The sequence below is a fragment of the Vibrio sp. D54 genome (genome assembly GCF_021728075.1).
Classification (GTDB): domain Bacteria; phylum Pseudomonadota; class Gammaproteobacteria; order Enterobacterales; family Vibrionaceae; genus Vibrio; species Vibrio alginolyticus.
The window spans coordinates 75,156-126,260 of sequence record NZ_JAKKCS010000016.1; the positions used below are offsets into that span (position 1 = coordinate 75,156).

A 51,105-nucleotide genomic window follows, 5' to 3' on the forward strand; every position below is an offset into this window, starting at 1 on the left:
GGAGAGACTTGAACTCTCACACCTTGCGGCGCCAGAACCTAAATCTGGTGCGTCTACCAATTCCGCCACTTCCGCAACTTATTCTGTAGTTATCAAGGTAATTGGTAAAAACCTAAATAACGTTGTTCATGGTGGCTACGACGGGATTCGAACCTGTGACCCCATCATTATGAGTGATGTGCTCTAACCAGCTGAGCTACGTAGCCATCTTTTGGAGCGAGACAATATAAACCTTCACGCTCTCAGTGACAACCCCTTTTATAAAGGAATCTCACTTGAATAATGGCAGGTCTACCTGGATTCGAACCAGGGAATGGCGGCATCAAAAGCCGCTGCCTTACCGCTTGGCGATAGACCTGCAGGCAATAGTCACAATGACTATTTAAAATATGGTGCGGAAGGAGAGACTTGAACTCTCACACCTTGCGGCGCCAGAACCTAAATCTGGTGCGTCTACCAATTCCGCCACTTCCGCATCTATTCCTAACTGCTCTGATAAAAAGAACATTTAGGAATGGTGGCTACGACGGGATTCGAACCTGTGACCCCATCATTATGAGTGATGTGCTCTAACCAGCTGAGCTACGTAGCCAAAACCATATTTTTTGTTCTCAACGCTTCGTTGCCTTGTCGTTGGGAACGGCGCGCATTATGCGAAGTTGAGTGAGATCCGTCAACAGTTTTTTTTAATAAATTTCGGAAAAAACCTCGTTCGCTTCCTTTTTAAACAAAGAGGCGTGTTTATGATCTAAAACTGGAAATAAATTAGCTTGCGGTTGCGTAATTTATTTTTGTTCATTTACTTAAGGTATTAAAAAAGCCAGCTTAACAGCTGGCTTTTAGTGTAAATGAAGTGTTTAGAATTCATTCATTTAATTAAACATTGAAGCGGAAGTGTACAACATCACCATCTTTTACGATGTAGTCTTTACCTTCTAGACGCCATTTACCTGCGTCTTTTGCGCCATTTTCACCATTGAATTGGATGAAATCGTCGTAACCGACTACTTCTGCACGAATAAAGCCTTTCTCGAAGTCAGTGTGGATCTTACCTGCCGCCTGAGGCGCAGTTGCACCAACAGGGATTGTCCAAGCACGTACTTCTTTAACACCTGCTGTGAAGTAGGTGTGTAGAGTCAGTAGTTCGTAACCAGAGCGAATTACACGGTTCAGGCCCGGCTCTTCGATCCCCATATCTGCTAGGAATTCTTCGCGATCTTCATCTTCTAGTTCAGATAGTTCAGATTCGATAGCTGCACATACAGGTACAACGACATTGTTTTCTTTTTCTGCGAACTCACGAACCGCATCTAGATATGGATTATTTTCGAAGCCATCTTCGTTTACGTTTGCAATGTACATAGTTGGCTTCAGTGTTAGGAAGTTTAGGTAGCCGATTGCTGCTAACTCTTCTTTAGATAGCTCAACTGTGCGTGCCATGCCGCCTTCAGTTAGTACTGGTAACAGTTTCTCTAGTACGGTTAGTTCAAATTTTGCGTCTTTATCGCCGCCTTTTGCCTTCTTCGCGTTACGTTGAATCGCTCGCTCACAAGAATCTAGGTCAGCCATTGCAAGTTCAAGGTTGATCACTTCGATATCTTCAATAGGTGAAACTTTACCTGAAACATGAACAATGTTTTCGTTTTCAAAACAACGTACAACGTGGCCAATCGCGTCTGTTTCACGGATGTTAGCTAGGAATTTGTTACCTAAACCTTCACCACGTGATGCACCAGCAACAAGACCAGCGATGTCCACGAACTCCATCGTCGTTGGAAGAACTCTCTGTGGGTTAACGATCTTAGCTAGTGCGTCTAGACGTAGATCTGGCACAGGAACCACACCAGTGTTTGGTTCAATGGTACAGAACGGGAAGTTTGCTGCTTCGATACCCGCTTTAGTTAGTGCGTTGAACAGAGTTGATTTACCTACGTTAGGTAGACCAACGATGCCACATTTAAAACCCATGATAGTAACCTTATTCAGCTTTGAACGTGTGGAGGCGATTTTGTGCTTTAGATAGGCCATCCTTAATCAGGATATCTAGACAACGAACAGCCTCATCAGCTGCTGCATCTAAAAGCTCTTGCTCTTTAGCTGGCGCTTTACCTAATACAAAACCCGCCACTTTATCTTTGTGTCCCGGATGACCAATGCCAATACGAAGACGATAAAAATCTTTGTTATTGCCCAGTTTGCTAATGGTGTCACGCAGACCGTTGTGTCCACCGTGCCCCCCACCTTTTTTAAACTTAGCGACACCTGGCGGTAAGTCTAGCTCGTCATGAGCAACCATGATCTCTTCAGGTTTAATTTGATAAAATTTCGCAAGCGCTGCGATCGATTTACCTGATAGATTCATGAAGGTGGTTGGGATAAGCAAACGGAGATCCTGGCCATTGACCATAATGCGTCCTGTTAGACCAAAAAACTTTGGTTCGTTCTTCAGTGTAACGTTGTGAACGCGTGCTAATTCTTCTACAACCCAAGCGCCCGCATTGTGACGAGTTCTGGCGTATTCTGGTCCTGGATTAGCAAGACCAACAAGAAGTTTGATTTGTTGACTCAAGGTTAGGATCTCTCTGGAATCTCAAAAAGCGCAGTATGATAGCACAGAATTCTCGCAGTGGGCGACCAAGGGATTTTCTAGTTATCAGTACAAATAAAAAAACACCCCAAAGAGGGGTGCTTTTGAAATCAGTGTAACTGAAATGTTCGTGTTAGTTGAACATTGCAGAGATTGACTCTTCGTTGCTGATACGACGAATCGCTTCAGCCAGCATGCGAGATAGGCTTAGTGTTGTCACTTTACCTGTTGCAGCCATCTCTTTAGACAGAGAGATAGAGTCAGTTACGATAACTTGGTCAAGAACTGAGTTCTTGATGTTATCCGCAGCGTTGCCTGAGAATACTGCGTGAGTAGCGTAAGCGAATACACGCTTAGCACCGCGCTCTTTTAGTGCTTCAGCTGCTTTACATAGTGTGCCACCTGTGTCGATCATGTCATCAACGATCACACAGTCACGACCTTCAACATCACCGATTAGGTTCATTACTTCAGAAACGTTTGCACGTGGACGACGCTTATCTACGATTGCGATGTCGATGTCGCCTAGTGCTTTTGCTGTTGCACGAGCACGAACAACGCCACCTAGGTCAGGAGATACCACTACAGGGTTATCTAGACCGCGAGCCTGCATATCTTCAAGTAGCACTGGCGTGCCGAAGATGTTGTCTACAGGTACATCGAAGAAGCCTTGAATTTGCTCTGCGTGTAGGTCGATAGTTAGAACGCGGTCAACACCAACGTTAGATAGGAAATCAGCAACAACTTTTGCAGTAATTGGCACACGCGCAGAACGTACACGACGGTCTTGGCGAGCGTAGCCGAAGTAAGGGATAACTGCAGTGATACGGCCTGCTGAAGCACGGCGCATTGCATCAATCATAACAACCAATTCCATTAGGTTGTCGTTAGTCGGTGCACAAGTGGATTGAATGATGAAAACATCGCTACCACGAACATTCTCATTGATTTGAACTGCAACTTCGCCATCAGAAAAGCGAGAAACAGATGCATCACCAAGAGAGATGTAAAGACGATCAGCAATACGTTGGGCTAGTTCAGGTGTTGCGTTACCAGCAAATAGCTTCATATCAGGCACGGTGGAAACCTCGGGTTTGCGTCCAGTTTAAATAGGTCGGTGTGAGGCTGATTGGTATTCAGCCAAAGTCTCTTTTAATGGCGAAATATTGCGCCCTTGAGCGACAAATGCCGAGACTTTATCAGAGAGTTGTGCAAGGATAGTTTCTGCTTCAGATTTGCTCGAAAATTCAGCAAAAACGCAAGATCCTGTCCCCGTCAATCTTGACGGCGCGTATTGTAGCAGCCAAGAAAGTTGCTTATCAACCTCTGGGTAGAGCATTCGTACAATTTTTTCGCAATCGTTTACGCTTGGCGTATTTAAAAGTGTTTCTAGATCTCGTTTTGGGGTGTTTCGCGTCAGATCTGGATGACAAAAAACGTCGACGGTTGCGATAGATACATTCGGTCTGACGACTAAATACCATTTTTCTTCGGGATAAGCAGGAGAGAGTTTTTCACCAACACCTTCAGCAAAAGCTGCAAATCCGCGCACAAATACGGGCACGTCTGCGCCTAGTTTTAAACCTATTTCAGCCAGTTCGTCGTCAGTTAGATTCAGTTGCCATAAGTAATTCAGTGCCACTAATGCTGTAGCTGCATTCGATGAGCCCCCACCAATGCCTCCACCCATAGGCAGCACTTTCTGTAGCTCAATATGCGCGCCAAAAGGGCAGTTTGAGTAAGTTTGAAGCGCGGTTGCTGCTTTCCAAATTAAATTGTCTTGAAGAGGCACACCTTCTATCTCTGGAGAAATCGTAATATCACCAGAATGGTTCGCTTGAATGGTGAGCTCATCGCCGTGATCGACGAATTGGAATAACGTTTGTAACTCGTGGTAGCCATTCTCTGTACGGCCGTTGATATATAGAAAGAGATTCAATTTCGCTGGTGATGGCCAGCGTGTTGAAAGTTCAATCATTGGGTGATGTTCCATTTTGTGATCACTAGATTTATTTTGACATCAGCTGTGGTGAGTTTCAGCTTATTTGGCAGAGGGAGAGACTGTTCATGCCATTGAACGTCGCCATATCTTTGATATGCAATACTCCAATCATTTAAACCAATTTGTTTGTTTAACGCTTGCAGTGTATTGGTTGGAGACAGTTGGAATTTGTCGGCATCGGTCGGTAGACCTAATAGCCAGTCAGGCATGTGATCGACGGGCATCATCAACCCTGTAAGACGGTAAATCAGCTGATTAGCACTGTGAGAAGAAAGGACCTGATCATCGTAAGTTTCTACTGTGGCGCCTTGTGGGGTGATGGTGAGCTTTAATGCCGTTTGTCCGAGAATCGTTGTTAAACGCAACTGGCTTAGTGCTGAAGAATGTTTCCAGTAGAAGTTTAAATTTTGTCTTTGGTCTGGGCCAATATAACCAAGTTTCCCCGTTGCCTGAAAATCTTGGATGGTTTCGAGTCGCTGCTCATGAGCTTGCCATTCAACGCTGGTAACACTTTCAGGAACGGACGAACAACCAGCGAGCAGTAAGCTCGACAAGAAAAAAAGAATAAAGGAGCGTAACGTCATGTTTGATGGCTTATTAATCAGTTTCATCGGGAATCGCTCACAACTATAGCATTGAAAAGTCGCACTTAGGAAAACAAATCCGGCTTACCCTTTCAATAAATGCGTGCTTACAGTAAAATTCTGGACCTATTTTATAACCTATCCCAGAGATACCACGTTAGATGTCCTTGCTTGCTATTGGAATTAATCACAATACAGCGTCTGTCGACTTGCGAGAGAAGGTGGCGTTTGGTCCGGATAAACTCGGCCCTGCACTCGAGCAACTTAGAGAGCACGAAGCGGTTAACGGCAGTGTGATTGTTTCAACCTGTAACCGAACTGAGTTGTACTGCGATGTTAAGCAAGGAGCGCGAAACAAGTTGATCGATTGGCTTGCTCAATTTCATCAAGTGAGCCGCGAAGATTTAATGCCGAGTTTGTATGTTCATGAAGAACAAGCTGCAATAAAGCATTTGATGCGCGTATCGTGCGGTCTTGACTCTCTGGTGTTGGGTGAGCCTCAAATTTTGGGGCAGGTAAAGCAAGCATTTTCTGACTCGCGAGATCATCAAGCCGTCGATGCCTCGATTGATAAATTGTTTCAAAAGACGTTCTCAGTCGCCAAACGGGTAAGAACAGAGACAGATATTGGTGGTAATGCCGTGTCCGTGGCTTATGCGGCATGTACACTGGCAAAACATATTTTTGAGTCGTTATCAGATTCAACCGTGCTTTTAGTTGGTGCGGGTGAGACGATTGAATTGGTCGCGAAGCATTTAGCGTCCAACGGTTGCACAAAAATGATTGTCGCGAACCGCACTAAAGAGCGCGCGCAAGGATTAGCGGACCAATTTGGCGCAGAAGTGATCAGTTTGAACGAAATTCCTGAACATTTGGCGAAAGCGGATATTGTGATTAGCTCAACGGCGAGCCCATTGCCTATTATTGGCAAAGGTATGGTCGAAACGGCTCTAAAGCAGCGCCGGCATCAACCTATCTTGTTGGTCGATATTGCGGTGCCGCGAGATGTGGAGTCGGAAGTCGGTGAACTGAACGACGCATATCTGTATTCTGTTGATGACTTGCAATCTATCATCGACAGCAACATTGAGCAGCGTAAAGTCGAAGCGATTCAAGCTGAAGCGATTGTTAGTGAAGAAAGCGCTGCGTTTATGACATGGTTGCGTTCACTGCAAGCCGTCGATAGTATTCGCGACTATCGCAAATCAGCCAACGAAATTCGTGAAGAGTTACTGAGCAAAAGTTTGCAATCTTTAGCGGCAGGCGCAGATCCGGAGAAAGTGCTGCGCGAGCTGAGTAATAAACTCACCAACAAACTGATTCACGCTCCAACTCGCGCATTGCAAAGTGCAGCAGAGCAAGGCGAACCAGCAAAATTAACGATTATCCGCCAAACACTTGGCTTGGATGATCTATAACTCACGCTTTTTATTAAGAAAACGACACTATGAAAGCCTCTATTCTGACTAAGCTAGAAACGCTAGTAGAACGTTACGAAGAAGTTCAACATCTTCTTGGTGATCCTGATGTAATTGGAAATCAGGACAAATTCCGTGCTCTATCAAGAGAGTACTCTCAGCTAGAAGAAGTAACCAAGTGCTTCCAAGCTTATCAACAAGCACAAGAAGATCTTGTCGCCGCTGAAGAGATGGCAAACGAAGACGACGAAGAGATGCGTGAAATGGCGCAAGAAGAAATCAAAGAAGCGAAAGCGACGATTGAGCGTCTTACTGATGAGTTACAGATTCTTCTTCTGCCAAAAGATCCGAACGATGATCGTAACTGTTTCCTAGAAATTCGTGCAGGTGCGGGTGGCGACGAAGCGGGTATCTTCGCGGGTGATCTATTCCGTATGTACAGCAAGTACGCAGAAAAGCGTGGTTGGCGTATCGAAGTGATGTCTTCTAACGAAGCAGAACACGGCGGTTACAAAGAGATGATCGCAAAAGTAAGCGGCGACGGTGCATACGGCGTGTTGAAGTTTGAGTCAGGCGGTCACCGTGTACAGCGTGTTCCAGCAACAGAGTCTCAAGGTCGTGTGCATACTTCTGCTTGTACAGTAGCAGTAATGGCGGAAATCCCTGAAGCGGATCTGCCAGAAATCAAAGCAGCAGACCTGAAAATCGATACGTTCCGTGCATCTGGCGCGGGTGGTCAGCACGTTAACACCACGGATTCTGCAATCCGTATTACCCACTTACCAACGGGTACGGTAGTAGAGTGTCAGGATGAGCGTTCACAGCACAAGAACAAAGCGAAAGCAATGGCGGTTCTTGCTGCTCGTATCGTTCAAGCGGAAGAAGAGCGTCGTGCCGCAGAAGTGTCTGATACACGTCGTAACCTTCTAGGTTCTGGTGACCGTAGTGACCGTATTCGTACCTACAACTACCCACAAGGTCGTGTGTCTGATCACCGTATCAACCTAACCATCTATCGTTTGAACGAAGTGATGGAAGGTGACCTGCAGAGCTTGATTGATCCTGTGATTCAAGAGCACCAAGCAGACCAACTTGCGGCGCTCGCAGAGAACGGCTAATCGATGAGCCAAGTTCAATCGATTGAGCAAGCACTGAAAAGTGCGACGGCGAAACTAGCAGAAGGCGGCAAAGAGTCGCCTTCTCTCGATGCAGCTGTACTCCTTTGCCATGTCCTTGGCAAACCACGAACTTACCTGCTGACCTGGCCAGAAAAAGCGTTAGAAGCAGAGCAAAAATCTCAGTTTGACGCTCTACTTGAACGACGTTTAACTGGTGAACCCGTCGCTTATATTATTGGTGAGCGAGAGTTTTGGTCTTTACCGTTCAAAGTTTCTCCCTCTACCTTGATCCCAAGACCGGATACAGAACGTTTGGTCGAGGTTGCACTCGATAAGACCTATGAGCAAACAGGACCTATTTTAGATCTTGGAACGGGGACGGGGGCAATTGCTATCGCACTCGCATCTGAAATGCCAAAACGTCAAGTGATGGGCGTAGATCTCAAACAAGAAGCGAAAGCACTTGCAGAGTACAATGCTGAGCAGCTAAACATCAAAAATGTGACCTTTGCTCAAGGCAGTTGGTTCGAGCCTATTGCAGAGGGTACGAAGTTTGCTTTAATTGTCTCCAACCCGCCATATATTGATGAAAAAGATCCACATTTATCCCAAGGTGATGTGCGCTTTGAGCCAAAATCTGCATTAGTTGCTAAAGAGAATGGCTTAGCTGATATTCGTCATATCTCGGATCTTGCTCGTCAGTATCTTGAAGTAGGCGGTTGGCTGGCATTCGAACATGGTTATGATCAGGGTGATGCCGTACGTGAGATAATGCGTGGTTTTGGTTACCAACAAGTTGCCACGGAAAAAGATTACGGTGGTAACGATCGAGTAACGCTCGGTTGTTTTGCCTGTTAATCACGGAAGTCAGCAAACACTAACTAAAAAAGAGAAGAAAAATGTACGTAGCTCTAAAACACATACACTTAGTGACGATCGCTCTCAGCGCGACGCTACTATCGATCCGATTCGTATTAATGATGATGAACTCACCGAAGCGGAATAATCGCTTTTTGAAAGTGTTTCCCCACATCGTTGATACTGCATTGCTAGTGTCAGGTATCGCGCTTATTTTCATTACTGGTTTCATCCCGTTTACCGATGCCGCACCGTGGTTAACAAACAAAATCACCTGCGTACTGGCGTACATTGCGCTTGGATTCTTCTCATTGAAACTTGCGAAAAACAACCTACTGAAGATATTTGGCTTTTTCGGCGCATTAGGTTGGTTGGTCATGGCTGCAAACATTGCTGTGTCTAAGAGCCCTACGTTATTTGGATAGACGTCATGTTAGAGTTTTTTGACGAAGATTTTGACAATATACCTTTGGTGGAAGGTGCGCTTGAGCTAAACAAAGCGATTAACCCAGAAACCAAAGTACATTGGGCGAAACAAGAGTTAGAGCGTCTTTACAAAGATGCAGAAGCCACGCTTGTTCATGAAACCGATGAAGAGCAACGATTTGATGCATTCCTACGACTGTTTTTCCACGAGTGGGGATTCAAAGGCGACGAGCAGGAATACTTTATTTCGGACAACAGCTTCATCGATAAAGTGTTGGAGCGCAGAAAAGGTATTCCTGTGAGCTTAGGTTCGATTTTGTTATACCTAGGCAAAAAGCTGGGGTTCCCGTTGAAGGGAGTTACTTTCCCTACTCAGTTCCTGTTAAAAGTCGACTGGATGCATAAGAAGCCAGACTACATCAACCCATTTAATGGTGAGTATGTAGGTGAAAGGATTCTTCAAGCTTGGCTTATTGGCCAGGAAGGACCGCTAGCTCAGCTAAAGCCTGAACATTTTGAGGAAGCTGACAACCCAACAATTATTGGTCGCTGGTTGGCATTGATTAAAAGTGCGATGTTGCGTGAAGAGCATTATACGCTGGCATTACGTTGTACGAATCTTGCTCTAACGTTTGTGCCAGATGACCCATACGAAATTCGTGACCGTGGTTTTATTTTCCAACAGCTAGAGTGCCCTCAAGTAGCGGTATCAGATTTTCAGTACTTTATTGACCAATGCCCTGACGATCCGGCTTCTGAGCTACTAAAATCACAAGTTAATGTGATGAGTGAAACGCACGTCACACTTCACTAATTTTATCGATGTGCCGAACGGTGGCGTATCGTGGACAGAAAAAGAGAATCAAAATGGAACAGAAAATCGTTAATATCGGCGACATTCAGGTTGCTAACGACAAGCCATTCACCCTATTTGCAGGTATGAACGTTCTTGAGTCTCGTGATCTTGCGATGCAGATCTGTGAGCACTACGTAAAAGTAACGGAAAAACTTGGTATTCCTTACGTATTTAAGGCGTCGTTTGACAAAGCAAACCGCAGTTCTGTTCATTCATACCGTGGTCCAGGTCTGGAAGAAGGTATGAAAATCTTTCAGGAGCTGAAAGACACTTTTGGTGTAAAGATCATCACGGACGTTCACACTGAAGCGCAAGCTCAACCTGTCGCTGACGTGGTAGACGTTATTCAGCTTCCTGCATTCCTAGCTCGTCAAACTGACCTTGTTGAAGCTATGGCCAAAACAGGTGCGGTTATCAACGTGAAGAAACCTCAATTTATGAGCCCAGGTCAAGTGGGTAACATCGTTGAGAAGTTCGCAGAATGCGGTAACGACAAGATCATCCTATGTGAGCGCGGTTCTTGCCACGGCTACGACAACTTAGTGGTTGATATGCTTGGTTTTGGTGTGATGAAAAATGCTTCGAAAGGTAGCCCAATCATCTTTGACGTAACGCACTCACTACAAATGCGTGACCCATCAGGCGCAGCATCTGGCGGCCGTCGTGAGCAGACAGTTGAACTTGCAAAAGCGGGTCTAGCGACAGGCATCGCAGGTCTATTTATCGAAGCGCACCCAAACCCAGACCAAGCGCGTTGTGATGGCCCATCTGCACTGCCTCTAGACAAGTTAGAGCCATTCTTAGCACAAATGAAATCGCTTGATGATCTAATCAAGAGCTTTGCAGATATCGATATCAAGTAAACGCCAGATGACTGGTGGTAACAAATACTATAGCCAACCGAGTGTTGGCTATTTTTTTATCTGAAAAACTGTAAATTCTCAAACTTGTTACTGATGAATTTGTTATTGATAAACAATGCATCATAATTATTAAATCAATGTGTTAGGGTGCACGTGGTTTTCAAATAGATCCAATGCTTAAAATGTGCATCAGTAATCCCAATAAGAAAAAGGTAAATAAATGAATCAGCGTCTGATGATCAAAACTGTTTTGAGTGCCGCTATCTTGGCCTCGTTAGTTGGGTGTGCTACGCAACCTGTACCAGAATGGAATGCCGATACAACCTATAAATTGACCGTATTGCACACTAACGATCATCATGGTCGCTTTTGGCAAAATCGATACGGTGAATATGGCATGGCGGCGCGTAAAACGTTAATCGATGATTTGCGCGAAGAAATACAGGCTGAGGGGGGGAGCGTGTTATTGCTTTCTGGTGGTGACATCAACACAGGAGTACCTGAGTCTGATTTACAAGATGCCGAGCCGGATTTTAAAGGCATGAGCAAAATTGGTTACGATGCGATGGCTCTAGGTAATCATGAGTTTGATAATCCATTGGACGTGCTATTCAAGCAGCAAGAGTGGGCAAATTTTCCGATGTTGTCTGCCAATATTTACGATAAAAATACTGGCAAGCGTTTATTCCAACCATACGCGATGTTTAACAAGCAGGGCATTAAAATTGCGGTCATTGGTCTTACAACCGAAGACACAGCGAAACTTGGCAACCCTGAATTCATTGAACAAATTGACTTCCGTGACCCAAAAGAAGAAGCCAAGAAGTTGATTGCAGAACTGAAAGAGACAGAGTATCCAGATCTGATTTTTGCTGTCACGCATATGGGACACTATGAAAATGGTAATAGAGGCATCAATGCTCCTGGCGATGTGGCGTTAGCTCGTTATTTGAATGACGGCGATCTCGACATGATCGTTGGAGGACACTCACAAGAACCTGTGTGCATGGAAGGTCCAAACGTTATCAAAAAGAACTTTAAACCAGGTGATGAATGTCAGCCCGATAAACAAAATGGTACCTTTATTGTTCAGGCACATGAGTGGGGGAAATACGTGGGACGCGCCGATTACGAGTTTCGTAATGGCGAACTCTCGATGGTGAGCTACGATCTGATCCCTGTAAACTTGAAAAAGAAAGTTAAAGTTGATGGTCAGTCGCAACGAGTCTTGATCCAAGAAGAGATTAAACAAGACGAAGCGATGCTTGAGTTTCTTCGTCCTTATCAAGAAAAAGGTCAGGGCAAACTAAACGTGAAGATTGCAGAATCTAACGGTAAGCTTGAGGGTGACCGCAATGTGGTTCGTTACCAGCAAACAAACTTAGGTCGATTAATTGCAACGGCTCACATGGAACGTGCGAAAGCAGATTTCGCTGTAATGAATTCTGGTGGTGTTCGAGATTCGATTGCTGCGGGTGATATTACTTATAAAGACGTGCTCACTGTTCAGCCATTTGGCAATATGGTTTCTTACGTTGATATGACGGGTAAAGAGGTATTGGATTATCTAAATGTCGTTGCAACTAAGCCTGTTGACTCTGGTGCTTATGCACAGTTTGCAGGCATTGCGATGAGTATCAATAATGGTGAGGTAACCAATGTGTTTATTGGTAATAAGCAACTTCGCTTAGATGGTAATTACCGCTTTACCGTACCAAGCTATAATGCTGCTGGTGGAGATGGTTACCCTAAAATCGACGATCATCCAGGGTATGTAAATACAGGTTTTACCGATGCTGAGGTTCTGAAGGATTATTTAGAAACACACAGCCCTATTGATGTTAATGAGTATGCCACTTCAGGTGAAATCACGTATTTAGTTGATACGGCGATTGATCAGTAACCCAACAGAGAAAAAGCGATTGACTCAAACTCGCTGATATCATTAACTAAAAGCGCAGATCCAATTCAGTCTGCGCTTTTTGTTTTTATGAGGAGAATCTTGATGACTCCGGCCATTAATCTTGCGAAAAAGAAAAAAATTCCACACACGATTCATCAGTATGAGCATGACCCTAGAGCCGATAGTTATGGCTTGGAGGCTGCTGAAGTGCTAGGACAGGATCCGAAAACAGTATTTAAAACCTTGTTGTTCTGCTTGAACGGGGAGCCAAAGAACCTTGCGGTTGCGATTATCCCTGTTGATCAAAAGCTGAACCTAAAACTGGCGGCGAAAGCAGCGAAGGGCAAAAAGGCCGATATGGCTGATCCGGAAATCGCCCAAAAGACCACAGGTTATGTCGTTGGTGGAATTAGCCCACTAGGGCAGAAGAAAGCCTTACCTACTTTTTTGCACGAAAGCGCAGCAGAGCAAGACAAAATCTGTGTGAGTGCTGGTAAACGTGGTTTAGAAATTGAGTTAGCCCCGAGAGATTTGCTGAGCTTAACTCGTGGTCAGTTTGCACCTCTTTGTTTGTAAACTCATGACAAATAAAAAGGACGCTCATGAGCGTCCTTTTTTGATCTTGCCTGTGTCAGTGAAGTGTTACTTCTTCAGACTCAATGTACCACCAGTGCGTTTAGCTGGTTTGCTTGGTTTCGCGGCATTTGGATTCATGTAATGCTGCTTAGGCTTACTCGGTGATTGAGGCTTGTTTGCTGAATGCGTATTGCTCGATGCATCTGGTTTACGGTGCGATTTACCATGCTCGCCTTGCGGTCTGCTGCGTTCACCTTGTGGTTTCGCTTTGTAATGTTCTTTAGCTGGACGTCCGCCTTCATCATCACGCTGACGACGCTTTTGTTGACCTTTTTTCGAGTTTGGTGCATGACGGAACTCATCAGCATTGTTACCGCGGAAAGTTCGTGTCTTCTGGTTACGACGAGCAGTAGAATCTTGGTTTTCTTCACGGCTATCAAACAGCTTCGCGTCGGTCGCTTTACGAATGTTGCGACCTCTAGAGTCTGTTTTTGATGCTTCTTCTGTACCTACAGAGCCTTCACACATTGCTAGGATCTCTGCCACTTCTTCGTCACTTAGGTAACGCCATTTTCCATTCGGAATACCATCAAGAGAGATATTCATGATGCGTACGCGACGCAGCTTGAATACTTCATAGCCCAGCGCTTCACACATGCGACGGATCTGACGGTTAAGTCCTTGAGTGAGCACAATACGGAAAGAGAATTTAGTTTCTTTCGTTACCTTACAAGGTAGGGTGACTGTGTCGAGAATCTTAACGCCACTCGACATCTGTTTGAGAAACTCGCCTGTAATTGGCTTGTCCACGCGTACGACGTACTCTTTTTCGTGGCTGTTGCCTGCGCGAAGGATTTTGTTCACGATGTCGCCATCGTTGGTCAAAAAGATCAGACCATCAGAGGGTTTGTCTAAGCGGCCGATCGGAAAGATACGTTTTTGGTGGCCGATGAAATCAACGATGTTTCCAGGGACGTCTCTCTCAGTTGTACAGGTGATGCCTGTTGGTTTATTGAGAGCGATATAAATCGGCTTCTCTTTTGCTGCCACTGGCTTACCATCCACACAAACATCATCACCAGGTAGCACTTTTGTCCCCATTTCAGGTTTGTTGCCATTAATGGTGACACGGCCTTGCTCAATCAGTCTGTCTGCTTCACGGCGTGAGCAAAACCCCGTTTCACTGATGAATTTATTTAATCGTTTAGCGTTGTCTTGTGACATTTTTGTCTCCTAACGTTTCACAACGGCGAATGAAGCTCCCTTCCTTTAAGGGGAAGGAAGAATAAGGGCGGGCATTCTAGCATTAGGGTGAAATTTAGCCTAACCGTTTTTGGTGACGTTCGCGGGTTTCTAATTTCTTTTCCGCACTTTTTCTAAGTAGGACGTAAACGGCTCCAGTTCCACCGTGAAAGCGTTGCGCACTATGGACGCATTGGACTTCCTTTATTTGTCGTAGCCAACTGCTAACAAAGCTTTTCATCATTGCCGGTGGATTTGAGCGTTCTCCGCGACCATGGACGATAACGACCGTTCTAATGTCCATTGATAGGCATTGCTTTAAAAACGTCACGACTTCATCACGTGCTTCTTTCAATGTTTTACGGTGCAAATCCAAGCGAGCTTGGATTGGATACTTACCAAGGCGAAGTTTGCGGTAAACCCCGTCCTGTACACCATCACGTTTGAACTCAACAAAGTCCTCTGGCTTGAGCATTTCAGCGTGATCAAGTGATAGGTATTCTGGGTCATCTTCCGTTAACCAGATTGCTGCTTCGCGTTTTGCGAGCTGTGCTTCTGTTACTTGGTGTACTTTTTTGTGTTCGGTGGTGTCTTGAGTGATTGGCTTTACATCGCCCATCATCTGTTGAAATAGATCAAAATCGTCGTCGTGAGACATAGCAGTAATCTCATTAAGAACAGGGAAGAATAATAGGATTATATCAATGAGTGGTGCATTGAGATCAAATAAAAAACCGGAGTAGGCAAGTAACCGACTCCGGTGCAAAGCGTTTCTAGAGCTAAGCGAGATCTAGTGAGGAGATTTGTCGTTCATGATCTTGTACATGAAGAAACCGCCGTAAAATAACATCAGACCAATTGCCCCAAAAATTACTATCATTGACGATAGACCCACTGCATTACCAAATAGGAGATCAAGCCAAAAGTCCATACGTTTCCTCCAAGATGTTCCCGACAGGAATAAACTAAATGGCGGTGTCTTGTTGCACACTGATCTGGATCAATTATGTTGCTAAGGTTAATAAACTGTATTTTGTTGTGAGTTATCAGTCACATTTTACGTGCTAGTGTTCAGTTATTCATCAAACGAATTAAGACCTAAGGTTTTTTTGTAAAAAGCACTTGCGCCAAAGTTCAGAATCCGTAATATACGCATTCGTTGACGGGGACAATTCCTCAGTTAAACATCTCGGTGAATAGCGCAGCTTGGTAGCGCATCTGGTTTGGGACCAGAGGGTCGGGGGTTCGAATCCCTCTTCACCGACCACTTTTAGAAAGCCTGCTCAATGAGCAGGCTTTCGTCGTTTCAGCGGTCGCAAATTTGGCTTTGATAGTTGCGAACCAAATGGGGTTCGCCTGAAGTTAGAATATGGCTCTTCATCGACACATATTGAGAAAAAGGCTCTACAGAAATGTAGAGCCTTTTTCGTATTTGGTGATATTTATTTGGAACCAGAGGATCGGGGTCTGGAATGCCAGTCCTCTGGAAGCCCAGTCGCGTCGAATCCCTACTTCACCGACCACTTTTAGAAAGCCTGCTCAATGAGCAGGCTTTCGTCGTTTTTAGTGCTAGTAATTTTAGACTTCAATAGTATCGAACCAAATGGGGTTCGCTTGAAGTTAGAACATGGCTCTTCACCGACACGTATTGAGAGGAAGGCTCTACAGAAATGTAGGGCCTTTTCATTTTTTAGAGCGAGTAAATTTATTACTTGATGTCACACGAGATAGTATTGATAGGAGTTTCAGAAGTAGTGAAACAGACATAAGCGGTCTTTGGGTGATTTGGCCCAATCTTGACGTAACCCGCTTTTAAATCGTCTTCATCAAACGTTACTGAGTGAGATTTGCTTGTATTTCCATCATAGTAAACCGCTTCAAAGCCTTGGTTCATCATATGTGCAACGCGATTTCGAGTGTGGGCTGTTGAAAACGTGATGTTCGCGCAACGCATCATTGGTTTTTCGGTAATAAGAAATTGACCACTCTCTTTATCTAAAACACCGCCTTTTACTTCCGTAGTTATATCAATAGCTTGAAAAGATTCTACGTTGCATGGCGATTTAGCATAAGACAACGAAGAAGTGAGCATAATTCCAATCGTGTATAGGAATAAATATTTAAATTTCATATGAGTTGTTTTGTATCCACTTAGCTTAACGGCGTTTTATAAGAAAGTTTGAATGAATTTTAAATGGTTGTATTTAAATAATTGTATTTAAATGGCATTTTTCAAACAATCACTAGGTATCACAATTTGCTTGGCGCGTCTTACCCAGTGGTTTGATGTTAAATCCCCGATTTTTAAGCAGTTCAATCAGGTTATCTTTACCTACTAAATGCAAGCCACCAACAACAACGGTGTAGCGACCCGATTGTTGAGGTAGAACACTGCCAGTGTCGAGTTTTTTAGCCCAATCTCGATTACGCTCGTATAAAAAGGCTTGGTTAAACTCTTCTGTTGTATGATCGGTCAAAGAGGCTTCGACCAACATGCGACCATCACCACTCTTCCAACTCTCTATCAAGCATTGAACCAACTCTTCTCCGCCATCATATTCTTCAATTGACGAGAGAAGTATCTCTTTACCGCCTTCTGATTGACCTGCGATTAAATCGATTTGGAATTGCACGGACTCTAGTGGAATGACCGGGATTTGCTTTTTATCAGCGAGTCCTATTAGGTGCATGTCGACCCCTTTATCAGAGACATACCCCAGTTTGTTGACTAAAGCGAGTTGGATGGTGAATGCAGCCATCCAAGGTGGGGAATTTAGGAGTTGAGTTTCTGGCAAACCTAAATCTTGGGCAATTTCAATTAAGTGCCGACGTTGAGCTCTGTCTAAAACATCTTTAGAAAGAATGGTTGTTTGTGGGTAAACCAAGCCTTCAGAATTCCTGACGTCTGCTTCAATAATCAACCCTGCGCTTTGGCTTAAGTGCTGGATGACCGTTCTAGGGAGTGGGTACATCGTTTTATCCCCCACATGTACCGAGCCAATAATCATAAGTTCGGTTTCCCCTTTTTTCGCTAACCAATGCTGTGGCTCTGCATAAGAGGAAAAAGGAGTCAAAGTAACAAGTAGAGATGATATGAGCGTCAAGAGACGAAACATAGAGTGGCCCTCAGATAAGATACCTTTAAACTTTATACGCAAAATAGCGTGAGGTTAAGTGCAATTTCTCCAGTGGTGTATTCGACAAAATCGTCATTTCTAAAAATATTGACGAGTTTTGACGACGAATAAATGAGAGTCACTTCACGAAAGGTAAATAGGTAATTCGCTTACTAATGGTTCACAAAATAATTAGGCGTGATCCAAATCTTACAAAATCAGTCGTAACTCATGAATATAAGTGACCTAGATCGCAGCAAACTTGTCAAAACAAGTTGTTCGATTTTGACGTGTATTGTAACTCCATGAAAATTAGGTCTTTATTGTTTTTGCTGAGTGTCATTTTTTGAACTGGATCACTTCCTATTTCTATTTATTTTACGCTTAGAAATAACAGGTTGTATGTTGAATGTAACGGTTAGGTACCTCGCATTTGAGGGGCCTAGATTTTTATCATTGTCGTTTTGAACCACTGACTTTTTTGGGGAAGTAAGATGTTTAAACCTAGTCTGATTGCTGTTTCTGTTATCACTACATTAGCAGGTTGCTCTGCGCTGAAAAGCTCTGAACAACAAGTTGTAAATTCGTTGGCTAATAATCTTGATATTCAATACCAAGTGTTGACTAACCACGGTGCAAACGAAGGTCTTGCTTGTCAGGACTTAGGGGCTGAGTGGGCGTCTTGTAACAAGGTAAACATGACGCTGGTTAACCAAGGTGAAGCGGTTGACTCAAAAGATTGGGCTATTTACTTCCATAGCATTCGTCTGATTCTGGATGTTGAAAACGAACAGTTTAAAATCTCTCGCGTAACGGGTGATCTACACAAACTAGAACCAACAGATAAGTTTGATGGTTTTGCTGCGGGTGAAGAGGTTGTGCTTCCTCTTGTTGCTGAATACTGGCAGCTATTTGAAACTGACTTCATGCCAGGCGCTTTCGTTGCTGCACCAAATGCAGAGCCTAAGATGATCGCTTCTCTTAACACAGAAGACGTTGCATCTTTCGTGACTGGCCTTGAGGGTAACAACCTAAAACGTACGCCAGATGACAACAACGTATTTGCGAGCGCTGTGTCTCGTTTCGAGAAGAACGAAGATCTAGCAAAACAAGACGTATCAACCACGTTACTACCAACGCCAATGTCTGTTGAAGCAGGTAAAGGTACGGTAGATATCGCGGCGGGTATTGCGCTGCCTAAAGACGCATTCGATGAGGCTCAATACGCAGCAATTCAAGGTCGTGCAGAAGTGGTAGGTGTGGATGTTCGTGGTGATCTTCCTGTAAGCATCACTGTTGTTCCTGCAGACTTCACCGGTGAATTGGCAAAATCTGGTGCTTACGAAATGAGCATCAAAGGCGACGGTATTGCGATTAAAGCGTTAGACCAAGCAGGTGCTTTCTACGCAGTACAATCTATCTTTGGCCTGGTAGATAGCCAAAATGCTGATTCTCTACCACAACTGTCTATTAAAGATGCGCCGCGTTTTGATTACCGTGGTGTGATGGTGGACGTGGCTCGTAACTTCCACTCTAAAGACGCGATTCTTGCAACGCTTGACCAAATGGCCGCGTACAAGATGAACAAACTACACCTTCACCTAACGGATGATGAAGGCTGGCGTTTAGAAATCCCGGGTCTGCCTGAGCTGACTGAAGTGGGTGCTAACCGTTGTTTCGATTTGGAAGAGAAAAGCTGTTTACTGCCTCAGCTTGGCTCAGGTGCAACGACAGACAACTTTGGTTCTGGCTTCTTCAGCAAAGCAGACTACGTGGACATCTTGAAGTACGCGAAAGCGCGTAACATCGAAGTGATTCCTGAAATCGATATGCCAGCACACGCTCGTGCAGCAGTGGTATCAATGGAAGCACGTTACGACCGTCTAATGGAAGAAGGTAAAGAAGCAGAAGCGAACGAGTACCGCCTGATGGATCCTCAAGATACATCGAACGTAACGACGGTTCAGTTCTACAACAAGCAAAGCTTCATCAACCCATGTATGGAATCTTCAACTCGCTTTGTTGATAAAGTGATTTCAGAAGTAGCAGCAATGCACCAAGAAGCGGGCACGCCGCTAACAACATGGCACTTTGGTGGTGACGAAGCGAAGAACATCAAGCTAGGCGCTGGTCTGCAAGACATCAACGCAGAAGACAAAGTAAGCTGGAAGGGTAACATTGATTTGTCTAAGCAAGACAAGCCATTCGCACAGTCACCACAATGTCAGACGCTAATTGCAGACGGTACGGTAAGCGATTTTGCTCATCTACCAAGCCACTTTGCAGAAGAAGTGTCGAAGATGGTGGTAGAGAAAGGCATTCCAAACTTCCAAGCTTGGCAAGATGGCCTTAAGTACAGTGAAGGTGAGAAAGCGTTCGCAACAGAAAACACACGTGTTAACTTCTGGGACGTTCTTTACTGGGGTGGCACATCATCAGTGTACGAATGGTCTAAGAAAGGTTACGACGTTATCGTTTCTAACCCTGACTACGTGTACATGGACATGCCGTACGAAGTTGACCCGAAAGAGCGTGGTTACTACTGGGCGACGCGTGCAACAGATACTCGTAAGATGTTTGGTTTTGCACCAGAGAACATGCCTCAGAACGCAGAAACCTCTGTAGACCGCGATGGTAACGGCTTCACTGGTAAAGGTGAAATCAAAGCGAAACCTTTCTATGGTCTATCAGCACAGCTGTGGTCTGAGACAGTACGTAACGACGAGCAATACGAGTACATGGTATTCCCTCGCGTACTGGCAGCCGCTGAACGTGCATGGCACCGTGCTGATTGGGAAAACGACTACAAAGTGGGTGTTGAATACTCGCAAAACTCTAACCTAGTAAACAAAGCTGCGCTAAACCAAGACTACAACCGCTTTGCGAACGTACTTGGCCAACGCGAACTGGCTAAGCTAGAAAAAGCGGGTATCGACTACCGCCTACCTGTACCAGGCGCGAAAGTAGAAGATGGCAAGCTAGCAATGAACGTTCAGTTCCCAGGGGTGAAGCTTCAATACTCTCTAGACGGCAAGAACTGGCTAACTTACGCAGATAATGCTCGTCCAAATGTGAAAGGTGAAGTGTTTATCCGTTCTGTGTCAGCTACCGGTGAGAAAGCAAGTCGAGTGACCAGCGTGAAATAACTCAATTCTTGTAAGTTAATTTTTTGGCAAAGCCTCAACATCATGTTGGGGCTTTCTTTATTTTTCGAGGAAATTAAGTGTGATCGATGTCTGAATATTTTTCATTGATAAATAAGTTTTGGATTGTAATGGTCAAGGTTATTGTGAACCGGATCGACTTAATATGCTGAATATCAATAAATTACCTGTTTACGATCACACTTCTATTTTTTGAATAATTTTATAAAAATACGATAAGTTCCTGTATTTCCCATGTTTTTATCAGGGTTGTTGAGCTTCGGTTTGAACAAGATCACTTTTTAAAATGTTTTATTTTCCATCGCGAATTAATTAAAACAATATTGCGAACGCCAAGGAGGCACATTCCAAAGTTTGCGATAAAAGGGAAGAGATGCCCTCTAAAACTATCGCATAACGTGAATAAATAAAGGCAGTAATTATGAAAAACATTTTTGCACTGAGTGCTCTTTCTCTCGCTTTCGCTTCTAATGCTTTTGCTGATTCTTCTTACGTAACAGGTAATGTTCAATTCCACGATGATGGTCGAATTCATGGTTCGGACGTTACGTCTACACTGGAAGCTGGTCATACTTTTGATAACCAATTCGGCGGCTTTACGGTTTATACCGAATTTGATGGTATTCAGTTGGGTAAACTGGAAACAGAAAACGGTGGCGCAGGTAACACAACACCAGCAATCACTGTGGGTGGTGAGCAGTCATTTAATATTACCGATCATTTATGGGTTGCCGCGGGTTACCAACACCTATTCTCTGCTGGCGAGAACGTACAGTACCGTCCATTGGTTAAGATCGGTTACAACTTCGATAACGGCATCTCCTTAAGTAACCGTACTCGTGCGCACATTGATGCGACAGACGCAGATGCGGATACAGATTACCGCATGGACAACCGCATCGGTTACGTGATGAATGAGGATGTTACGCTAAGCTACAACAACGTCTACATGATTGAAGCGGAAACCATGGACCACGAGCTTCGTGCAACGTGGACTCGAAAAGGTGTTCAACCTTACTTTGAGTTCCGTAGTCAAGCACACGGTGCAGAAAACGCGAGTGGTGACAGCCTAGTGAATAATGCTTTTGTATTTGGTGCCTCTTACGGCTTCTAATTTTATATTTGTCTTAACTGTCCATTAAGAAAAAGCCCAGCGGTTTATCTCGCTGGGCTTTGTTTTTATTGGTCGTTGCCTTCGTGGTGGCTGTATTCGAACACTTGGCCTTTTTCGTTAAAGGCGTAAACGGTGTAGCTGTCTTTTTTGTCGCCATATTCCATACCAGGGGAGCCCATTGGCATGCCCGGTACTGATAGGCCTTTTGCGTTACGTGGTGGATTTTTCAAAAACGCTTTAATGTCTTCGGCTGGAATGTGACCTTCGAACAGATAGCCGTTGATCTCTGCCGTGTGGCAAGAGTAAAGCTGTTCGTTCTTGATGCCTAGCTCGCGTTTGATGGCGTTCATATCATCGTGCAATTTTTCTTCGACCGTAAAGCCGTTCTCTTCCATGTGTTTTGTCCATTCTCCACAACAGCCACAGTATGGCGATTTGTGGTTAATGACATCGGCTGCCAATACGTTGGCGGACACGGTCGCAAGCATTGCAAAGGTCAATAGTTTCAACTTCATAATACCCTCAAAAAGAAGTGGTTACTTTACTGAAAACAGTCGTAGTCGATTTGCATTACTAACGACAGTAATTGAAGACAGTGCCATTGCCGCTCCTGCGACAACAGGACTGAGCAAAAATCCAAACGCTGGGTAAAGCACGCCAGCGGCAACTGGAATACCCAACGAGTTGTAAACAAAGGCACCAAATAGGTTTTGCTTCATGTTTTTAAGTGTAGCGCGAGAGAGTTCAATTGCATGTACTACCGCCATTGGTGACGTGTTCAGGATGGTCATTTGCGAACTTTCAATGGCGACATCACTGCCGCTACCCATGGCAATACCAAGGTTGGCTAAGGCGAGAGCAGGGGCGTCGTTAATGCCATCCCCCACCATTGCCACGACATGTCCTTGAGATTGAAGTTGCTCAATGTGCTGAGCTTTCTCATCTGGCATTACTTGGGCAATCACTTCATCAATACCAAGTTCTTGGCCGATAGCATTGGCAACGTGTTGGTTATCGCCCGTCAGCATTACCGTTTTGATGCCTTGCGATTTTAATGCAGAGAGCGCTTGTTTCGCATCTGATTTGATCGGGTCGGCAATGGCGATCAGACCGATCAGTTCGCCGTTCAATGCCACAGCTACCGGAGTCCACGCATTTTTTGCGCATTCATCGATGGCAGATTTTAGTGCGCTAGTCTCGACGTTCTCTGCTTGCATAAATTGAAGCGAACCAATGAGCAGCGGTTTATCTTGATACGTCGCCAAAATGCCGCGTCCGCGAACGTTCTCAAACTTGTCTAATGAGACGTCTTTTGCGTCGTGTCGTTTGGCGTAATCACATACCGCTTTTGCCAGTGGGTGCTCAGACTGACGCTCTGCCGCATACGCTAAAGCCAATAGATCTTCTTGGCTGGTGGCGTGAGTAAACACTTGCTGCACACTCGGTTTACCTTGGGTAAGCGTGCCAGTTTTGTCGAACACAACCGTGTCGACTTTGCTTGCCAATTGCAGGGCGTCGGCGTCTTTGATCAGAATGCCGAGCTCTGCGGCTTTACCGACACCAACGGTGACCGACAATGGCGTTGCTAAGCCCAGCGCGCAAGGGCAGGCGATGATTAGTACTGTGGTCGTTACCACAAGCATGTAGCTGGCTTTAGGTTCTGGACCTACGGCAAACCAAACCAAAGCGGCAAGGATTGCGATACCGACCACGACCGGAACAAATACCGATGAAATCTGGTCTGCCAGTTTCGCGATGGCTGGCTTACTGCTTTGCGCTGTGCGCACCATGCGGATGATACGAGCCAGCATGGTATTTGCGCCAATGCCCGTTGCCTCAATGACTAATCCACCATCGGTATTTAATGTCCCGGCAGACACTTGAGCCTCTTGCGCTTTTAACACTGGTACTGGTTCACCAGTGAGCATCGACTCATCAATGTATGATTCACCTTGAATCACAACACCATCAACAGGCACTTTCTCGCCTGGTTTGATACGCAGTTTCATGCCTAACGTGATTTGCTCAACCGCGATTTGTTGATCGCCTTGTTTCGTGATTACCGTAGCTTGCTGAGGTTGCAGGTTAATCAGAGCTTGCAATGAGCGTGTTGTGTTTGCTTTGGCTTTTGCTTCTATATAGTGCCCAAGAGAAATTAAGCCGATGATCATTGCACTCGCTTCAAAGTACACGTGGCGTGAAGCAAGAGGGAACCAGTCTGGGAAAATCACCACAAGCATCGAATAGAACCACGCTGCGCCAGTACCGAGCGCGACTAACGTGTCCATGGTGGCGCGCTTGTGAGTAGCTGCTAACCAAGCGTTACTGAAGAAGTGTTTCCCTGCTGTGGCAAGAAGGAGTAAACATACGATACCGATCGCGCCCCAAGCTAATTGGTCGTTGGTGTTGCGAATTATCATATTGCCGCCAGCAACGCCCCAAATCATTAAAGGGGCACCGACGACAAGGCCAGCAATAGCATCCAGTTTAAAGCGTTTTTGTTGCTGACGTTGTTGCTGTGCTTGCTTTTCTTGCTGGGTTGCGGCGTCTTGTAGGATCTCTGCTTGGTAACCGGCTTGTTTTACCGATTCAACAATTGCGTTAAGGAGGTCATCAGAGTCTTGGCTTGCGAATACTAGTGCGCTTTGTTCTGCAAGGTTGACCTGTGCCTTCTCAACGCCTTCTACGTTAGTAAGTGCTTTCTCTACTGAAGATACGCAACTCGCACACGTCATGCCTTGAATCAGCATTTGCAATTGAATACTCGCTGGTGGCACCTGCGTATCTTTAATATTGCTTTGCTTTTCTACCTGTTCGGTCTCTGGTGAGCTTTCGTTCTCTACTTCAACAGAATCAAGGTTGGCGATATAGCCGAGTGTTGCTATTAAGTCGATCACTTGTTGCTCGGAGAGGAGGGTACGAATCTCTAAGTGCGTTGTTGAAGCCTCAAAAGAAATAACGTCTTGATTAGATTCTAATAAAGATGAAAGTTTTTTGACGCAACCGCCACAGCTTAAGCCTGAAAGGTTTAGCTCGTAGTGATTTCCTGCTTGGTAACCAAGAGATTCAATCGACGAGACGAGCTCTTTAAGAGAAGACTCGGTTTTGACCTCTACTTGCGTCGGGGACAAATTGAGGATCTCCACATCGTGATTCGCATGTAAAGCATTCTCAACTTTTCTCGCACAGCCCATGCAGTTGAGCCCTGATAAAGGTATAACTAACTGATACATAATCTGCACCTCAATAGTAGTGATGCTATGAGCTTAAACCTTCCTGCAAGGGTAAGGTCAATACCCATTTGCTACTCACAACAATTTCGTCAAAATCTCTCGAATCCCACAAGTGCACGGTCATTTTACTTGCGAGTGATCTCAAGGTTTTTTCTCTTTGAATATAAAGTTCCGTTAAAACACCTAAAAGATGAATGAAGTCGCTCACGTTTTTTAGATGCTCTCAATGTCAGTTCAGTGTCAAAACGTACTTTTAACGTTTTTTATTTTTTATGCTTGATGTTAAGTAATTGTTTTTTATTGATTTATTTTATTTTTGATCTTCTCATTTTGAAGTCGCTCAGATTGCTGTAGGGAAAGTTTTTTAGTGCGAAAAAAGTTTGTCATATTTGCCCCGTCCAAACACTGTTTCAAGTTCCTGCCATGTCCTAGTTAGTGAATTTGAAAATGGAAAAAACTAAAAATATAGGGGTTTATAATGTCTTACCTAAAGAAAAGCCTACTTGCCACGGCAATTACCGGCATGATGTTCAGTGGTGCTGCATTTGCTGATGGTGCAAACAGTGACGCAGCAAAAGAGTTTCTAACCAAAGATTCATTTTCTTATGAAGTTTACGGGATCATCGCGATGCAGGCCGCGTACCGCGATTACGATTCTGGTAGCAAAGCAACGGACGATGATTTGGGTGGCATGCAGCTAAACAACGAATCTCGTATTGGTTTCCGTGGTAAAAAACAATTTGCTAACTTCGACCCTACTTTTATTTGGCAAATCGAAGGCGGTTATGTAGACCCTAGCTTTGGTGGCGAGGGCGCAGGTCTTGGTGAACGTGACACATTCGTCGGTTTTGAAAGTGCATCTTGGGGGCAAATTCGCCTGGGTCGCGTTTTGACACCTATGTACGAATTGGTTGACTGGCCAGCATCTAACCCTGGCCTGGGCGATGTATACGACTGGGGTGGTGCTATTGGTGGCGCCAAGTACCAAGACCGTCAATCAAACACTATCCGCTGGGACTCTCCAATGTTTGCTGACAAATTCTCCCTAGATATCGCAGCTGGTGCAGGTGATAAAGCAGGTCTAGGTGAAGGGGATGACTACTGGGGTGGTATCGCTGCACACTACAAAATTGGTCCTATCCAGTTAGATGCGGCATATGAAGGTAACCGTAATATCAAGATGGAAAGCCAAACGTGGGAAAACAACACGTACTTGGTAGGGGCACAAGGCTGGTTTGATAACGGGATCTCTTTCTTTGCGCAATACAAATACATGGAGGCGGACGCAAGCAATGGTGTGAGTGAAAAGCAAGATGCAATGTCTGCCGCTATCATGTACACCACGGGTGATTGGCAATACAAACTGGCTTACGCCGCTAACTTTGATCTAGAGCGTGATGGTAAGAAAATTAACGATACAGCGGACGATGTGTTATCAGCACAAGTTATGTATTTCGTAGACCCATCGGCAGTGCTGTACGTACGTGCTCGTACTCTAGACTTTGGCGACGGTGCGTCTCAATTAGATAAACCAACAGAAGCACGTTGGAAGTCTGCTGACTACGACGAGTTCTCTGTAGGTGTTGAATACTACTTCTAATTAAAGAAGCAGCTAAAAGGGCGGAAACGCCCTTTTTATCTTGATACTTATTCAAATAAGCCTTTGAAATGACTGGCCTGTAAATTTTAGAGGCTTATCTAAATTGGTATAAAGTGAGAAACCATGATGAAAAAAACAACGACACTTCTCGGGCTTTGCGCAATGCTTTCGGCGCCAGCTTTTGCTGCTCAACTCACTCTGCAATCTGAATTAGTTCCTCGCGTTCTCAACGGCGAGTTCGTCTACCCTGAGTGGATATCCAAGAACAACAGCATCGAGTTAAAGGATGGGGAAAACCAATTGGCGGTAACGGTTGGACAAATCGTATTTGAAGATGGAAAGCGCCGTAAATTCGATTCGCAGCCGCTGGTATTAGAGTTTGATGCAGAAAAAGACACCGAGCTTTCTCTGACTTATCAAACATTCCGTACTATTGAAGAGGCGAGAGCCTTCGAACTCGATCCTAAAGTGGTATTGAAAGACAAAAACGGAAAAGAAGTGGCATTCTCTATGGTTCAACTTCGTAAAGGTGGTTTGCAAGGTTTTCGTGATTACGAACGAGAAGTTGCCGACTATAATAACGCAATGAATAAAGAATCGACTAAGGCAAGCATTGCGTCTTCTCCAGCGGAAACCAAAACAATCAAAGCATCGTTTAATGAATTGAGCCGTGAAGAGCAGCAAGAATTTATGCAATGGGCAATGCGTAACCTGAAGTAATTTCGTCTCGTGCTTTAACAGTAAATAGCAGGGCTGTGCCTTTTTGGTTCTGCCCTGTTTTTATTTCTGTTGTCAAACCGATTGTAGAATTGACTTACGGTGGTAAAATGTCGCCACTTTTATCCTTGACATTACAACGAGAGATCTCTCGTTGCTCATTACCCCTAAGGAACTCAAATGACGGTTAAAACTCGTTTTGCTCCTAGCCCAACTGGCTATCTACACGTTGGTGGTGCGCGTACTGCACTTTACTCTTGGCTATACGCTAAAAACCAAGGTGGTGAATTCGTTCTACGTATCGAAGATACAGACCTTGAGCGTAACTCTCAGGAAGCGGTTGATGCAATTCTTGAAGGCATGGAATGGCTAGGCTTGGAGTGGGATGAAGGTCCTTACTACCAAACTCAACGTTTTGACCGTTACAACGAAATGGTTGATAAGCTTCTTGCTGAAGACAAAGCTTACAAATGTTACGCGTCTAAAGAGCTGCTAGATGAAATCCGTGCAGAGCAAGAAGCAAATAAAGAAATGCCTCGCTACGATGCTAACCATCCAAAAATCAAAGCAGCAAACGAAGCGGCAAAAGATGGCGATCCATGTGTTATCCGTTTCCGTAACCCGAAAGAAGGCAGCGTAGTATTTGATGATCAAATCCGTGGTCGCATTGAAATCCGCAACGATCAAATGGATGACCTAATCATTCGTCGTACAGACGGTTCACCTACTTACAACTTCTGTGTAGTAGTGGATGACTGGGACATGGGTATCACGCACGTTGTTCGTGGCGAAGACCACATCAACAACACGCCTCGTCAAATCAACATCTACGAAGCACTAGGTGCGCCAGTACCTACATTTGCACACTGTGCAATGATCCTGGGTGATGACGGCGCGAAACTGTCTAAACGTCACGGCGCTGTATCAGTCATGCAATACCGCGATATGGGCTACCTGCCTGCGGCACTAAACAACTACCTAGTGCGCCTTGGTTGGTCTCATGGTGACCAAGAAATCTTTTCTCAAGAAGAGATGATCAATCTATTTAGCCTAAACGCAGTATCTAAGTCAGCGTCTGCTTTTAACACTGACAAACTGCAATGGTTGAACAACCACTACATCAAGAACTCAGATCCTGCGTACGTTGCTGAGCATCTACAATGGCATCTAGATCAACAAAAACTAGACGTAACGAATGGTCCTGCTATTACTGACGTGATCAAGCTGGTGGGTGAGCGTTGCAACACACTAGTTGAGCTAGCTGAGCAAATCCGTTACTTCTATGAAGATTTCTCTGAGTTTGAAGCGGGCGCAGCGAAGAAACACCTGCGTGGCGTGGCTAAAGCGCCTCTAGAACTTGCATTAGCGAAAGTGGAAGCACTAACTGAGTGGACGACAGCGAACATCAAAGATGGCGTTATCGCAGCAGTATGTGAAGAGTTGGAAATCGGCATGGGCAAAATCGGTATGCCATTACGTGTTGCTGTAACAGGCGGCGGTCAGTCTCCTTCTGTCGATGCAGTAATGGAGCTGGTTGGAAAAGAGCGTTGTATTGCTCGCATTAAGATGGCGCTTGAGTTCATTGCTGATCGTGAAGCAAACGCATAATTGCTTTGAACTGAACGTTCTTTTGAATAAATAGTCACAAAGCCGCGGTGAGCAACCGCGGCTTTTTTGTATCTTCAATTTAGATAACGAGAAACTTTCTCTCATATTGGTGAATGAAGAGATGGTTTCAACTGTAATTTACCTCAATATGGATAAGATTTTTTAATCCAAATATCGTTGGCGTGAATAAAAAATGAGCGATTATATATCAAATATCTGATTGATTTTTATCCATGTTCCTTAAAGTTCCATTTTGTTTGTCTCATTTTTAAGAAAAGCCTTTGCTTTAGCTATGTTGTTCCAAAAAATAAAGCAAACGTTTGCGTCGTGATTGCGTGGGGATTTTTTTGCTTAAGATCACATGTTGTCGAGATATTTGATGACAATAAATTGACAGAATTGGGATTTTTCTCGCGATTTCTTAGCGTTATAGTTCATCCCGTCAGCGATACCGAGATGGCGATATGTATCACTGAACAGGAAATGTACGTAAGTTGCTTCCATAAAAAAAATGCATGTGCATAAAAAGAAGCTGACTAAGTATCTCACTCAAGGAATGAATAAAAAGAATTGAAATACAACGTCAGTCAGACGGCGCATTTCGGCATCTAACAAAAGAACTTCTTTAGAGGAATCAATAATGAAAAAATTAGCAGCGGTAATTTCAGCGTCTCTACTTATGGCTTCAGCAGCACAAGCAGAAGTATACGTTGGTGGTAAGATGGGTAAGTCATGGATGGAAGACGCGTGTGTAGCGGGCCAGGCTTGTGACAAAGACGATTCTACTCTTGGCGCTTTTGTTGGTTACGAAATGAATAAATACTTCGCAGTAGAAGCGGGTTTCGACAACATCGGTGATTTTAACCAAACTTCTTTCGGTGGCCACGTAGAAGCAATCACTCTTGCTCCTAAATTTAGCCTACCAATCACTGAAGACATCGCACTTTACGGTAAAGTGGGTGGCGCTTACGTAATGTTTGATGGCAAAGATGATTACTCTTACCTAGGCGCAGCTGGTCTTGAATTCAACCTAAGCCAAAACGTAACAGCTCGTGCGGAATACCAAACACTGACTGACATCAGCAACGATGTAACTCGTGCGACAGGTAACACTGCAACACTAGGTGTTTCTTTCAAATTCGGCGGCAACGATGAGCCAGTAATCGTAGAAGAGCCAGTTGTTGTTGAAGAAGTGGTTGTAGAAGAAGTGGTAGAAGAGCCAGTTGTAGTTACGAAAACATTCGAAACTCAAACAATTGGTACAGGTAGCTTCGATCTAAACAGCACAACTCTAAAACCAGAGAGCGCTGCAAAACTTGATAACCTAGTTGCTTTCCTAAACGAGCACCCACAAGCGAACGTTGAAGTTGTAGGTTACACAGATACGTCTGGTCCAGCAGCTTACAACCTAAAAGTTTCTGAAAAACGTGCTGAGTCTGTTGCTAACGCACTCGTTGAAAAAGGTATTGATTCATCACGTATCCAAGCTCGTGGCGAAGGTGAAAACAACCCAATCGCTTCAAACGACACTCGTGAAGGTCGTCAACAAAACCGTCGCGTAGAAGTCGTTGTTCCAGAATTTGAATACCAAGTTCAGCAATAAGCTCCTATTCGACCGTAGTATAGAAGACTGAAGCTGAAAGCCCCAAAGAGTTCGCTCTTTGGGGCTTTTTATTTTTCTTTAAAAACTGACTGAAATGTTCAAAGTGGCTAGGTATTACTTAAGATCAATGCTGTTTAAACGCCCCATGAATGTCAGGATCTCCAAGTTATCTTTATGTGCTTCTAACAACGCTTTTTTGGTTTGCATGTAGGCGGCAAGTTTGCCGTACTTACTAATAGAGCGAACCACCGTTTTATATTTATACTCACCGTCATCATTGAACTCTCGCCACTTGGCGATGTAACACGTATCTCGGTTGTCAGGGTTTTCAAGAGTAGGGTTAGGCTTGTGAACGATTTTAGGCTCAACGCTATGTGGAAGCCTAGTCATTAGGTAAGGGTCTTTCAAAAGACGTCGCCAGAATTTGCCCCACATTTGCCGGCCTAACTCGTTTCTCAGCTTAATGGCTTTTTGTAAGCCTTTTTTTTCTCCAATACGAACAAATCCTACCGAGCGGTGTAGTACCGTATCCTCGGGGGTATGGATATGTATCTTAAAGGCTGTCTTGCCTTTAGAAATAAAGCGGTGTCCAGTGTTAGTTATTAAATTGCTCTTAGACATAGTGCTAACTAATAATTTTATTAATAGCTAAAAGGGTAAGCAAAACTCATAGATAATTAAAGTAATAAAATACAAAACTGTAAATAGGGCTTGTTGAAATGATTTCAAGGGGAAGAAGTCAGATCAGTAGAAGGGTTTATCCCGTAACCGAAACACCCGATCCGATCATATTGATTACTGGGAAGATTATCTAACACGGTGTACTAGGGGGAGCAGTGCGAGGCTTGAAATTGAAGATACAAAAAAGCCTTAGCTCAAGTGGGAGCTAAGGCTATGATATGGCGCCCCCAGTAGGATTCGAACCTACGACCTGTCCCTTAGGAGGGGACTGCGCTATCCAGCTGTGCCATGGGGGCGTAATACCAATAGTTGCAGTTCATTGCACTGTTTTACTGAGTTCAAATCTAGCAATCTACCAGATCTGTATCAGCATCACGTTGAACGATTCGCTACGGTCATTGGTATAATCAAATAAGATGCGCTGCCTATGATATTCAAAAGTGAGCATATCTCAAGACTTAATGTTTGCTTTTATAGGATCTTGTTCATTACGTCGCCAATTTGAACGCTAGATGCTAAATTTGGCTGATCAATCGTCAGTTCCGCTTCGTGTTCGTATATGCGTGATACCGTTAATGTAATTTCGCTTTGCGAGACTTTGTTTCTTGGCAATCCATTTTGGTCGATAAACGACGCGGTGTGCCAAAGCTGCAATTTGTCTCCCTCTTTTACGCCGTGCATACGGCCGAGATCCATCGTTACGGTATTACCGAAGACTGCCACAACCTCTGGCAGTGTAATTTTGCAAGATAGCTCCGACTCCAGATCCAACATAATATTGCGACTAACGCGAAGCATCATCTCGCCATAGGTCGATGCCCAAAAACGTGCACTACGAGTGTCCACTTGACTCGTCTTAGCAAATGGCCAACGCGCGACCTCACGGTAGGCTTTGTTGAAGATTTCATGGCCAGTTTTACCATCAAATACTTTCATTTCTAACGCAAACTGACGATTGATGATGTCATCTTGCAATAGTTGAGATTCGACCGTTGCAGTGAGATCGGTAATGACCCCTCCAATGATGTATTGTGCGCCATTGTCTTGCGCGATCATTTGAGTGCGAGCAGGATAGTTGCTGCTTATTGAGTAGTCCGTTGTACCAACAGACACAAAGCTGCGTGAGGTTTGATCAAGTTGACGGTTCACTACGTGGCTAAAATCGTCACCAACTTGATAAATTTGTCCCATCACTGCTTGTTGTGGTGATGCGACCTCAATATTGCCGACCAGCATTGTCTTTTTGTATTGATCGGTGTGGCAACCCGTTGCCGATGGATAAATATCAACGCGGATTTTTACCTCGACTTTACCGCGACGTTTACGTTCAGACTCGACCAAAATGTAACGGACTTCATGATTGGTAAACTGGTATTCGTTGCGGCTTTCTTCTAATAGCGGCATCAAGTTGCTAATACTGCCAATATCTGCGCCCGAAAAATTGACGGCTTTGAACAGCGCGTCTTCCAACGCATGGAGCCTTGCCGTCTCTTCTGAAGAAACGATGGTGGCAACGCCTGTGACTTCATACCAAGATGCCATTACCTTAAAAGGCACAAGCATCACTAAAGTGATTGAAAACAGACTGTTTAATATTTTTTTCATTGGTTACAACCGTTCGGGTATAAATATTGCTTTAACAAATTCAGTGAAGTTTGGTGGGTTTTTCTTCGTTAGGCAAACAAAGAAAAGCAAAGACTGTTCCAATATTCACTTTCTTGGAAAGGAATTAATAAAGAACGGTATCACCTAAGATTATCTGGAGAATCAAACCATGAAAAAGTGGCTTGTCGCCGCATCGATGATGACGCTTCTGACATCGTGCGCGTACTCACCGATTTACAATGGTAAAGAACCGTACTCGGGAAGCCAGTTCATGCTGATGGATAGTCCGCGTCATACGATGGACTTTTTCATTGAGAGCATGACAGAAGACCTGATGGTTTCTAATGTGGCAGTATCAGCGCGGACACCGATTGCGATTACCTCGTTTGTTGATCTACAAAATATGGATGCAACAAACTGGTTAGGTAACTCGGTCTCTGAAGGTTTTATCCATCAGTTTCAGCGCCGAGGGTTTAAAGTGGTTGATTTCAAAACTACGGGCTCTATTCAAGTGACGCAGCAGGGCGATTTTGCTTTAAGTCGTGATTGGCAAGATTTAGCTCAAGAGCAGCAAATTCAGTATGTACTGACCGGAACGATGCTGCGCCAAGAGGGGGGAGTGCTTGTCAATGCACGCGTGGTTGGCATGCAAAGCCGTGTAGTTGTAGCGACAGCGCAAGGTTTCCTTCCGGCTGACCGTATTGGGCGTGACTTAGATACGTTAAATAGCATCCGCACACAAGATGGTGTGTTGATTCGTTCTGACCCTACCATTCGTCAGCCGTACACTGTGATTCTCCGTCCATAGGATAGAAGCATGAAGAAGTTATTATTTATTGTTGCCACACTGATATTGGTTGGGTGTCAGCCATTACAACAGATGCGTCAAGATGAAATCTTAGTGGCGGTGGGCTACGCCAGCGTCAGTGAGCAAACAGGCCGCACAGTAGAAGAAAAGCGTGTACGAGCAATGCGCGCATCAAAAATTGATGCTTATCGTGAGCTAGCAGAGCAAGTTTATGGCATGCGTGTTAGTGGACGTGCAGAGCTGCAAGACCAGCGTTTGGGTATTGAAAGCACCACTGGTGCCGTCGATGGTGTAATTCGTGGTGCAGAAGTTGTGCGTAGTTATCTTGTTGAAGACAGTTATGTGACTGAGCTGCGTCTGGATATCCGTAAGATGGATAAGCTACGTGATTATGGAGAAGTTCAGCAGGTGCCTGAGAAGCGTCAGCAAACCTTGTTTTAAACCATTTCACTAGACAGATAATCTTTTTGAGCGGCTGATTGGTAACAATGAGTCGCTTTTTTATATCTACGTGAGCGCGGGAATTGAGGGTAAGAGTGACGTTTAAGCTTTTATATTGGTGCCAAGCGTCGAGATGGTGTGGGTTTTTCCGCCCGCATTGTAGGTCATGCCAACTTTGCCATGAGTTCGCTGAAGCATGTTGTTGAGTTTATTGAAGCTCAGCTGTGCGCGACTAAGCGATTCGCCATTTACTTGGTTAACTTGTTGACAGTCGAGGACGATCGATTGGATTTGAGCAACAACCTGACTTAGGTGCTCATCTTCAGTAAGTTGATTGACGTGCGGGTGAGAGGCGATTCGCTGATCAGTTGTTCTGAGCTGATCAATGAGCGTCATCTTCTGTTTGGCAATGCTCTCAATCTCGGTAGAGACACGCGCCGTGATTGCTTGTGTTTCTTGGCGTAAAACAGCGGAAAGTGCCTTAGCATTTTCTAGCTGGAAATTAACGAGATCGACTAATGCTGCCATAAAATACTTACCTTCGGCCTAAGTCAGTTAGCTTTTGCCTTGCAATTCGTTTTCAAACTTAATCATGTTGTCAGCCAATTTTTCAGGATCGACTTTGTATGAACCGTTTGTGATAGCTTCTTTGATTGCTGCAACTTTGGCGCTGTCATATGCCGGAGAAGCTGCCATATCCTTCTGGAGTTTACTGACGGCTTTACTTTGCTGGCTGAGTGATACTGCGTCTTGTTGCGCTGGCGCCTTTTTTGATTCTGTCGTGCTGGTAGCATTGGAATCGTTACGTGCAGGTGCGCGACTTGTTGTCGTCATCATTTGCCCTGAACGTATATTATCTATACCTGCCATGTTTAACCTTTGCCTTGTATCGTAATACTGGTATCCAGACTATCGACCAGCGCAAAAATAACTTTAGTCATTTTTTGCATTTTTATTGATCAGTTTAAACACGCTACCAGTGGGTATTAAAAATTAACAGTGATTTCCGCAATGTCAGTCACTATGCCTTCTATTATACGTTGTGACTTATCATTTTTCACTCTTACTTGATCGCCAGCTGAACCATCCTGCAATGCTGTGCCTTGCGTTGTGATCGTCATGCCAGAATTCACCGCTTTGATAATGACCTTTTCATTTCGGCATACCACACAAACATCATTTCTCTCTACGACATCGCCTAAACGAACATTACGCTTTAGCTTTGCCCCAACCACTTGATCGTAGCTAGAAAATCCATCTTTACGAAAGCGCTGTAGCTCGATCATGGAAGTGGTAACATCCGATGCGCTGACGATTTCTCCTCTCCCTAGTGTTCGTGTCGCGACGATCATTGGTACTGATACCGAGATCCTCACAGGGACATAGACTTTCCAGTCATCCGGTTGGCATTCCACTAACACATTGATGTTACTTCTCGTGCTGCTGGTGGAAGAGGCAGATGTATCTAACGGAACAGGGCAATCCGTTGCTTTTATTCTCGAGTCGATCTCTGCCGCATTAACAGATAGCTCGCCACCATCAGGCTGATCAACCGTAGCAAGAATATGTTGTTCTGCTGCTGTTTTTATTTGCTCGATCTGATTATCTGAAGCTGAATGAACAAAAAAGCTAAACATACTGAGCAAAATGCCGATAGACTTAGCGTACTTTGTAATTAGCGCTCTACATATTGTCATAGTCAATGGTGTCGAAGTGAAATACGCCATACTGTCTCCCTGGTATCGTGCTTGCCAGTGGTAGAGTATCATTTAAAAACAAAAAGTTTGAGATGGAGATGAGCATATGACGGGGATTCTTGACTCGGTGAATCAGCGTACGCAACTCGTCGGTCAGAACCGATTGGAATTATTGACCTTTCGACTGATGGGCCGACAGCGCTACGGCATTAACGTATTCAAAGTGAAAGAAGTACTACAGTGCCCTAAGCTGACTTCAATGCCAAATCTACACCCTCTGGTTAAAGGTATCGCTCATATCCGCGGCCATACCGTGTCCGTTATTGATTTGAGCCTGGCAATTGGTGGCCGCCCAACCACTGATTTAGATAAATGTTTTGTTGTTATTGCAGAATTTAACCGTACGATCCAAGCATTTTTGGTATCATCGGTTGAGCGTATTATCAATATGCATTGGGAAGCGATTTTGCCACCGCCAGACGGCGCAGGTAAAGCGCACTACTTGACTGCCGTGACAAACATTGACAATGAGCTGGTTGAAATCCTTGACGTTGAAAAAATCCTGGCAGAAATTGCGCCAGTTGATGAAACGATGGATTCCGCTATTGGCGAAGAAATCGCACAAGCAGAACAAGAAAAGCCTATTGTACGCCGCATACTGATTGCTGATGACTCGACGGTCGCGCGTAAACAGGTAGAGCGTGCGATTACATCCATCGGTTTTGAGGTCGTATCTGTCAAAGACGGCAAAGAAGCGTACAATAAGTTGATTGAAATGGCTCAAGAAGGCAATATCTACGATCAAATTTCGTTGGTTATTTCCGATATTGAAATGCCAGAAATGGACGGTTATACCTTAACGGCTGAAATTCGCAGACATGCCGATTTGAAAGACCTTTATGTTATCCTCCATTCTTCATTAAGTGGTGTATTCAACCAAGCTATGGTTGAGCGTGTAGGTGCCAACACCTTCATTGCGAAATTTAACCCAGATGAGTTGGGTAACGCGGTTAAATCTGCATTAACACAATAAAAGAGACATTAATGACTGCTATTACAATCAGTGATCAAGAGTATCGTGACTTTAGCCGTTTTCTAGAATCGCAATGTGGCATCGTGTTAGGTGATAGCAAGCAATACCTCGTGCGTAGCCGACTGAGTCCTTTAGTGACGAAGTTTAAGCTCGCATCGTTATCAGATTTGCTACGTGATGTTGTTACAGGGCGTAATCGAGAATTACGAGTCGCCGCTGTGGATGCGATGACGACTAACGAAACCTTGTGGTTTCGAGATACTTATCCGTTCACGGTTTTAGCTGACAAATTATTGCCAGAAGTAGCGGCAAGCAAGCGCCCAATTAAGATCTGGTCTGCTGCCAGTTCATCGGGCCAAGAACCGTATTCTATTGCAATGACGATCCTGGAAACGCAACAGCGCAAGCCGGGCTTGTTACCAAACGTGTCCATTACAGCCACAGACATTTCGGCAAGTATGCTCGAGATGTGTCGTGCAGGGGTGTACGACAACTTGGCTTTGGGTCGCGGGCTTTCACCAGAACGTCGTCGCACCTTCTTTGAAAATGCGGACGGTGGTCGCATGAAAGTCAAAGATAACGTCAAGCGTTTGGTGAACTTTCGTCCACAAAACTTGATGGACAGTTACGCACTGATGGGTAAGTTCGACATCATTTTCTGTCGTAACGTATTGATTTACTTTTCTCCAGAAATGAAATCTAAAGTGCTTAACCAAATGGCGAGCAGTTTAAACCCTGGTGGTTACTTGCTGTTAGGGGCATCAGAGTCGCTAACTGGTCTGACTGATAAATTTGAAATGGTGCGCTGTAATCCGGGCATCATTTACAAGCTTAAATAGCGGTATCTCTTCATTGATAGAAAAGCCTGACTTCGTGTCAGGCTTTTTTGTTTGTTACCTTTCTGCGCCGAGCGCTTCATGTATCACTCAATTAGTTGAAGCGCGTTTTTGCCTTGTGCCCTCAACACGGTGTATCTTTATTAAGTGAGCAAAGTGATACGACATGACATTCCAGTTACTTTGGCTCACTTATTGCTATTTCAATTCACGGTAACCACTAGGTTGGTGTAATGCTTTAGGTCTTGGCATGCTAATTGCTTTTTGGTTATCAATCACGGTCAGTTCTTAATTGTAGAGGCAAACATGGCTATATCTTTTGACAATGCACTAGGCATCCACCAGCACACGGTGGGCGTACGTGAGCGCAATGCAGAGGTGATTTCCACCAATATCGCACAAGCAAACACGCCTGGTTACAAAGCAAGAGGTTTAGACTTTGCGAAGGAATTGCAAGCGGCAACATCTGGGGCAAGCATTGGTCTTAGTCGCACAGATGGTCGGCATATTCCTGCCACTACGACGTTGGTTGGGGACAAGTTATATCGTCTTCCTACGCAACCAGATACGGGAGATGGCAACACGGTAGACTTGGATTTAGAGCGTAACTTGTTTATGCAAAACCAAATCAGACACCAAGCATCACTCGACTTTCTAGGCAGCAAATTCAAGAACTTAACCAAAGCAATCAAAGGGGAATAATTTAGATGAGCTTATTTAACGTTTTCAATGTGACAGGTTCCGCAATGAGCGCTGAATCCGTTCGTCTGAATACTACCTCAAGCAACTTGGCGAACGCCGACAGTGTCAGCAGCTCTGCGAAAGACACTTACAAAGCGCGTCATGCAGTGTTTGGTGCAGAGTTAAGTAACGCCATGCGTGGCGGTGATACGGTGCCAGTGAAAGTGATGGGTATTGTAGAAAGTGATAAACCGCTGAGTGCGGAGTACAACCCAGACCATCCCCTTGCAAACGAAGAAGGCTACATTTACAAGCCTAACGTCAATGTAATGGAAGAAATGGCAAACATGATTTCAGCTTCTCGTGCATACCAAACTAATGTACAGGTCGCTGATTCTAGTAAACAAATGCTGCTGCGTACGCTGCAGATGGGTCAATAAGGATAAGGGGGTAGCGTATGGCCGGAATTAACAACGTTGGTCAAAGCGGCTTGTCCTATATCGACCAGCTTAAAAGTCTACAAGAGAGTAACAAGAAAGCGGAAGAGAGCACGGGTAAGCAGGACCTAAAACAGGAAGACTTCTTATCATTGCTCACGAAGCAACTGTCTCAGCAAGACCCTTTTAAGCCGGTAAGTAATGACCAGATGATTGCGCAAATGGCTTCATTTGCGACCGTTGATGGCATTGGCAAGATGAACACTCAGTTTGAGAGTTTGAATTCGTCAATGACATCAAATCAAGCGTTACAAGCTTCCTCTTTGGTAGGGCGTGACGTATTGGTCCCAGGAGCAGCAGGTGTGAAGCAGGACGACGCACCAATGGCGGCAATGGTTAAGCTTTCACAATCTATCGATAATCTGTTTGTTCGTGTAGAGGATGAAGCTGGCCAACTGGTTCGTACCTTTGAGGTAGGGGCGAAACCAGCCGGCGACACGCGTGTGCTTTGGGACGGTAAAGATGAAAGCGGAAATCCACTGCCAGCTGGCAAATACAAAGTGAAAGCGTCTGGCTTAGTTGAAGGGGAGTCGCAAGAGTTCCCAGTATCGACATACGCCAACGTAAACAGCGTATTGCTTGGCAAAGGTGACGGAAACGTATTACTCAATCTGGCTGGTTTTGAATCGCCAGTTCGACTTGCAGAAGTATTGGAAGTCGGCAAAGCGTAGTCATAGCTCGCTAGATTAGGAGATTTTGGAATGTCATATGTATCTTTAAGCGGTTTGTCCGCCGCCCAACTGGATTTGAACACCACCAGTAACAACATTGCGAACGCCAACACTTACGGCTTTAAAGAGTCCCGTGCTGAGTTTGCTGATGTCTACTCTAACTCTTTATTTACTAACGCAAAAACCACACCGGGTGGTGGTGCGCAAGCAAGCCAAGTGGCACAGCAGTTCCATGAAGGCTCTAGCATTTACACCAACAACCCAATGGATTTGCGTGTTTCGGGGACAGGTTTTTTCGCTGTAGCGAAAGAGCGTCTAACTCCACAACAGAATGAACTGACACGTAATGGTGCATTTCACTTAAATAAAGAAAACTACATGGTGACCGCGAACGATGAGTTCTTATTAGGTTACCAAGTGGACCCAAGCTCTGGTGAGGTTTCTTCATACGAGCCACAACCCATCAATATTCCTGCTGAATTTGGTAAGCCAAAACAAACAGCAAACATTGAAGTGGGTGTGAACTTGCCAGCGAACGGCGATTTGAAAGATCCAACGCAGTTTGATTTTTCAGACCCAGATACATACAACCGTTCAACCTCTTCGACAATTTATGACTCGATGGGTCAGTCTTACAAGCTAACGACGTATTACTTGAAAGATCAGACTCAGCCAAATACATGGAACACTTACTACACCGTGACAGATAAAGAAGGTGAAAAGCCTTTAAATGTTGCGGCTGGTGATGCGCAAACGCCAACAGGTCATGTGGGGCATACCATGAAGTTCAACAACGATGGTACGTTGGCGAGCTTGAACAATGGTCAGCCAATCACTTCTGTGGCTCTGGGCGATCCGGCGACGAACACGACACCAGTCGATATGAATGGTGCCGATCCTGCGCAGACGCTTAACTTCGGCTTAGGCTCAGCAACACAGTTTGCGGCTCCGTTCGAACTGACTAAGTTTGACGAAGACGGTGCAACGACGGGCTTCCTAACCAAAGTTGACTTCGATGAAAACGGCAGCGTATTGGGAACTTACTCAAACGGTGAAAACGTTACATTGGGTCGTGTTGCTCTCGTACGTGTTCCAAACGAGCAAGGTCTGGATAAGAAAGGCGGCACTCAATGGGATTCAACGCAGTTCTCTGGTGACAAGATCTGGGGTGAATCAAATAAAGGCTCTTTCGGCACCATCAATAACGGTATGCTGGAACAGTCAAACATTGATATGACGCAGGAGTTGGTGGACCTGATCTCTGCTCAGCGTAACTTCCAAGCAAACTCACGTTCGCTAGAAGTACACAACCAACTACAACAGAATATCTTACAGATCCGCTAGAGCACTAGCTGGGTCATTCGATACTCTGCTTGAGTAAGCAATGGCGTGTGATTGCTTCTTAGTAATTACCGCTTTGTTCATTTTCATCATGACATTCATCTGATGCTTAGCCTGAATACACCTCACTCAGGCTAAGCATGCTTTGATCTACGATTTGCCGCTGTTGCCGCCGTATGGATCAAAACCTTGCCTCTCGTTACAGTTTTCTGCCTCTATTGACCTCTTTTCATTGTTGATTTTTAATTCAAAGTATTGATTAATAAGTCTATTTTTGTTTTGGCATAACTATTGCTTTTTACTCCGTGTACAGAGAGATTTTTTGGAGTAATTTATGGATCGCGCACTGTTTCTCGCAATGAGTGGCGCCAAGCAAAATATGCAGGCACTACAATTGCGCGCTAATAACTTGGCTAACGTAAGCACGACCGGATTTCGGGCTGATTTAGCACAGGCTCGCTCAATGCAGGCTTATGGTGAAGGCCATCCTTCACGTGTATTCAGCATGACAGAGAGTCCAGGGCATAACTTTGCTCAAGGTAGCGTGATTACAACAGGGCGTGATCTGGATGTGACGATTGAAGGCAGCGGTTGGATATCGGTACTCGATCATACAGGGAAAGAAGGGTTGACCCGTAACGGCAACCTAAAAGTCGATCAAAATGGCATGCTTACCAACGCAAGTGGTCATTTGGTGCTGGGTGAAAACGACGCGCCGATTACTTTGCCTATCCCTCTCTCCAAAATTGAAATCGGTCGGGATGGCACCATCTCTGTACTTCCTCAAGGTGCCCCGGCAGAAGAATTCCAAGCGGTTGATCGCATTAAGCTCGTTAAGCCTAATGATCAAAGCTTGTTTAAAGACACCAATGGCTTATTTCGCCATAAAACTCCAAACCAACCTTACGAAGCAGACGCGACTGTTAGTCTCCAGACGGGAGCGATAGAAGGCAGTAACGTGAATGCCGTAGGTGAAATGACCGCATTGATTGACTTACAACGTCAGTTTGAAATGCAAGTCAAGATGATGAGCACAGCTGAAGAAATGGATAAATCTTCAGATTCACTGCTTCGTATGAGTTAACAGAGTTAGAGGTTCACTATGCATCCAGCACTATGGGTAAGTAAAACAGGTCTAGACGCCCAACAAACCAACATTGCCACGATTTCGAACAACTTGGCGAACGCTTCTACTGTCGGCTACAAAAAGAGCCGTGCAGTATTCGAAGATTTGTTCTATCAGAACATCAACCAACCTGGCGGCCAGTCATCTCAGAACACGGAACTGCCAAGTGGTTTGATGTTAGGTGCGGGTTCTAAAGTGGTTGCGACGCAAAAAGTGCACACGCACGGCAATGCACAGACAACGACTAACGCATTGGACATGATGGTGGAAGGCGACGGTTTTTTCCAAGTGACATTGCCGGACGGCAACATCGGTTATACCCGTAACGGTCAGTTCACGCTCAATGGTGAAGGCACGTTAGTCACGTCGGGTTCTGGCTACCCTGTAGAGCCTGAAATTGTGATTCCAGAAGATGCGATTTCTATTACTGTCGGTACGGATGGTGAAGTGTCGGTTCGCGTCCGAGGGCAGCAAGACAACCAAGTCGTTGGTCAGCTAACCATTACAGACTTTGTTAACCCGGGTGGCCTAGAGCCAATTGGTCAGAACCTTTACTTACCAACGGGTGCCAGTGGCGATCCACAAGAGGGTGTTCCTGGTTTGGACGGTTTGGGTGAAATTCGTCAATCCATGCTGGAAGCGTCCAACGTGAATGTAACAGAAGAGTTGGTCAACATGATCGAAGCCCAGCGCGTTTACGAAATGAATTCAAAAGTGATCTCGTCAGTCGATAAGATGATGAGCTTCGTTAACCAGCAATTGTAACGATTAAGAGCAAGATTTGAGGAGCTCACGATGAAACGTATTTGCCTACTCGCTTTGATTGCTACGATGTCGGGCTGTGCCATGTTGGAACCGATTGAAACGGATGAAGTGACACAAGCAACCACTGTGGTCGACGCAGTAGAAGGCGATAAATCGAAAGAAGAGAGCAGCGGTATTGTAGATACTTTACGTGGTAGAAGTGATCCGGTTGCTGGCGACCCTGCTTGGGCTCCAATTCATCCGAAAAACAAGCCTGAGCATTACGCTGCTGCAACAGGTTCGTTGTTTAGCGCCGAGCACATTACCGATCTCTACGACGATTCTAAACCACGTGGTATTGGCGACATTATTACCGTAACACTGGATGAGACAACCAGTGCGACGAAAAGCGCAAATGCCGATTTATCGAAAACCAATGAAGCGCAAATGGACCCGCTTCAAGTGGGCGGAGAAGAGCTGCAAATTGGCGGAAAATATAATTTCTCTTATGACTTAAACAACTCCAACTCATTTGCAGGTGACTCTTCTGCAAAGCAGAGCAACAGCATCAGTGGTTACATCACTGTTGAGGTGATCGAAGTACTGGCAAACGGCAACCTCGTGATCCGCGGTGAGAAGTGGATCACGCTAAATACGGGTGATGAGTACATACGTTTAAGTGGCACTATTCGTCCGGATGATATTAATTTCGACAACACCATTGCATCAAATCGCGTTTCTAACGCAAGAATTCAGTACTCTGGCACTGGTTTGCAACAAGATATGCAAGAGCCAGGCTTCTTGGCACGATTCTTTAATGTAGCGCTATAACACGCCGTGCTGACGGCAATTTGACTGCAAGAGATAAGTAAGCATGAAAAAACTCCTTTTAGTACTGATGAGCGTTGCTCTGTTTTCTACCGTAGCCCAAGCCGCACGTATCAAAGACGTCGCGCAAGTGGCAGGTGTACGAAGCAACCAACTCGTGGGTTATGGTTTGGTTTCAGGCTTACCTGGTACGGGTGAAGCGAACCCGTTTACAGAGCAAAGTTTCGCCGCCATGCTGCAAAACTTCGGCATTCAGATGCCGCCGGGCACAAAGCCAAAAATTAAAAACGTTGCCGCAGTCATGGTTACGGCAGAATTGCCGCCTTTCTCTAAACCGGGTCAGCAAGTGGACGTGACTGTCTCTTCCATCGGAAGTGCTAAAAGTTTGCGTGGTGGTACGCTACTACAAACGTTCCTCAAAGGTCTCGACGGTCAAGTTTACGCGGTTGCTCAAGGTAACTTAGTAGTGAGCGGCTTCAGTGCTGAAGGCGCTGACGGTTCTAAAATCGTAGGTAACAATCCAACCGTTGGTCTTATCTCTAGTGGTGCGACAGTAGAGCGAGAAATTCCAAACCCATTTGGTCGTGGTGATTACATCACGTTCAACTTGCTTGAGTCAGACTTCACAACGGCTCAACGTATGGCGGATGCTGTAAACAACTTCCTTGGCCCACAAATGGCGAGCGCTGTTGACGCGACATCAGTGCGCGTGCGTGCTCCTCGTGACGTCAGCCAGCGTGTTGCGTTCTTATCGGCAATCGAAAACCTAGAGTTCGACCCAGCAGATGGTGCAGCCAAAATCATCGTTAACTCTCGCACGGGCACCATTGTAGTTGGTAAGCATGTACGTCTTAAACCAGCAGCAGTAACGCATGGCGGCATGACGGTTGCGATCAAAGAAAACCTGAATGTTAGCCAACCTAACGGCTTTTCTGGTGGGCAAACCGTAGTCGTACCAGACTCGGATATCGAAGTCAGCGAAGAGCAAGGCAAAATGTTTAAGTTCGAACCAGGCTTAACGTTGGATGATTTGGTCCGTGCCGTGAACCAAGTCGGGGCTGCGCCTTCGGACTTGATGGCAATTTTACAAGCATTGAAGCAAGCTGGTGCCATTGAAGGCCAGTTGATCATCATTTAATGGTTAGGAGGTAGGTATAATGAACAATCCTAACGACATTGGTTTTATCCATGACATCAGTTCTCTGGACACTCTGCGTCAAAAAGCAGTGAAAGAGGGAAAAGATGGCGAGCAAGAAGCATTGCATGCGGCTGCTCGTCAGTTCGAATCGATCTTCACCTCCATGATGTTGAAATCCATGCGTGAAGCCAATGAGGGCTTTGAGTCCAACATGATGAACAGCCAAAACGAGAAGTTCTACCGACAAATGTTGGATGAACAGATGGCGAGTGAATTGAGTTCGTCTGGTTCAATGGGACTGGCCGATATGATTGTTAAGCAATTAACGGCTGGGCAAGGGAACGACAAAAAAGAAACGGCTATGCGTGATGCGGCAAACAATGCTGCGGAATATCGTCGTGTTGACCCGAAAAAAGCGCGCGAGATTGAACAGCGCTTGATTGAATCTGGTCAACTATCTCGACCAAGCAATGAACCCACTCGATTCGATTCACCAGAATCCTTTGTTAACTCGATGAAGCCATACGCGGAGAAAGCTGCGAAAGCCCTAGGAGTCGAGCCATCTCTGCTACTTGCGCAAGCCGCTTTGGAAACGGGGTGGGGACAAAAGGTCGTGAAGAACGCGCGTGGCAGCAGCAACAACTTATTTAATATCAAAGCAGATCGAAGCTGGCAGGGTGACAAAGTGACGACTCAAACTTTAGAGTTCCACGATAACACGCCAGTGAAAGAGACGGCAGCGTTTCGCTCCTACTCAAGTTACGAAGACAGCTTTAATGACTTTGTACGATTTTTGAATGACAACCCACGTTACGAGACAGCATTGCAGCAACGCGGGAACTCAGAGTCGTTTATTCGCGGTATCCACAGTGCGGGTTACGCGACCGATCCGAACTACGCAGATAAAGTCCTGCAGGTGAAGGATAAAATCGAAAGTATGTAATGTCTCTGCGCCAATTTATGACGTTCTCGAAGGCTTGCCATAGTGCAAGCCTTCACTTTATCTGAATATCTACGCCTTTTTATCACTTGGCACATCTTTTGCTTTTAATGTGTCTAGGTGATCGGTTTTGCCGATTTATATTTCGTTTTTGGGGGCATGTATGGCGTCAGATCTTCTGAATGTAGGTACTCAAAGTGTGCTTACTGCTCAGAGACAATTAAACACCACTGGTCATAACATTTCTAATGTTAATACAGAGGGTTATAGCCGTCAGTCTGTTATCCAAGGCACGAATGATCCGCGCATGTTTGGTGGTTCTACCTACGGCATGGGTGTGCATGTGGAAAATGTTCGCCGCTCGTGGGATCAGTTTGCCGTGAATGAACTGAACCTGTCGTCGACCAACAATGCCAACAAAACGGATACCCAAGACAATCTTGATATGCTCTCTAGCATGTTGAGCTCCGTGGCATCGAAGAAAATTCCCGAGAACCTGAATGAGTGGTTCGATGCGGTAAAAACCATGGCAGATACCCCGAACGATTTAGGGGCACGAAAAGTGGTATTGGAAAAGGCGAAAATCTTCTCTGATACATTAAATGATTTCCACGAAACCGTGCGACTGCAATCTGATGTCACCAATAAAAAATTGGATATGGGCATTGAGCGCGTTAACCAACTTGCGTTGGAAATTCGCGATATTCATCGACTGATGATGCGCACCCCCGGTCCACATAATGACCTGATGGATCAGCATGAAAAGCTGGTTACTGAGCTGTCAGAGTACACCAAAGTTACCGTAACCCCACGCAAAAATGCCGAAGGGTTTAATGTTCATATCGGCAATGGACACACACTTGTTTCTGGCACGGAAGCAAGCCAGCTCAAAATGATCGATGGCTATCCGGATGTTCATCAAAGACGCTTAGCAATGGTGGAAGGGGATGGCATTAAAGCGATCAAGTCTGACGACATGGATGGCAAAATCGGCGCTTTGCTTGAAATGCGCGACAAACACATTCCACAACTGCAAGATGAAATGGGCCGTTTAGCGACGGGTTTCTCCTACAAAATTAATCAGCTGCAATCTCAAGGTCTGGATCTTAACGGTAAGATAGGTAAAGACGTATTTACCGACGTGAACTCTGAGCTGGTGGCAAAATCTCGAGTTTTTGCTGCGCCTGACTCTCAAGCTGATGTTGCGGTTTACATTGATGATATTTCAGCGATCAAAGGTGGTGAATATTCGCTACGTTATGATGGCGACCAGTATAGCGTGACAACACCGAAAGGTGAGCAAATGTCGTTGAACATTGATCAATCAGATTCTTCGTTTGTTCTGGATGGTATGAAAGTGCAAATCGGTGAAGGTCTTGCCGCTGGTGAGCGCGTATTATTGCGCCCAACACGAAGTGGCGCAGCCATCATCAAGATGGAAACCAATGATGCAAAAGCCATTGCCGCGCAAAGTTATGAAGCTTCAACCACTTTTGCTCAAGGTAACGCCAAGTTCAAAATTCGTGAGGCGGGGGATGTTAAAGAGTTTGAGGTCACCGTACAACCAGCCGACGAGAAACATGATAAGCCATGGTTAAAGATCACGGACAACAAAGGCAATTTGCTATCGGACAAATACTCATACCCGCTAGACAAAGATAACCCGATGATTGAAATCTCAGTGCCGAAAAGTCATCCGCTGTATAAAAATGGCGATGCGACTGTATTTGAGCTGAGCGAAGGTGCGCTGATGAATGACAAGTTCACCGCGAACTTGGTGCCTTCGGAAGGTGGTAATGGCAACTTGAGAAAAATGCAGAAGATCCAAACAGATAAGATGATGGACGGAAAATCCAGTACTTTGATCGATGTTTATCACAACCTCAATACCGAAGTCGGATTGAAATCTTCTACAGCAAACCGATTAGCCTCTGTCGCTCGCTTAGAGCATGAGGCGGCACAAGAGCGCGTTGCTTCTATCTCTGGCGTTAACCTCGATGAAGAAGCGGCCAACATGATGAAGTTTCAACAAGCGTACATGGCTTCATCACGTGTGATGCAAGCGGCGAATGATACCTTCAATACCATTTTACAACTGAGGTAAGGAGAAGAGATAAGTGCTAACCCGAATTTCTAGTTTCCATAACTATCAGTCCGTACAAAATGATCTGCGTCGTCAAGAGAATAAGGTTCACCACAACCAAGAGCAGCTTGCTTCAGGGAAAAAGTTACTGAAACCTAGTGACGACCCCCTCGCTGCGCATTACATCCAAAACATTAGTCAGCAACAAGAACAGCTACAACAATATCTTAGCTCGATAGTGTTGGTGCGTAATCGTCTAGAAAACCACGAAGTTAATATCGCCAATGCGGAGAATTTTGCCGACGAGTCGAAGCGCTTAACGATGGAGATGATTAACGGTGCGTTTTCTGCGGAAGACCGACAAGCAAAGAAGCGTGAGCTAGAAGAGATTGCGAACAACTTCCTTAACTTGGTGAACTCGCAAGATGAATCTGGTAACTACGTGTTTGCTGGCACTAAGCCAAAAAGCCAACCATTTTATCGCGATAAAGATGGTAGCGTGCAATACGCTGGGGACGATTATCAGCGCAAAATGAAAGTCTCCAGCATGCTTGAGATGCCAATGAACGATCCCGGCAGCAAGCTGTTTATGGAGATACCAAACCCATTTGGCGACTATCAGCCGAATTACGATCTACAAAACGGCTCTGAGCTGTTGCTAAACAAAGCTACTAACGTTGACGCTAAGGATGATGCGGCGTATCGCGTGACATTTGTCGATATGAATAACGGCAAATTTGGTTACCAATTAGAGCGTAACGGCAAAGTAGTGGATGCCGATGAGTTTTCTCCAGAGAAAGGGATTGAATACAAAGGCCTGAAAGTGCACGTAAAAGGCCAAATTACGCCTGGTGACAGCATTGAGATCGAAAAGCGGGCAGAGTTCAGCATTTTCGATACCTTCAAGGATGCAATGGCATGGTCAGACAAATCGGTTTCGGATACGTCGGCGACTGCTAAATTGCACCAAATGACAGAAGAATTCCACGCTGCTTTTATCCATTTGAATAAAGCGCGTACAGATGCCGGTGCTCGATTGAGTACGCTGGATATCCAAGAGCAAAATCATGAAGACTTTAATTTGTCTCTGGCAAAAGCGAAGAGCAACTTTGAGGACTTGGATTACTCCAAAGCCGTGATCGAGTTCAGTGAAAACTCGCGAGCGTTACAGGCATCGCAACAAGCATTCGGTAAGACCAAAGATCTAACGTTGTTTAACTACATCTAGTATGACACTCATACACATTGTCTGATTTTGATGCCTTATGTGCAAAGCCTTAAGCGCGATAAGTCGACGTAACCTGAGAGTCTGAGATGTCATGCGGCACGATTTTACCCAAAGCGGCAATGATACGGGAGGCAAGTCGGGCGGCAACAGGGCAGCGTTCAATACCCTTGGGCTAAGATGAGTCTGACAAACCGGAAATAGCTTAATGATAAAGCTAACTTATTGTTTATTTGATTCTTTTAAAAGTGGTTAAATAATTTACGAAAGTTGGCACACAAATTGTATTGAAAATATCAGAACAGATTTAGAGATTCTAAACCCTGCGTTTAAGGCAGATTTAGCAAGTAACTTTTACGGTCAGTGCTTATCCAAATGAGAGTAAAGCTGGCCGCTTCGCAAAAGCTTGCGAACTCAACAGGAGAGCAAAATGGCTGTAACAGTTAGTACTAACGTCTCCGCGATGACCGCGCAGCGTTACTTAAACAAAGCGACTGATGAATTAAACACGTCGATGGAGCGCTTATCTTCAGGACATAAGATTAACAGTGCAAAAGATGATGCGGCAGGTCTACAGATCTCTAACCGCTTAACTGCACAGTCTCGTGGCCTAGATGTCGCAATGCGTAACGCGAACGATGGTATCTCGATTGCACAAACCGCTGAAGGTGCGATGAATGAGGCAACCTCTGTCATGCAACGAATGCGTGACCTTGCGATTCAATCATCGAACGGTACTAACTCTCCAGCTGAGCGTCAGGCGATCAACGAAGAGTCAATGGCATTGATTGACGAGCTAAACCGTATTGCAGAAACCACTTCATTTGGTGGTCGTCGTCTATTGAACGGCTCATTCGGTGAAGCAGCATTCCAGATTGGTGCGAGCTCAGGTGAAGCCATGATCATGGGACTCACCAGCATTCGTGCGGACGATACTCGCATGGGCGGTGTGACCTTCTTATCTGAGAACGGTAAAGATAAAAACTGGAGTGTTGACCCAGCTAAATCTGACTTGAAGATCACGCTACCAGGTATGGGTGAAGACGAAGACGGCAATGTTGATGATCTAGAAATCAACATTAATGCCAAAGCGGGCGACGACATCGAAGAGCTTGCCACTTACATTAATGGTCAGTCTGATATGATTAATGCGTCTGTAAGTGAAGATGGCAAGTTGCAAGTTTTTGTCGCGCATCCAAACGTTCAGGGTGAGATTTCTATTTCTGGTGGATTAGCATCTGAGCTTGGCCTGAGTGATGAACCTATCAGAACGTCAGTACAAGATATTGATATGACCACGGTACAAGGTTCTCAAAACGCGATTTCTGTGCTGGATTCGGCACTGAAATACGTAGACTCGCAACGTGCAGACTTAGGTGCGAAGCAAAACCGTTTGAGTCACAGCATCAACAACTTGGCGAATATCCAAGAAAACGTTGACGCATCGAACAGCCGAATTAAAGATACAGATTTTGCGAAAGAAACCACGCAAATGACCAAAGCACAAATTTTGCAACAAGCAGGTACATCGATTCTTGCTCAAGCGAAACAGTTGCCAAACTCTGCAATGTCACTATTGCAGTAGTTTACTTAGCCTGTACTCAATACATTCAGACGTGGATGGGAATGCAGGCTTTTGGCAAGCAGCTTTACAATAGAATGAGCGGCTCTCTCATCTCTCACCTGCCAATCATTTTCAATGTAAAGTTGCACTCGGTATGCCGGAAATGTGTTCATTTCTCTTGATCTCCACATAGGCTCTGGCGACCAACCTAGCCCCAGTTCTCTCAAAGGAAAAGGGGCTTTTTCTTTTCTAATCTTCACGTCTATCGTCTGCGAACTTACCTTTAATTGTTTCCTTTTGCTGATTTTCTATACAATTTAGCCCTCTCGGCTCGATTTGTGGAAACTTGAGCACTTTTTCTTACTTTTCTTCAATTTTATTAGCTAAATCTCGCAATGTTATTTTTTTAAACTTTTTTCTAAAGCTTCTGAATTTGGTGTCGTTAATAGAGGTAACTTTGAGAGAACTACTTGGTTTTCCGAGACGTCGGAAACCGCTACACCGGAAAATCAATTGGAGAAATCACCATGGCAGTGAATGTAAACACTAACGTATCAGCGATGACCGCTCAGCGTTAC

General features: G+C 45.0%; 47 protein-coding genes and 6 tRNA genes. 31 read left to right on the forward strand and 22 right to left on the reverse strand.

The window, feature by feature from the left end:
• Window positions 1-129: 129 nt before the first annotated feature.
• The 9 genes from L3V37_RS18675 to lolB all read right to left on the reverse strand — a co-directional run bounded on the left by L3V37_RS18675 (window position 130) and on the right by lolB (window position 5,200).
• Window positions 130-206, reverse strand: a tRNA-Met gene (locus L3V37_RS18675).
• 77 nt (window positions 207-283) lie between these two features.
• A tRNA-Gln gene (locus L3V37_RS18680) sits at window positions 284-358 on the reverse strand.
• Between the two features lie 32 nt (window positions 359-390).
• A tRNA-Leu gene (locus tag L3V37_RS18685) sits at window positions 391-475 on the reverse strand.
• A gap of 40 nt (window positions 476-515) precedes the next feature.
• Window positions 516-592, reverse strand: a tRNA-Met gene (locus tag L3V37_RS18690).
• A gap of 284 nt (window positions 593-876) precedes the next feature.
• A complete protein-coding gene (gene ychF / locus L3V37_RS18695; protein WP_005393178.1) occupies window positions 877-1,968 on the reverse strand; it encodes a redox-regulated ATPase YchF in 1,092 nt (363 codons plus the stop codon).
• Between the two features lie 10 nt (window positions 1,969-1,978).
• Window positions 1,979-2,569 carry an aminoacyl-tRNA hydrolase gene (gene pth / locus L3V37_RS18700; RefSeq protein WP_005384112.1) on the reverse strand — a complete coding sequence of 197 codons (591 nt, stop codon included), beginning with the start codon at window positions 2,567-2,569 and terminating at the stop codon, window positions 1,979-1,981.
• A gap of 151 nt (window positions 2,570-2,720) precedes the next feature.
• Window positions 2,721-3,665: a ribose-phosphate pyrophosphokinase gene (locus L3V37_RS18705; RefSeq protein ID WP_005393176.1), complete on the reverse strand. Its 945-nt coding sequence runs from the start codon at window positions 3,663-3,665 to the stop codon at window positions 2,721-2,723.
• 27 nt (window positions 3,666-3,692) lie between these two features.
• Entirely contained in the window at window positions 3,693-4,565 is an 873-nt protein-coding gene (gene ispE, locus L3V37_RS18710; RefSeq protein ID WP_213869001.1) for a 4-(cytidine 5'-diphospho)-2-C-methyl-D-erythritol kinase, read from the reverse strand.
• Window positions 4,562-5,200, reverse strand: a complete 639-nt coding sequence (gene lolB, locus L3V37_RS18715; protein WP_237306755.1) for a lipoprotein insertase outer membrane protein LolB — start codon at window positions 5,198-5,200, stop codon at window positions 4,562-4,564. The genes ispE and lolB overlap by 4 nt, the downstream gene beginning before the upstream one ends.
• A gap of 134 nt (window positions 5,201-5,334) precedes the next feature.
• Here lolB and hemA point away from each other — a divergent pair, with 134 nt between their 5' ends.
• From hemA to ybaK, 8 genes are all read left to right on the forward strand, one after another.
• Window positions 5,335-6,591, forward strand: coding sequence for a glutamyl-tRNA reductase (hemA, locus tag L3V37_RS18720; RefSeq protein WP_005384104.1), 1,257 nt, complete (start codon window positions 5,335-5,337; stop codon window positions 6,589-6,591).
• 29 nt (window positions 6,592-6,620) lie between these two features.
• Window positions 6,621-7,709, forward strand: coding sequence for a peptide chain release factor 1 (gene prfA / locus L3V37_RS18725; protein WP_005382222.1), 1,089 nt, complete (start codon window positions 6,621-6,623; stop codon window positions 7,707-7,709).
• A gap of 3 nt (window positions 7,710-7,712) precedes the next feature.
• Window positions 7,713-8,567, forward strand: coding sequence for a peptide chain release factor N(5)-glutamine methyltransferase (prmC, locus tag L3V37_RS18730; RefSeq protein WP_237306758.1), 855 nt, complete (start codon window positions 7,713-7,715; stop codon window positions 8,565-8,567).
• Window positions 8,568-8,608: 41 nt separating this feature from the next.
• Window positions 8,609-8,992 (forward strand): SirB2 family protein, encoded by a 384-nt coding sequence (locus L3V37_RS18735; protein ID WP_005382225.1) that lies wholly within the window; start codon window positions 8,609-8,611, stop codon window positions 8,990-8,992.
• 5 nt (window positions 8,993-8,997) lie between these two features.
• Complete coding sequence (locus tag L3V37_RS18740; RefSeq protein ID WP_005384098.1) at window positions 8,998-9,807, forward strand: SirB1 family protein; 810 nt, start codon at window positions 8,998-9,000, stop codon at window positions 9,805-9,807.
• Between the two features lie 53 nt (window positions 9,808-9,860).
• A complete protein-coding gene (kdsA, locus tag L3V37_RS18745; RefSeq protein ID WP_005384095.1) occupies window positions 9,861-10,712 on the forward strand; it encodes a 3-deoxy-8-phosphooctulonate synthase in 852 nt (283 codons plus the stop codon).
• A 220-nt stretch (window positions 10,713-10,932) separates the two neighbouring features.
• Entirely contained in the window at window positions 10,933-12,615 is a 1,683-nt protein-coding gene (ushA, locus tag L3V37_RS18750; RefSeq protein ID WP_237306760.1) for a bifunctional UDP-sugar hydrolase/5'-nucleotidase UshA, read from the forward strand.
• Window positions 12,616-12,717: 102 nt separating this feature from the next.
• Window positions 12,718-13,191, forward strand: a complete 474-nt coding sequence (gene ybaK, locus L3V37_RS18755) for a Cys-tRNA(Pro) deacylase (RefSeq protein ID WP_005384092.1) — start codon at window positions 12,718-12,720, stop codon at window positions 13,189-13,191.
• A gap of 66 nt (window positions 13,192-13,257) precedes the next feature.
• Here ybaK and rluF read toward each other — a convergent pair whose 3' ends face one another.
• The 3 genes from rluF to L3V37_RS18770 form a co-directional block, all read right to left on the reverse strand.
• On the reverse strand, window positions 13,258-14,415 hold the full coding sequence (gene rluF, locus L3V37_RS18760) for a 23S rRNA pseudouridine(2604) synthase RluF (protein ID WP_064377052.1): 1,158 nt from the start codon (window positions 14,413-14,415) through the stop codon (window positions 13,258-13,260).
• Window positions 14,416-14,509: 94 nt separating this feature from the next.
• Window positions 14,510-15,091, reverse strand: coding sequence for a DNA endonuclease SmrA (gene smrA, locus L3V37_RS18765; protein ID WP_005382233.1), 582 nt, complete (start codon window positions 15,089-15,091; stop codon window positions 14,510-14,512).
• Between the two features lie 132 nt (window positions 15,092-15,223).
• Window positions 15,224-15,364, reverse strand: a complete 141-nt coding sequence (locus tag L3V37_RS18770) for a DUF3149 domain-containing protein (protein WP_014231074.1) — start codon at window positions 15,362-15,364, stop codon at window positions 15,224-15,226.
• A gap of 259 nt (window positions 15,365-15,623) precedes the next feature.
• Between L3V37_RS18770 and L3V37_RS18775 the strand changes: the two genes are divergently transcribed.
• Window positions 15,624-15,700 (forward strand) — tRNA-Pro (locus L3V37_RS18775).
• Window positions 15,701-16,141: 441 nt separating this feature from the next.
• Here the strand turns inward: L3V37_RS18775 and L3V37_RS18780 are convergent.
• Entirely contained in the window at window positions 16,142-16,564 is a 423-nt protein-coding gene (locus tag L3V37_RS18780; RefSeq protein ID WP_237306762.1) for a hypothetical protein, read from the reverse strand.
• A 112-nt stretch (window positions 16,565-16,676) separates the two neighbouring features.
• Complete coding sequence (locus L3V37_RS18785; RefSeq protein ID WP_225497176.1) at window positions 16,677-17,549, reverse strand: TraB/GumN family protein; 873 nt, start codon at window positions 17,547-17,549, stop codon at window positions 16,677-16,679.
• Window positions 17,550-18,043: 494 nt separating this feature from the next.
• On the opposite strand from L3V37_RS18785, the gene L3V37_RS18790 reads away from it, so the two are divergent.
• Window positions 18,044-20,695 carry a beta-N-acetylhexosaminidase gene (locus tag L3V37_RS18790; RefSeq protein ID WP_237306763.1) on the forward strand — a complete coding sequence of 884 codons (2,652 nt, stop codon included), beginning with the start codon at window positions 18,044-18,046 and terminating at the stop codon, window positions 20,693-20,695.
• A gap of 439 nt (window positions 20,696-21,134) precedes the next feature.
• Entirely contained in the window at window positions 21,135-21,827 is a 693-nt protein-coding gene (locus L3V37_RS18795; RefSeq protein ID WP_130546526.1) for an oligogalacturonate-specific porin KdgM family protein, read from the forward strand.
• Between the two features lie 65 nt (window positions 21,828-21,892).
• Here L3V37_RS18795 and L3V37_RS18800 read toward each other — a convergent pair whose 3' ends face one another.
• Both L3V37_RS18800 and L3V37_RS18805 read right to left on the reverse strand, forming a co-directional pair.
• Entirely contained in the window at window positions 21,893-22,342 is a 450-nt protein-coding gene (locus tag L3V37_RS18800) for a DUF411 domain-containing protein (protein WP_047102912.1), read from the reverse strand.
• Window positions 22,343-22,363: 21 nt separating this feature from the next.
• Window positions 22,364-25,060: a heavy metal translocating P-type ATPase gene (locus L3V37_RS18805; RefSeq protein WP_237306765.1), complete on the reverse strand. Its 2,697-nt coding sequence runs from the start codon at window positions 25,058-25,060 to the stop codon at window positions 22,364-22,366.
• 478 nt (window positions 25,061-25,538) lie between these two features.
• On the opposite strand from L3V37_RS18805, the gene chiP reads away from it, so the two are divergent.
• The 4 genes from chiP to L3V37_RS18825 all read left to right on the forward strand — a co-directional run bounded on the left by chiP (window position 25,539) and on the right by L3V37_RS18825 (window position 30,588).
• Window positions 25,539-26,660, forward strand: a complete 1,122-nt coding sequence (gene chiP / locus L3V37_RS18810) for a chitoporin (RefSeq protein ID WP_005382007.1) — start codon at window positions 25,539-25,541, stop codon at window positions 26,658-26,660.
• Window positions 26,661-26,783: 123 nt separating this feature from the next.
• Complete coding sequence (locus L3V37_RS18815; protein WP_005382008.1) at window positions 26,784-27,380, forward strand: DUF2057 domain-containing protein; 597 nt, start codon at window positions 26,784-26,786, stop codon at window positions 27,378-27,380.
• Window positions 27,381-27,557: 177 nt separating this feature from the next.
• The gene (gene gltX, locus L3V37_RS18820) at window positions 27,558-28,985 is read left to right on the forward strand and encodes a glutamate--tRNA ligase (protein WP_237306767.1); all 1,428 of its coding nucleotides are present in this window, start codon (window positions 27,558-27,560) and stop codon (window positions 28,983-28,985) included.
• Between the two features lie 640 nt (window positions 28,986-29,625).
• On the forward strand, window positions 29,626-30,588 hold the full coding sequence (locus L3V37_RS18825; RefSeq protein WP_005382010.1) for an OmpA family protein: 963 nt from the start codon (window positions 29,626-29,628) through the stop codon (window positions 30,586-30,588).
• A gap of 114 nt (window positions 30,589-30,702) precedes the next feature.
• Here the strand turns inward: L3V37_RS18825 and L3V37_RS18830 are convergent, their stop codons facing one another.
• From L3V37_RS18830 to L3V37_RS18840, 3 genes are all read right to left on the reverse strand, one after another.
• Window positions 30,703-31,209 carry a hypothetical protein gene (locus L3V37_RS18830; RefSeq protein ID WP_005382011.1) on the reverse strand — a complete coding sequence of 169 codons (507 nt, stop codon included), beginning with the start codon at window positions 31,207-31,209 and terminating at the stop codon, window positions 30,703-30,705.
• Window positions 31,210-31,488: 279 nt separating this feature from the next.
• Window positions 31,489-31,565, reverse strand: a tRNA-Arg gene (locus L3V37_RS18835).
• A 175-nt stretch (window positions 31,566-31,740) separates the two neighbouring features.
• Window positions 31,741-32,874, reverse strand: coding sequence for a flagellar assembly protein FlgT (locus tag L3V37_RS18840; protein WP_005382012.1), 1,134 nt, complete (start codon window positions 32,872-32,874; stop codon window positions 31,741-31,743).
• Window positions 32,875-33,043: 169 nt separating this feature from the next.
• Between L3V37_RS18840 and L3V37_RS18845 the strand changes: the two genes are divergently transcribed.
• Together L3V37_RS18845 and flgP are read left to right on the forward strand one after the other, a co-directional pair.
• Window positions 33,044-33,682, forward strand: coding sequence for a FlgO family outer membrane protein (locus L3V37_RS18845; RefSeq protein WP_005382013.1), 639 nt, complete (start codon window positions 33,044-33,046; stop codon window positions 33,680-33,682).
• A 9-nt stretch (window positions 33,683-33,691) separates the two neighbouring features.
• The gene (gene flgP / locus L3V37_RS18850) at window positions 33,692-34,123 is read left to right on the forward strand and encodes a flagellar assembly lipoprotein FlgP (protein ID WP_005382014.1); all 432 of its coding nucleotides are present in this window, start codon (window positions 33,692-33,694) and stop codon (window positions 34,121-34,123) included.
• 102 nt (window positions 34,124-34,225) lie between these two features.
• On the opposite strand, the gene L3V37_RS18855 is transcribed toward flgP, so the two are convergent.
• The 3 genes from L3V37_RS18855 to flgA form a co-directional block, all read right to left on the reverse strand.
• Window positions 34,226-34,651, reverse strand: coding sequence for a flagella synthesis protein FlgN (locus tag L3V37_RS18855; RefSeq protein ID WP_005393142.1), 426 nt, complete (start codon window positions 34,649-34,651; stop codon window positions 34,226-34,228).
• A gap of 27 nt (window positions 34,652-34,678) precedes the next feature.
• A complete protein-coding gene (flgM, locus tag L3V37_RS18860) occupies window positions 34,679-34,993 on the reverse strand; it encodes a flagellar biosynthesis anti-sigma factor FlgM (RefSeq protein ID WP_005382018.1) in 315 nt (104 codons plus the stop codon).
• Between the two features lie 116 nt (window positions 34,994-35,109).
• Complete coding sequence (gene flgA / locus L3V37_RS18865) at window positions 35,110-35,850, reverse strand: flagellar basal body P-ring formation chaperone FlgA (protein ID WP_237306769.1); 741 nt, start codon at window positions 35,848-35,850, stop codon at window positions 35,110-35,112.
• A gap of 76 nt (window positions 35,851-35,926) precedes the next feature.
• Between flgA and L3V37_RS18870 the strand changes: the two genes are divergently transcribed.
• The 14 genes from L3V37_RS18870 to L3V37_RS18935 all read left to right on the forward strand — a co-directional run bounded on the left by L3V37_RS18870 (window position 35,927) and on the right by L3V37_RS18935 (window position 50,548).
• Window positions 35,927-36,853 (forward strand): chemotaxis protein CheV, encoded by a 927-nt coding sequence (locus tag L3V37_RS18870; RefSeq protein WP_005382022.1) that lies wholly within the window; start codon window positions 35,927-35,929, stop codon window positions 36,851-36,853.
• Window positions 36,854-36,864: 11 nt separating this feature from the next.
• Window positions 36,865-37,692: a protein-glutamate O-methyltransferase CheR gene (locus L3V37_RS18875; protein ID WP_005382024.1), complete on the forward strand. Its 828-nt coding sequence runs from the start codon at window positions 36,865-36,867 to the stop codon at window positions 37,690-37,692.
• Between the two features lie 303 nt (window positions 37,693-37,995).
• The gene (flgB, locus tag L3V37_RS18880; protein WP_005382026.1) at window positions 37,996-38,391 is read left to right on the forward strand and encodes a flagellar basal body rod protein FlgB; all 396 of its coding nucleotides are present in this window, start codon (window positions 37,996-37,998) and stop codon (window positions 38,389-38,391) included.
• 5 nt (window positions 38,392-38,396) lie between these two features.
• Window positions 38,397-38,810, forward strand: a complete 414-nt coding sequence (gene flgC / locus L3V37_RS18885; RefSeq protein ID WP_005393132.1) for a flagellar basal body rod protein FlgC — start codon at window positions 38,397-38,399, stop codon at window positions 38,808-38,810.
• Between the two features lie 17 nt (window positions 38,811-38,827).
• On the forward strand, window positions 38,828-39,538 hold the full coding sequence (gene flgD, locus L3V37_RS18890) for a flagellar hook assembly protein FlgD (RefSeq protein ID WP_005382029.1): 711 nt from the start codon (window positions 38,828-38,830) through the stop codon (window positions 39,536-39,538).
• Between the two features lie 30 nt (window positions 39,539-39,568).
• Complete coding sequence (flgE, locus tag L3V37_RS18895) at window positions 39,569-40,882, forward strand: flagellar hook protein FlgE (RefSeq protein ID WP_005382030.1); 1,314 nt, start codon at window positions 39,569-39,571, stop codon at window positions 40,880-40,882.
• A 331-nt stretch (window positions 40,883-41,213) separates the two neighbouring features.
• Entirely contained in the window at window positions 41,214-41,963 is a 750-nt protein-coding gene (gene flgF / locus L3V37_RS18900) for a flagellar basal-body rod protein FlgF (protein ID WP_237306771.1), read from the forward strand.
• Window positions 41,964-41,981: 18 nt separating this feature from the next.
• The gene (gene flgG, locus L3V37_RS18905; RefSeq protein WP_005382032.1) at window positions 41,982-42,770 is read left to right on the forward strand and encodes a flagellar basal-body rod protein FlgG; all 789 of its coding nucleotides are present in this window, start codon (window positions 41,982-41,984) and stop codon (window positions 42,768-42,770) included.
• Window positions 42,771-42,800: 30 nt separating this feature from the next.
• Window positions 42,801-43,580 carry a flagellar basal body L-ring protein FlgH gene (gene flgH / locus L3V37_RS18910; protein WP_237306773.1) on the forward strand — a complete coding sequence of 260 codons (780 nt, stop codon included), beginning with the start codon at window positions 42,801-42,803 and terminating at the stop codon, window positions 43,578-43,580.
• Between the two features lie 43 nt (window positions 43,581-43,623).
• Window positions 43,624-44,715, forward strand: coding sequence for a flagellar basal body P-ring protein FlgI (locus L3V37_RS18915; protein WP_005393118.1), 1,092 nt, complete (start codon window positions 43,624-43,626; stop codon window positions 44,713-44,715).
• Between the two features lie 16 nt (window positions 44,716-44,731).
• Entirely contained in the window at window positions 44,732-45,658 is a 927-nt protein-coding gene (flgJ, locus tag L3V37_RS18920; RefSeq protein WP_031779079.1) for a flagellar assembly peptidoglycan hydrolase FlgJ, read from the forward strand.
• Window positions 45,659-45,818: 160 nt separating this feature from the next.
• The gene (flgK, locus tag L3V37_RS18925; protein WP_017819974.1) at window positions 45,819-47,759 is read left to right on the forward strand and encodes a flagellar hook-associated protein FlgK; all 1,941 of its coding nucleotides are present in this window, start codon (window positions 45,819-45,821) and stop codon (window positions 47,757-47,759) included.
• Between the two features lie 13 nt (window positions 47,760-47,772).
• A complete protein-coding gene (gene flgL, locus L3V37_RS18930) occupies window positions 47,773-48,966 on the forward strand; it encodes a flagellar hook-associated protein FlgL (RefSeq protein WP_005382037.1) in 1,194 nt (397 codons plus the stop codon).
• 427 nt (window positions 48,967-49,393) lie between these two features.
• Window positions 49,394-50,548 carry a flagellin gene (locus tag L3V37_RS18935; protein WP_005382038.1) on the forward strand — a complete coding sequence of 385 codons (1,155 nt, stop codon included), beginning with the start codon at window positions 49,394-49,396 and terminating at the stop codon, window positions 50,546-50,548.
• Window positions 50,549-51,105 lie beyond the last annotated feature (557 nt).

Bases quoted from the DNA above. Each gene is read 5' to 3' on its own strand.
- ychF (WP_005393178.1), bottom strand. From the start codon at position 1,968: ATGGGTTTTAAATGTGGCATCGTTGGTCTACCTAACGTAGGTAAATCA.
- ispE (WP_213869001.1), bottom strand. From the start codon at position 4,565: ATGATTGAACTTTCAACACGCTGGCCATCACCAGCGAAATTGAATCTC.
- lolB (WP_237306755.1), bottom strand. From the start codon at position 5,200: ATGAAACTGATTAATAAGCCATCAAACATGACGTTACGCTCCTTTATT.
- hemA (WP_005384104.1), top strand. From the start codon at position 5,335: ATGTCCTTGCTTGCTATTGGAATTAATCACAATACAGCGTCTGTCGAC.
- prfA (WP_005382222.1), top strand. From the start codon at position 6,621: ATGAAAGCCTCTATTCTGACTAAGCTAGAAACGCTAGTAGAACGTTAC.
- prmC (WP_237306758.1), top strand. From the start codon at position 7,713: ATGAGCCAAGTTCAATCGATTGAGCAAGCACTGAAAAGTGCGACGGCG.
- L3V37_RS18735 (WP_005382225.1), top strand. From the start codon at position 8,609: ATGTACGTAGCTCTAAAACACATACACTTAGTGACGATCGCTCTCAGC.
- L3V37_RS18740 (WP_005384098.1), top strand. From the start codon at position 8,998: ATGTTAGAGTTTTTTGACGAAGATTTTGACAATATACCTTTGGTGGAA.
- kdsA (WP_005384095.1), top strand. From the start codon at position 9,861: ATGGAACAGAAAATCGTTAATATCGGCGACATTCAGGTTGCTAACGAC.
- ushA (WP_237306760.1), top strand. From the start codon at position 10,933: ATGAATCAGCGTCTGATGATCAAAACTGTTTTGAGTGCCGCTATCTTG.
- ybaK (WP_005384092.1), top strand. From the start codon at position 12,718: ATGACTCCGGCCATTAATCTTGCGAAAAAGAAAAAAATTCCACACACG.
- rluF (WP_064377052.1), bottom strand. From the start codon at position 14,415: ATGTCACAAGACAACGCTAAACGATTAAATAAATTCATCAGTGAAACG.
- smrA (WP_005382233.1), bottom strand. From the start codon at position 15,091: ATGTCTCACGACGACGATTTTGATCTATTTCAACAGATGATGGGCGAT.
- L3V37_RS18770 (WP_014231074.1), bottom strand. From the start codon at position 15,364: ATGGACTTTTGGCTTGATCTCCTATTTGGTAATGCAGTGGGTCTATCG.
- L3V37_RS18780 (WP_237306762.1), bottom strand. From the start codon at position 16,564: ATGAAATTTAAATATTTATTCCTATACACGATTGGAATTATGCTCACT.
- L3V37_RS18785 (WP_225497176.1), bottom strand. From the start codon at position 17,549: ATGTTTCGTCTCTTGACGCTCATATCATCTCTACTTGTTACTTTGACT.
- L3V37_RS18790 (WP_237306763.1), top strand. From the start codon at position 18,044: ATGTTTAAACCTAGTCTGATTGCTGTTTCTGTTATCACTACATTAGCA.
- L3V37_RS18795 (WP_130546526.1), top strand. From the start codon at position 21,135: ATGAAAAACATTTTTGCACTGAGTGCTCTTTCTCTCGCTTTCGCTTCT.
- L3V37_RS18800 (WP_047102912.1), bottom strand. From the start codon at position 22,342: ATGAAGTTGAAACTATTGACCTTTGCAATGCTTGCGACCGTGTCCGCC.
- L3V37_RS18805 (WP_237306765.1), bottom strand. From the start codon at position 25,060: ATGTATCAGTTAGTTATACCTTTATCAGGGCTCAACTGCATGGGCTGT.
- chiP (WP_005382007.1), top strand. From the start codon at position 25,539: ATGTCTTACCTAAAGAAAAGCCTACTTGCCACGGCAATTACCGGCATG.
- L3V37_RS18815 (WP_005382008.1), top strand. From the start codon at position 26,784: ATGATGAAAAAAACAACGACACTTCTCGGGCTTTGCGCAATGCTTTCG.
- gltX (WP_237306767.1), top strand. From the start codon at position 27,558: ATGACGGTTAAAACTCGTTTTGCTCCTAGCCCAACTGGCTATCTACAC.
- L3V37_RS18825 (WP_005382010.1), top strand. From the start codon at position 29,626: ATGAAAAAATTAGCAGCGGTAATTTCAGCGTCTCTACTTATGGCTTCA.
- L3V37_RS18830 (WP_005382011.1), bottom strand. From the start codon at position 31,209: ATGTCTAAGAGCAATTTAATAACTAACACTGGACACCGCTTTATTTCT.
- L3V37_RS18840 (WP_005382012.1), bottom strand. From the start codon at position 32,874: ATGAAAAAAATATTAAACAGTCTGTTTTCAATCACTTTAGTGATGCTT.
- L3V37_RS18845 (WP_005382013.1), top strand. From the start codon at position 33,044: ATGAAAAAGTGGCTTGTCGCCGCATCGATGATGACGCTTCTGACATCG.
- flgP (WP_005382014.1), top strand. From the start codon at position 33,692: ATGAAGAAGTTATTATTTATTGTTGCCACACTGATATTGGTTGGGTGT.
- L3V37_RS18855 (WP_005393142.1), bottom strand. From the start codon at position 34,651: ATGGCAGCATTAGTCGATCTCGTTAATTTCCAGCTAGAAAATGCTAAG.
- flgM (WP_005382018.1), bottom strand. From the start codon at position 34,993: ATGGCAGGTATAGATAATATACGTTCAGGGCAAATGATGACGACAACA.
- flgA (WP_237306769.1), bottom strand. From the start codon at position 35,850: ATGGCGTATTTCACTTCGACACCATTGACTATGACAATATGTAGAGCG.
- L3V37_RS18870 (WP_005382022.1), top strand. From the start codon at position 35,927: ATGACGGGGATTCTTGACTCGGTGAATCAGCGTACGCAACTCGTCGGT.
- L3V37_RS18875 (WP_005382024.1), top strand. From the start codon at position 36,865: ATGACTGCTATTACAATCAGTGATCAAGAGTATCGTGACTTTAGCCGT.
- flgB (WP_005382026.1), top strand. From the start codon at position 37,996: ATGGCTATATCTTTTGACAATGCACTAGGCATCCACCAGCACACGGTG.
- flgC (WP_005393132.1), top strand. From the start codon at position 38,397: ATGAGCTTATTTAACGTTTTCAATGTGACAGGTTCCGCAATGAGCGCT.
- flgD (WP_005382029.1), top strand. From the start codon at position 38,828: ATGGCCGGAATTAACAACGTTGGTCAAAGCGGCTTGTCCTATATCGAC.
- flgE (WP_005382030.1), top strand. From the start codon at position 39,569: ATGTCATATGTATCTTTAAGCGGTTTGTCCGCCGCCCAACTGGATTTG.
- flgF (WP_237306771.1), top strand. From the start codon at position 41,214: ATGGATCGCGCACTGTTTCTCGCAATGAGTGGCGCCAAGCAAAATATG.
- flgG (WP_005382032.1), top strand. From the start codon at position 41,982: ATGCATCCAGCACTATGGGTAAGTAAAACAGGTCTAGACGCCCAACAA.
- flgH (WP_237306773.1), top strand. From the start codon at position 42,801: ATGAAACGTATTTGCCTACTCGCTTTGATTGCTACGATGTCGGGCTGT.
- L3V37_RS18915 (WP_005393118.1), top strand. From the start codon at position 43,624: ATGAAAAAACTCCTTTTAGTACTGATGAGCGTTGCTCTGTTTTCTACC.
- flgK (WP_017819974.1), top strand. From the start codon at position 45,819: ATGGCGTCAGATCTTCTGAATGTAGGTACTCAAAGTGTGCTTACTGCT.
- L3V37_RS18935 (WP_005382038.1), top strand. From the start codon at position 49,394: ATGGCTGTAACAGTTAGTACTAACGTCTCCGCGATGACCGCGCAGCGT.